At 69.2% G+C, this 55,962-nt stretch carries 50 protein-coding genes (1 of these 50 only partly in view); 27 read left to right on the forward strand and 23 right to left on the reverse strand.

The annotated features are described in order from the left end of the window. Both D7Y21_RS08300 and D7Y21_RS08305 read left to right on the forward strand, forming a co-directional pair. Positions 1–1,061 (forward strand): saccharopine dehydrogenase family protein (locus D7Y21_RS08300; RefSeq protein ID WP_121712380.1); only part of this gene is annotated, 1,061 nt, incomplete at its 5' end. 68 nt (positions 1,062–1,129) lie between these two features. Next, positions 1,130–1,735: a TetR/AcrR family transcriptional regulator gene (locus D7Y21_RS08305; protein WP_233612024.1), complete on the forward strand. Its 606-nt coding sequence runs from the start codon at positions 1,130–1,132 to the stop codon at positions 1,733–1,735. On the opposite strand, the gene D7Y21_RS08310 is transcribed toward D7Y21_RS08305, so the two are convergent. From D7Y21_RS08310 to D7Y21_RS08325, 4 genes are all read right to left on the reverse strand, one after another. Beyond that, positions 1,715–2,491, reverse strand: a complete 777-nt coding sequence (locus D7Y21_RS08310) for an SDR family NAD(P)-dependent oxidoreductase (protein ID WP_121712383.1) — start codon at positions 2,489–2,491, stop codon at positions 1,715–1,717. The two genes, D7Y21_RS08305 and D7Y21_RS08310, sit on opposite strands and share 21 nt — an antisense overlap. After that, the gene (locus D7Y21_RS08315; protein ID WP_121712385.1) at positions 2,491–3,162 is read right to left on the reverse strand and encodes an SDR family oxidoreductase; all 672 of its coding nucleotides are present in this window, start codon (positions 3,160–3,162) and stop codon (positions 2,491–2,493) included. Before D7Y21_RS08315 ends, D7Y21_RS08310 begins: the two co-directional genes overlap by 1 nt. A 102-nt stretch (positions 3,163–3,264) precedes the next feature. After that, the gene (locus D7Y21_RS08320) at positions 3,265–4,515 is read right to left on the reverse strand and encodes a cytochrome c family protein (RefSeq protein ID WP_121712387.1); all 1,251 of its coding nucleotides are present in this window, start codon (positions 4,513–4,515) and stop codon (positions 3,265–3,267) included. Positions 4,516–4,526: 11 nt separating this feature from the next. Then, positions 4,527–5,099, reverse strand: a complete 573-nt coding sequence (locus D7Y21_RS08325) for a hypothetical protein (RefSeq protein WP_121712389.1) — start codon at positions 5,097–5,099, stop codon at positions 4,527–4,529. A gap of 171 nt (positions 5,100–5,270) precedes the next feature. Between D7Y21_RS08325 and D7Y21_RS08330 the strand changes: the two genes are divergently transcribed. Next, complete coding sequence (locus D7Y21_RS08330) at positions 5,271–6,983, forward strand: alpha/beta-hydrolase family protein (protein ID WP_120566189.1); 1,713 nt, start codon at positions 5,271–5,273, stop codon at positions 6,981–6,983. Between the two features lie 21 nt (positions 6,984–7,004). Here D7Y21_RS08330 and D7Y21_RS08335 read toward each other — a convergent pair whose 3' ends face one another. Further along, positions 7,005–10,517, reverse strand: coding sequence for a LamG domain-containing protein (locus D7Y21_RS08335; RefSeq protein ID WP_147469223.1), 3,513 nt, complete (start codon positions 10,515–10,517; stop codon positions 7,005–7,007). Between the two features lie 43 nt (positions 10,518–10,560). Further along, positions 10,561–12,060, reverse strand: coding sequence for a DUF1570 domain-containing protein (locus tag D7Y21_RS08340; protein WP_121712393.1), 1,500 nt, complete (start codon positions 12,058–12,060; stop codon positions 10,561–10,563). A 327-nt stretch (positions 12,061–12,387) separates the two neighbouring features. Between D7Y21_RS08340 and D7Y21_RS08345 the strand changes: the two genes are divergently transcribed. Next, a complete protein-coding gene (locus D7Y21_RS08345) occupies positions 12,388–14,466 on the forward strand; it encodes a sodium-translocating pyrophosphatase (RefSeq protein WP_120566186.1) in 2,079 nt (692 codons plus the stop codon). Between the two features lie 169 nt (positions 14,467–14,635). Further along, positions 14,636–14,836 (forward strand): hypothetical protein, encoded by a 201-nt coding sequence (locus tag D7Y21_RS08350; protein ID WP_120566185.1) that lies wholly within the window; start codon positions 14,636–14,638, stop codon positions 14,834–14,836. A gap of 55 nt (positions 14,837–14,891) precedes the next feature. Here the strand turns inward: D7Y21_RS08350 and D7Y21_RS08355 are convergent, their stop codons facing one another. Continuing rightward, entirely contained in the window at positions 14,892–16,421 is a 1,530-nt protein-coding gene (locus D7Y21_RS08355; RefSeq protein ID WP_121712394.1) for a M28 family metallopeptidase, read from the reverse strand. Between the two features lie 81 nt (positions 16,422–16,502). Next, the gene (locus tag D7Y21_RS08360) at positions 16,503–17,519 is read right to left on the reverse strand and encodes an alcohol dehydrogenase (RefSeq protein WP_120566183.1); all 1,017 of its coding nucleotides are present in this window, start codon (positions 17,517–17,519) and stop codon (positions 16,503–16,505) included. A gap of 184 nt (positions 17,520–17,703) precedes the next feature. Between D7Y21_RS08360 and D7Y21_RS08365 the strand changes: the two genes are divergently transcribed. Next, a complete protein-coding gene (locus D7Y21_RS08365; protein ID WP_121712396.1) occupies positions 17,704–18,585 on the forward strand; it encodes an NAD(P)-dependent oxidoreductase in 882 nt (293 codons plus the stop codon). Between the two features lie 107 nt (positions 18,586–18,692). Next, on the forward strand, positions 18,693–19,232 hold the full coding sequence (locus D7Y21_RS08370; RefSeq protein WP_233612025.1) for a hypothetical protein: 540 nt from the start codon (positions 18,693–18,695) through the stop codon (positions 19,230–19,232). Between the two features lie 13 nt (positions 19,233–19,245). Here the strand turns inward: D7Y21_RS08370 and D7Y21_RS08375 are convergent, their stop codons facing one another. The 4 genes from D7Y21_RS08375 to D7Y21_RS08390 form a co-directional block, all read right to left on the reverse strand. After that, entirely contained in the window at positions 19,246–20,121 is an 876-nt protein-coding gene (locus D7Y21_RS08375; protein ID WP_121712400.1) for a flagellar motor protein MotB, read from the reverse strand. A gap of 145 nt (positions 20,122–20,266) precedes the next feature. Next, a complete protein-coding gene (locus tag D7Y21_RS08380) occupies positions 20,267–21,448 on the reverse strand; it encodes a right-handed parallel beta-helix repeat-containing protein (RefSeq protein ID WP_121712446.1) in 1,182 nt (393 codons plus the stop codon). A 116-nt stretch (positions 21,449–21,564) separates the two neighbouring features. Further along, positions 21,565–22,746, reverse strand: a complete 1,182-nt coding sequence (locus tag D7Y21_RS08385) for a right-handed parallel beta-helix repeat-containing protein (protein WP_121712401.1) — start codon at positions 22,744–22,746, stop codon at positions 21,565–21,567. Positions 22,747–22,863: 117 nt separating this feature from the next. Beyond that, entirely contained in the window at positions 22,864–24,042 is a 1,179-nt protein-coding gene (locus D7Y21_RS08390) for a right-handed parallel beta-helix repeat-containing protein (RefSeq protein ID WP_121712403.1), read from the reverse strand. A 489-nt stretch (positions 24,043–24,531) separates the two neighbouring features. On the opposite strand from D7Y21_RS08390, the gene D7Y21_RS08395 reads away from it, so the two are divergent. From D7Y21_RS08395 to D7Y21_RS08405, 3 genes are read left to right on the forward strand one after another with little or no spacing between them, the layout of a single operon-like run. After that, positions 24,532–26,178, forward strand: coding sequence for a hypothetical protein (locus D7Y21_RS08395; protein WP_233612026.1), 1,647 nt, complete (start codon positions 24,532–24,534; stop codon positions 26,176–26,178). Between the two features lies 1 nt (position 26,179). Beyond that, positions 26,180–27,172 carry a hypothetical protein gene (locus D7Y21_RS08400; RefSeq protein ID WP_121712405.1) on the forward strand — a complete coding sequence of 331 codons (993 nt, stop codon included), beginning with the start codon at positions 26,180–26,182 and terminating at the stop codon, positions 27,170–27,172. Between the two features lie 11 nt (positions 27,173–27,183). Continuing rightward, positions 27,184–28,776, forward strand: a complete 1,593-nt coding sequence (locus D7Y21_RS08405; protein WP_121712407.1) for a DUF1501 domain-containing protein — start codon at positions 27,184–27,186, stop codon at positions 28,774–28,776. 1 nt (position 28,777) lies between these two features. Here the strand turns inward: D7Y21_RS08405 and D7Y21_RS08410 are convergent, their stop codons facing one another. After that, positions 28,778–29,821, reverse strand: a complete 1,044-nt coding sequence (locus tag D7Y21_RS08410; protein ID WP_121712409.1) for an NAD(P)-dependent alcohol dehydrogenase — start codon at positions 29,819–29,821, stop codon at positions 28,778–28,780. A gap of 146 nt (positions 29,822–29,967) precedes the next feature. On the opposite strand from D7Y21_RS08410, the gene D7Y21_RS08415 reads away from it, so the two are divergent. Then, a complete protein-coding gene (locus D7Y21_RS08415) occupies positions 29,968–30,873 on the forward strand; it encodes a LysR family transcriptional regulator (protein WP_121712411.1) in 906 nt (301 codons plus the stop codon). A gap of 81 nt (positions 30,874–30,954) precedes the next feature. Next, positions 30,955–31,860, forward strand: coding sequence for a LysR family transcriptional regulator (locus tag D7Y21_RS08420; protein WP_121712412.1), 906 nt, complete (start codon positions 30,955–30,957; stop codon positions 31,858–31,860). 7 nt (positions 31,861–31,867) lie between these two features. On the opposite strand, the gene D7Y21_RS08425 is transcribed toward D7Y21_RS08420, so the two are convergent. Further along, entirely contained in the window at positions 31,868–32,857 is a 990-nt protein-coding gene (locus D7Y21_RS08425; RefSeq protein WP_121712414.1) for an aldo/keto reductase, read from the reverse strand. A 289-nt stretch (positions 32,858–33,146) separates the two neighbouring features. On the opposite strand from D7Y21_RS08425, the gene D7Y21_RS08430 reads away from it, so the two are divergent. Next, positions 33,147–33,443 (forward strand): hypothetical protein, encoded by a 297-nt coding sequence (locus D7Y21_RS08430; RefSeq protein WP_121712416.1) that lies wholly within the window; start codon positions 33,147–33,149, stop codon positions 33,441–33,443. 46 nt (positions 33,444–33,489) lie between these two features. On the opposite strand, the gene D7Y21_RS08435 is transcribed toward D7Y21_RS08430, so the two are convergent. From D7Y21_RS08435 to D7Y21_RS08450, 4 genes are all read right to left on the reverse strand, one after another. After that, on the reverse strand, positions 33,490–34,173 hold the full coding sequence (locus D7Y21_RS08435) for a tyrosine-protein phosphatase (protein WP_120566172.1): 684 nt from the start codon (positions 34,171–34,173) through the stop codon (positions 33,490–33,492). A gap of 79 nt (positions 34,174–34,252) precedes the next feature. Then, positions 34,253–35,572 (reverse strand): kelch repeat-containing protein, encoded by a 1,320-nt coding sequence (locus D7Y21_RS08440; RefSeq protein ID WP_158627256.1) that lies wholly within the window; start codon positions 35,570–35,572, stop codon positions 34,253–34,255. A gap of 230 nt (positions 35,573–35,802) precedes the next feature. After that, entirely contained in the window at positions 35,803–36,423 is a 621-nt protein-coding gene (locus tag D7Y21_RS08445; RefSeq protein ID WP_121712420.1) for a DUF1877 family protein, read from the reverse strand. A gap of 47 nt (positions 36,424–36,470) precedes the next feature. Continuing rightward, on the reverse strand, positions 36,471–37,796 hold the full coding sequence (locus D7Y21_RS08450; RefSeq protein ID WP_158627257.1) for a glycoside hydrolase family 16 protein: 1,326 nt from the start codon (positions 37,794–37,796) through the stop codon (positions 36,471–36,473). Between the two features lie 136 nt (positions 37,797–37,932). On the opposite strand from D7Y21_RS08450, the gene D7Y21_RS08455 reads away from it, so the two are divergent. Continuing rightward, positions 37,933–38,979 carry an alpha/beta hydrolase gene (locus D7Y21_RS08455; protein ID WP_120566168.1) on the forward strand — a complete coding sequence of 349 codons (1,047 nt, stop codon included), beginning with the start codon at positions 37,933–37,935 and terminating at the stop codon, positions 38,977–38,979. On the opposite strand, the gene D7Y21_RS08460 is transcribed toward D7Y21_RS08455, so the two are convergent. Further along, positions 38,980–39,402 (reverse strand): DUF4326 domain-containing protein, encoded by a 423-nt coding sequence (locus D7Y21_RS08460; protein ID WP_120566167.1) that lies wholly within the window; start codon positions 39,400–39,402, stop codon positions 38,980–38,982. Positions 39,403–39,473: 71 nt separating this feature from the next. Then, a complete protein-coding gene (locus D7Y21_RS08465) occupies positions 39,474–39,863 on the reverse strand; it encodes a hypothetical protein (protein ID WP_120566166.1) in 390 nt (129 codons plus the stop codon). A gap of 219 nt (positions 39,864–40,082) precedes the next feature. On the opposite strand from D7Y21_RS08465, the gene D7Y21_RS08470 reads away from it, so the two are divergent. From D7Y21_RS08470 to D7Y21_RS08485, 4 genes are all read left to right on the forward strand, one after another. Then, complete coding sequence (locus D7Y21_RS08470; protein ID WP_121712424.1) at positions 40,083–41,348, forward strand: CCA tRNA nucleotidyltransferase; 1,266 nt, start codon at positions 40,083–40,085, stop codon at positions 41,346–41,348. Between the two features lie 93 nt (positions 41,349–41,441). Next, on the forward strand, positions 41,442–42,488 hold the full coding sequence (gene mnmA, locus D7Y21_RS08475) for a tRNA 2-thiouridine(34) synthase MnmA (RefSeq protein ID WP_120566164.1): 1,047 nt from the start codon (positions 41,442–41,444) through the stop codon (positions 42,486–42,488). A gap of 187 nt (positions 42,489–42,675) precedes the next feature. Next, positions 42,676–43,599, forward strand: coding sequence for an SPOR domain-containing protein (locus tag D7Y21_RS08480; protein ID WP_120566163.1), 924 nt, complete (start codon positions 42,676–42,678; stop codon positions 43,597–43,599). Between the two features lie 29 nt (positions 43,600–43,628). After that, a complete protein-coding gene (locus D7Y21_RS08485) occupies positions 43,629–43,991 on the forward strand; it encodes a cupin domain-containing protein (protein ID WP_014397344.1) in 363 nt (120 codons plus the stop codon). 58 nt (positions 43,992–44,049) lie between these two features. On the opposite strand, the gene D7Y21_RS08490 is transcribed toward D7Y21_RS08485, so the two are convergent. Then, the gene (locus D7Y21_RS08490) at positions 44,050–44,649 is read right to left on the reverse strand and encodes a hypothetical protein (RefSeq protein ID WP_121712426.1); all 600 of its coding nucleotides are present in this window, start codon (positions 44,647–44,649) and stop codon (positions 44,050–44,052) included. A gap of 93 nt (positions 44,650–44,742) precedes the next feature. Between D7Y21_RS08490 and D7Y21_RS08495 the strand changes: the two genes are divergently transcribed. The 9 genes from D7Y21_RS08495 (at position 44,743) to D7Y21_RS08535 (ending at position 54,248) form a co-directional block, all read left to right on the forward strand. After that, positions 44,743–44,925 (forward strand): ribbon-helix-helix domain-containing protein, encoded by a 183-nt coding sequence (locus D7Y21_RS08495; RefSeq protein WP_014397342.1) that lies wholly within the window; start codon positions 44,743–44,745, stop codon positions 44,923–44,925. 24 nt (positions 44,926–44,949) lie between these two features. Further along, complete coding sequence (locus D7Y21_RS08500) at positions 44,950–45,909, forward strand: UDP-glucuronic acid decarboxylase family protein (RefSeq protein ID WP_014397341.1); 960 nt, start codon at positions 44,950–44,952, stop codon at positions 45,907–45,909. 70 nt (positions 45,910–45,979) lie between these two features. Next, positions 45,980–46,924: an NAD-dependent epimerase/dehydratase family protein gene (locus D7Y21_RS08505; RefSeq protein WP_120566161.1), complete on the forward strand. Its 945-nt coding sequence runs from the start codon at positions 45,980–45,982 to the stop codon at positions 46,922–46,924. A 178-nt stretch (positions 46,925–47,102) separates the two neighbouring features. After that, the gene (lepA, locus tag D7Y21_RS08510) at positions 47,103–48,914 is read left to right on the forward strand and encodes a translation elongation factor 4 (RefSeq protein WP_120566160.1); all 1,812 of its coding nucleotides are present in this window, start codon (positions 47,103–47,105) and stop codon (positions 48,912–48,914) included. A gap of 5 nt (positions 48,915–48,919) precedes the next feature. Next, the gene (gene lepB / locus D7Y21_RS08515; RefSeq protein WP_121712428.1) at positions 48,920–50,167 is read left to right on the forward strand and encodes a signal peptidase I; all 1,248 of its coding nucleotides are present in this window, start codon (positions 48,920–48,922) and stop codon (positions 50,165–50,167) included. Between the two features lie 76 nt (positions 50,168–50,243). Next, positions 50,244–51,137, forward strand: a complete 894-nt coding sequence (locus D7Y21_RS08520) for an aspartate carbamoyltransferase catalytic subunit (protein ID WP_121712430.1) — start codon at positions 50,244–50,246, stop codon at positions 51,135–51,137. After that, entirely contained in the window at positions 51,134–52,435 is a 1,302-nt protein-coding gene (locus D7Y21_RS08525) for a dihydroorotase (protein WP_199735384.1), read from the forward strand. Before D7Y21_RS08520 ends, D7Y21_RS08525 begins: the two co-directional genes overlap by 4 nt. Beyond that, a complete protein-coding gene (gene carA / locus D7Y21_RS08530; protein ID WP_121712432.1) occupies positions 52,435–53,562 on the forward strand; it encodes a glutamine-hydrolyzing carbamoyl-phosphate synthase small subunit in 1,128 nt (375 codons plus the stop codon). The genes D7Y21_RS08525 and carA overlap by 1 nt, the downstream gene beginning before the upstream one ends. 20 nt (positions 53,563–53,582) lie before the next feature. Beyond that, positions 53,583–54,248 (forward strand): hypothetical protein, encoded by a 666-nt coding sequence (locus tag D7Y21_RS08535; protein ID WP_121712433.1) that lies wholly within the window; start codon positions 53,583–53,585, stop codon positions 54,246–54,248. Positions 54,249–54,281: 33 nt separating this feature from the next. Here the strand turns inward: D7Y21_RS08535 and pyk are convergent, their stop codons facing one another. Continuing rightward, positions 54,282–55,682: a pyruvate kinase gene (pyk, locus tag D7Y21_RS08540; protein WP_121712435.1), complete on the reverse strand. Its 1,401-nt coding sequence runs from the start codon at positions 55,680–55,682 to the stop codon at positions 54,282–54,284. Positions 55,683–55,891: 209 nt separating this feature from the next. Next, positions 55,892–55,962, reverse strand: partial view of a bifunctional nuclease family protein gene (locus D7Y21_RS08545; RefSeq protein ID WP_233591833.1) — the 3' portion only. 724 nt of this gene lie beyond the right edge of the window; the window shows 71 of its 795 coding nt (coding positions 725–795); its start codon lies off the right edge, out of view; it ends in the stop codon at positions 55,892–55,894.

Here is a 55,962-nt window from a genome sequence, read left to right on the forward strand (position 1 = left end):
GGGGCTATGGGGTGGTGGGGGCGCAGCTCGCCTTGTTGCTGAGGGAGCGTCACCCGGACCTGCCGCTGCTCATCGCAGGGCGCCGGGAAGCGCCCGCCAGGGAACTGGCCGCGCGTCTGGGGCGGGCGGAGGGCGTCGCGCTGGATGTCCGCTCGCCCCAGGCGTTGGCGGCGCTGGGTGGGAAGCCCCGGGCCGTGCTGTCCCTGGTCAATGACCCGGAGGACACGCTGTTGCTGGCGGCGTCGCGCGCCGGGGTGCCCGTGTTGGACATCACCCGGTGGACGTCCCGGTTGAAGGCCACGGTGCTGCGGCTCTCCGGTGCGACGCCGGGCGCGCCGGTGTTGCTCGGATCCGCGTGGATGGCTGGGCTGGTTCCTCGCCTCGTGGCGATGGCGGCGCGGACGGTGGGGCCACTGGAGCGTGTGGAGGTGGCCATCCGCTTCGCGCTCGCGGATCAGGCGGGGCCGGACTCGTTGGAGTACATGGACCGGCTGGGCCTGTCCTTCGAGGTGACGGAGGACGGGCAGGAGCGGCAGGTGCTGCCGCTGACGGACGGCCGGCGGGTGAGGTTCTCCGACGGACGCCACACCCGGGTCTTCCGGCTCGACACGCCCGAACAGGCGACGCTGCCCCGCGTGCTGGGCGCGCGGACGGTGACGACGCGGCTGGGTTTCGACTCCGGCTTCGCGACCTGGACGCTTGTCGCGCTCCAGCGGCTGGGCATCCTTCGGCTGCTCCAGCATCCCCGTTGGACGCCACTGCGCCGGACGCTGCTCACCGGCAGCAACACGGGGGGCGAAGCCGCGTGGGTGGCGGACGTGGAGGGCGAGCGGGGGCAGGTCCGCATCGAGGTCGTGGATCCCCTGGGACAGGCCCACCTCACCGCCGTAGGAGCGTTGCTGGGCGCTGAGCGGCTCCTGGGATTGGATGGCGCGCCGCCGCCACTCCCGGGCGTGTGGTTCCCGGAGCATGAGTCCCGGCCCGAGGAGACGCTGGCCACCCTGCGTGCCTGCGGCGTCGAGGTTCGCATCGACGAGCGTCTTGCGCGCGAGGCAGCGTGATGACCCGCCGCACGAGCAGGAAGACCCCTGGGACACTTCCCTCGGCGAGCCCCCGGAAGGGGACCGCGGTGCATGCCAAGGGCACCGAGCGCGTGGAGCGCATCCTCGACGCGACCATGGAAGTCCTGGCCGGTGACGGCTACGCGGGCCTCAGCCTGCGCGTCGTGGCCCAGCGCGCGGGGGTGAGCCTGGGCAATCTCCAGTACTACTTCCCCACCAAGCAGGACGTGGTGCGGGCACTGTTGGCGCGCTACCTGGAGCAGGCCCTCCAGCGGGTTCGCGAGCGGATGGCGGGTGGCGGAAGCGAACCGGCGCAGCGGCTCCGGCTCGCCGTGGACGCCATCCTGGAGGACCAGGACTCACCCCACGCCTGCCAGTTCTTCGCGGAGCTGTGGGCGATGGCCGCGAGGGACGCCATGGTCGCCGACGCGCTCGCGGTCTTCTACGCCGGCTATCGCGCGGGCGTCGTGGAGCTGCTGCGGGAGCTGTCCCCCGAGCTCACCCCGGCACGCAGGGAGCGGAGAGCGGCACTGCTGGTCGCCCTCTTCGAAGGCCTTTCCCTCTTCCGGGGCGGCGGGAACCTGCGCGGCGCATCGGTGCCAGGGCTGGAGCAGGAGCTGCGCGTGCTGCTGGAGCAGGTGCTGCTTCCAGACTCAGAACGACGGCAGGTCTGACGCCAGATGGGAGGACAGCCCACCGTCCATCACCAGGGCGCTCCCGTTGACGTAGCCGCCAGCGGGCCCCACGAGGAAGGCCACCAGACCCGCCACCTCTTCTGGCGTTCCGAAGCGCTTCGCGGGGATTCGCTCCTGCAAGCGCTGGCGTGAGGCGGAGGGTGCCTTCGCCAGCATGTCCGTCTCGATGTAGCCAGGACAGACCGCGTTGCAGGTGATGCCGTAGGCTCCCCACTCCGCGGCGATGGCCTTCGAGTAGCCCACGAGCGCGTGCTTGGTGGCCGCGTAGGTGGACGACTGGGCGCCACCGAAGAGGCCCATGATGGACGCGACGTTCACGATGCGCCCATGGCCTTCCGTCTTCATTCGCGGCAGCGCCCACTGACACAGGTTGCGCACGCCCTCCACGTTCACGCCGAACAGCAGATCCCACTCGGCGACGCTCACCTCGTCCGCGCGATGAAACGGCCCACCCAGGCCCGCGTTGTTCACGAGCACCTGGGGCACGCCCACCTTCGCTTCGAGCCTTCCGAGCGCTGACTCCACCTCGTCCCTGTTCGCGACGTCACAGGCCAGCGGCCACGCGTGGCCCCCGTCCGCGCTCAACTGCTTCTGGAGTTGCTCCAGCGCGGCGACATCGCGGGACACCAGGACCACCTCGAACCCGCTCCGGGCCAGCAGGGTGGCGATGGCCGCTCCAATCCCCCGGCTGGCCCCGGTGACGACGGCGACAGGTGCCTTCGGCTGCGTCTTCATCAGAGGACCCCCCGCGGCGGGACGAGGCGCAGTTCGTCGATCCGCACGTTCGGGGGCTTGATCGTGATCTCCCAGATGCACTGGGCCACGTCCTCCACGGCGAGCATGTCGGCCGGACTGAACTCCGGCCGCGACCTCCAGAAGGTGGTGTAGACGGCGCCGAGCGACAGCAGGGTGGCGCGGATGCCGAACGCCTTGCCCTCCTCGTTCAGGACGCCGGTCAGCCCACGGACACCATGCTTCGTCGCGGCGTAGGCCCCGTTCATGGGCAGCGTGAGGTGGTCACTCACGGACCCGATGTGGATGATCCGCCCGCCGCCTCGGGGCTTCATCCGCCGGAAGGCCTCGCGCGCGCACAGGAACGTGCCCGTGAGGTTCACGTCCATCATCCGGTTCCAGTCCTCGAGGGACGTCTCGTGGAGCGGCGTGAAGACTCCGACGCCCGCGCAGTTGACCAGGACCTCGATGGGGCCCGTCTCCGCCTCCGCCCGCTTGAACAGCGCCACCACTGAGTCCTCGCGCGTGACATCCACGTGCAGGCAGTCCGAGGTCTCCGTCGTCACGTCACTTGCGGCGCACACCACGCGCAGGCCCTCCGCGCGCAGCTTGTGGACGACGGCGCGTCCGATGTCGCCCGTGCCTCCGATGACAATGACATTCCGAATGCTCAAGCGCCGTGCCTCTCCCCCGGGTTCATCCCCATGGACAGGGTAGTCCATGGAAAGCGAGCCAAGGAGGAATACGCAGAGGCGAGGTGCGAATCCGCTCTCGGGCTATTCGGGCGCGCCCTGTTCGATCCACGTGGAGATGAGATCGATCTCCTCTTCGGGAATGGGCGGCAGGCCCAGGGGCATGCCCAGCACTCCCGGCTGGAAGTGCCCGTCCAGCTCTCCCTGCCGTGCGAGCAGCGCGGCCACCAGTCGGGGCGTCCCATCCTCCAGCCGATCCGGGAGCCCGCGGAACTGGCCGTCGCGCTTGATGCCCCGGACGATGCCGGCCCGCGTGGCCAGGTCGAGCGAGGCCCCGTCGTAGCCGAAGCCGCCTGTGTTCCCGGGCCCCTGATCTCCGGGCCGCCGCAGGTCGGAGTGACAGTGGAAGCAGAGGTGCCGTGAGAGCTTTTGCGCCACCTCCGGGTAGTGGACCTCGCGCTCCAGCCTCCGGGGTTGGTACCGGGGGCGTGGCGTGGCCGCCACCTGGGGCAGGGGCTCGCGCAGGAAGGCCGCCAGATCCTCGACCTGCTTCGGGGTGAACGGGAAGGTGGGCATCTCCGTGTCAGGGAGGATGCGGTGCGGATCCGTCAGCCAGTTCCGCAGCTGCGCCAGGGACATGCGGTCGCGCACGTGGCGCAGATCCGGGGCCCGTCTCCGGGCCGAGGGGCTGTTGAACTCCGGCGCGCCATAGCGCAGGGACGCGAGCGGGAAGTCCCCCCGGTAGTGACAGCTCGCGCATGCGTGCTCTGCGTAGAGCGCCCGGCCCGCCTCCACATCACCTCGCGCGGGTTCCGCCGACTCCTCCTCGGTCACCGCGAAGAAGTCCGCGAGCAGCTCCGCGTCCTTCGGGCCCACCTTCATCCGGGGCATGGTCGCGCCGTAGAGCGGCCTCACCACGTGCGGTGCCTGGAGCCAGGAGACCAGCCACTCGCGCTTGACCCGCTGTCCCAGCGAGCCGAGGTCCGGGGTCCTCACCAGGTGCGTGAGGTGTCCCTTCCACCGCTCGACCTCCGCCTGCTTGTACCAGAGGTCCAGCCGCCCCGCGGTGATGGCCTGGTGGCACGTGACGCAGTTCTCGCTCAAGCGCGCGGACACTGGTTCGAGCCCGGGGACCACGTGACAGCGATTGCACTGGAAATGCTCCACGGCCTCCCGTGGCGTCGCCGGTGAGGGCTTCGTGGGAGCGAGCACCCGCGTCGGCAGGCGCAGCGCCAGCACGTCCGCGTCACGGACGAGCACGTAGCCACCACCGGCCACGGCCACCACGAGGGCAAGGCCCGCGAGCGAGGCAAACGGAAACGAGCGCACGGCCACGAGGGGGTGGATCAGTAACCGCTGTTGTCCACGAGTCCGAGCGTCCTGTTGTCGCAGAGATTCGGGAGGATGATGTGCTCCTGGGCCATTCCCAATCCCAGCACCAGCACCACGGACGTGAGCACCAGGGCCACGAGCGGCCGGGTTCCCGTGTCGCCGAACCTCCGTTTGCCTGGCCCGTGGAAGAACGCCGCCTGCATGAGGAAGAGCACCACGGGGCTGGCCACCAGCAACACCAGGTTGGGAGTTCTCATCGCGCACGCGGAGAAGTCGCTCGCGCTGAAGTTGAGCAGCGGCCCTCCCACCGAGACCGCTTCCAGCAGCAGGAGGAGCGCGACGCCGACGAGCAGGAAGAAGCCCCGGCGCGCTGCCTCCGGCTGTCCCTTCACGGTCGGGCCCCAGACGTTGCGCAGGATGACGCGGTTCATGAACACCGCGCCCACGCTCCAGACGAACAGGCCCGCCCAGTAGGACTGACTGAAGTCCTTGGGGGCGTCATCCATCGAATTGATGCAGGCGAGCGCACGCAGCGGCCAGAGGACCGGAGCACCGAACAGGATGGGAGCGAGGGCTCGGGGAAGCATCCGGTAAGGCTATCAGGCACTTCGCTGTGAGTGCGAGCGGGCCCACCCGGCGGCCGGACCCATTGGCAGTCATGGAGCCGGGCACGGCGTGCGCACGCTGCCGGGGAGCGGTCTTGGGGCCTACCCTCGGGAGTGCGCCCTGGAGAGCTGGCGCACCCGCGGGGAGTTCGCATGGAGCACTTCCTCACCCACGCCGAGCAACCCGTCGCGGTGCGCCATACCCGACGTGCCAGCCGGACCTGGCCGCGCTGGCTCCGCTACACGTTGCCGGGGGCCTGGGTGGCGCTCCTCTTCGCCTGTCTGGCTTTCACTCCGTCCCTGCTGCCGCGCAGCGGGCCGTTCCAGGGGTTCGTCAGCGGCCTCAGCGCGGCCATCGGTTATGGGCTCGGGTGCCTGGGCGCCTGGCTCTGGCGGGAGTTCGCGGACCGCCCTGCCAGGGAGCCCCATCGTCGCGCATGGCAGGGCTTTTTCATTGTTGCCGCCGTGGCGCTGGCGGGCGCGCTGGTGCTCGGCTGGCATTGGCAACAGCGCCTGCGGGAGCTCATGGGCATGCCCTCGCCGGGCCGCGCGGGATATCTGCTCGCTCCCTTCGTCGCGGCGGTCTTCTTCTTCGTGATCATCGCCGTGGGTCGTGGCCTGCGTGGCGTGTCCCGTGCGTTGGCCACGCGACTTGCTCGGCACATCGGGCCTCGCGCGGCCCGGGCGACGAGCGGACTGGCCGTCGTGGTGCTCACCGCGCTGGTGGCCAGCGGCTTGCTGTGGGACGGGCTCATCGCCGCGGCGGACCGCACCCTGGAGGTGCAGGACACGATGACCGACGAGGGCGTGGTGCCACCGAGCACCGCATTGCGCTCCGGAGGCGCGGGCTCACGCATCCCGTGGCATTCCCTGGGAAGGGAAGGGCGCAACTTCATCGGACGCGGGCCTTCGGTCGAAGAGCTCTCCCGCTTCCATGGCACGGCGGTGAAGGAGCCGATCCGCGCGTACGCGGGCTATGCATCCGCGCCGGACGCGGAGGCCCGCGCGGCGCTCGCGGTCGACGACCTGGAGCGGGCCGGCGGCTTCGATCGCGCGTACCTGCTGGTGGTGACGACCACGGGCAGTGGCTGGGTGGTGCCGGAGGCCGTGGATGCCTTCGAGTACATGACCGGCGGCGACTCCGCGATCGTCGCCATGCAGTACTCGCATCTGTGGTCGTGGCTCTCCGTCCTGGTGGATCAGGCGCGGGCCCGGGAATCAGGCCGGGCGCTCTTCGACGAAGTCCATGAGCGCTGGTCGCGGCTTCCTCCCGGCCAGCGCCCGAAGCTGCTGGTCTTCGGAGAGAGCCTGGGCTCCTACGGCGGAGAGACCGCGTTCAGCGGCGAGCGGGACCTGGCCAACCGCACCGACGGAGTGCTCTTCGTGGGGCCGCCGAACTTCAACACCCTGTATCGCGCGTTCACCGACCACCGCGACCCGGGCAGCCCCGAGGTGGAGCCCATCTACCGGCAGGGCCGCATCGTCCGCTTCAGCCGCCGGCCGGGGACCGACATCCCGCCCGCGTCCGCGCCGTGGGGAGACTCGCGTGTGCTGTACCTGCTGCATCCCTCCGACCCCATCATCTGGTGGAGTCCCCGGCTCCTGGTGAAGCGGCCGGACTGGCTGCGAGAGCCGCGAGGTGATGACGTGCTGGGCCAGATGGTGTGGATCCCCTTCGTCACGTTCTGGCAGGTGACGGCGGACCTTCCCCTGGGCATGGAGGTGCCCGCGGGCCACGGCCACGTCTACACCGCCGAGCACGTGGACGGCTGGGCCGCGCTCCTGCGGCCCGAAGGCTGGAGCGCGGACCAGACGGCGCGGCTGCGGGACCTCCTCCTCGCGCGGGAGGCCTCGAAGAACGACTGAGCGGAGGAGGCTCTACCGCGCTTACGGCGCGTTGAGCCAGTCGAAGTGGTGATCCAACGTGAAGGTGCCGTCCGGTTGGTCCATGCGCACGAGCAGCCAGGGCGGTACGGCCCCGCCCAGGACCGCTGGAACGTTCATCGGCTGGCGGCGTGGATCCTGGTAGCGGTTGACGCCGCCAGCGGTGAGGGCACCCATCCGCAGGCCCGGCAGCGGCGCGCTGGACGTGTGGCACGACTGACAGAAGGCGTTGCTGCTGGAGTCCGGGCGAGGCAGGTCGGCCTCCAGATGGGGCATGACCATCATCGACGGGCGCAGACAGCGCTCGCGCCACTGCTGCACGGAGTGGGGGTTCTTGTGCACACGGTCGATGCACAGGTGCTCGCCAGACTGGGCCGGGTAGTCCAGCGGCTCCACGTAGGACTGCAGCCGCAGTTGCTCACACAGGGACCGGCCCGACGTGAGCGGGTATTGGTACGAACGTGAGCGCAGCGTCTCCAGCACAGGCGAATACACCTCCGAAGCGCGGTAGGTCAGGTCCACGGTCGTTCCCAGCGCCTGGTTGCACAGCAGCTCCTCCACCCAGGGCCGCACCGAATCCCCGGGGGACAGCGCGTAGATGCGCAGCTCATCCACCCAGCCATGGAAGGGCAGCCGCGCCTGGCCCGGGACGAAGCTGGGCCCCGGGTCGCCGACCGTCATCCACGTCCAGCCGTTCATGGAGTTGTACATCGGGTCGAAGCCCACGTCGTAGGGCGCCACGGTCAGCGACGTGTGCGCCGTGCCGTTGATGTAGAACGTGAGCTTCCGCTGCCCGGCGAGGGTGTAGACCTTCATGCCGAAGTGAAAGTATTTGCCGGGCTGCACCAGCGAACCCAGGTTGACGCTGAACGTGGAGCCCGTCTGGCCGTTGTAGCCGGTGAGCTCGTGCCACGTGTTGGAGTAGCCGTCGACCGCCTGCACCAGGCCCACCCACGAGTTGTCGGAGAAGTAGAACAGCGTGCGAGGCACCGTGCGTACGACGGCGCCGGGCCGGGGGACGAACGGCGCATCCATCCGGGAGTCCAGCCAGATGCCGAATAGCCAGTCGCGGCGCGAGCCGTCCACCGGGTAGCCCATGTCCATGAAGTCATTGCGGCCATCCAGCCAGACACCCTTGCCGCTGACGCCGCCCAGGGCCACCGGTTCGATGCGCGCGCCGCCCCGCAGCCGGACGGAACCCGGGGGCTGCGGCCCATCCGTGCCGAACACCGGGCTGCCCGTGGCCGCGTTCTGCGCCAGCGGGTTGCGCATGAAGCGGAAGTCCGCGATGTCGCCTCCGCGCACGTAGGCCCACGCGTTGCGGGTGGGCATGAAGCCATCCTGCGGGAAGGTCTCCGCGCGCTGCGGGCCTTCCGGAGACACGTCCATGCGCATGGCCGCGTTCATGTGCGCCACCACGAAGGCGCGCTTGTTGAGGTAGTCGTCGAAGGCCACCTCGGAGTTGCGCTGGGTGTTGGATTGGAAGTTCCACACCACGTCGAAGGGGAGCGTGGGCCGCAAGGCATTGAAGGTGTTGAGCTGGTTCTCGAAGGAGAACAGCTGCGAGCTGCCCTTGGGCGACAAGGACAGGTCCGCGCCCGCGTAGAGGCGCAGGGAATAGGTGCGCTGGTAGCGGTCCTCGCTGTTGCCCCCCAGGTCGGTGATGCTCATGCCGTTGTCCAGGATGACGGCCTTGCCGTGCGTCCAGGCCCCCAGCACGCTGATGGCCTGCGCCGGCGCGCGGTCCGGATTGAAGCGGGCCCGGTCCGCGTCGGAGGCGGGAGCGCTCCACAGCTGATCGAGGAAGGAGTAGGGGGTTGAGCGATCCTCCCTCAACACCTGCCGCGCGTAGTAGCCGTCATGGGGGTTGTTCTTCGCCGCGAAGAACAGGTTCTTGCCCTCGCGGTCCAGCCACGCGTACGCGCCCTGGTTGCGCACGCCGAAGGGGATGGGGTTGCCCAGCGTGTCGCGGAAGTTGCGCGGCTGGCCGTTGATGACCTGCGAGCGGGCCAGCTCGTAGCGGGTGTTCACCGCCGGATCCATGGGCATCATGCTGATGGGCTTGAAGTGACTCCAGCTCGCGGCCTGGCAGATGGCGTCCGAGGACGCGTAGAAGAGGCCGCCCATGTTCAGGATGAGCATCCGGCCATCGCCGCTGGTCGCGGGCTCGAACATCGCCAGGTGCTTCTCACCGGGCCCGCTTCCGATGATGCCGTTCCACGTGCTGCCGTTGCCGATGACGGCGTCCTCGTCGTCCTCCACCTTCAGGTCGCCCGCGAAGCTCTGACGGTCGAAGAACTGGCACCACTTGGGGGCAGAGGCGGTGGTGTTGCGGACGTAGAAGGTGAAGCCGCCGAACCTCAAGGGGGCGTAGCACTGGAAGCTGGGGTTCTGGGTGAACAGCCGGGGCCAGTCGATGGTGTCCGGCGCCCCGGGGACGCTGTACGCGGAGCCGGTGCTCATGTCGCCCCAGTTGGAGTCGTGGGGGTTGAATGGGCGGAACGGCGGCAGGTCCCAGGTGGGCAGGGACTTGGACTCGCCTTCGGGGTTGCGTGGGTAGACCCAGAGGCCCCAGTTCTGGGCGCCGCCGCCCACGGAGTCTCCCGCCGTCGCGAACTTGGGGTTGCGCACGAAGACGGTGAGCGCCGTCGAACGCAGCTCCCAGCGCTTCCCGTCGGAGGCGACCATTCCGTAGACGAGCGAGATGTCGTAGCAGTCCCCGGAAACCCACGGCGAAGTGGCCTCGTAGCGGGCCCGGCACGCCAGCGGGTTGCGGCCGCGGCCCGCCGCGTTCAGCGACGAAACGGAGTCCTCGCACAGCGTGCTGTGGAGCATGTCCGGGAAGTCATTGTTGTGCTTCGCCGCGAGCCGGCTGTAGCCGGGCATCGGGTTGAAGGCGACGAAGGGATGGAGCCCCGGCTGCCAGCCAGGCTGCGCGTAGCGGGTGCCCTTCTGGGAGAAGTCGTAGCGGAAGTCCGGGCCCAGCAGCTCCGGCCGGAAGGTGTAGAGGGTGGAGCCCTCAGCGCAGCCACGGCAGCCGCCGCGCACGAAGAGCCGTCCGTCGTTGCTGCCCCGGTTGAAGGGCAGCACCTGGATGGCCTGGGATGCGTCCGCGGTCTCCGGCGTGCGCGGCGCGTTCCAGCCGTTGTCGTATTCGAACGGAGGGAACGGCTGCATCACGCCGGTGAGCGCGGAGGGGCGCACGGACAGCGGCGTGGTGGTGGACGCGCGATAGGGGCGCCAGGCCGCCGACAGCTCGCGGAAGATGCTGGGGCGCTGGGGGTTGTCCGCGTTGTAACAGTTGTCGATGCGGCTGTAGTCGTTGGAGCACGCGGCGGTGCCCACGAAGGCCACTTCGGAGAACTGCGTCGGCGAATCCAGCCGGGCTTCGGACGTGGCGAGCGGCGAGGGTGGGGATGGCTCCGCAGGGGGCAATGAATCACATGCCACGTTGATGCAGAGCAGGGCCAGGACGCTGGCCCGCCAGGGAATTCGAGACGCGCGGTGAGGATGCATGAGACGCGGTGTGCTGTCTCATGCCGCCTTCCGTCAACTGGGGCTATTGCGACTGCGTCGACGACGCGGCCGGCGCGGGGACGCACTTCGTCTCGAAGACGGTGACGATCCGCTTGAAGTCCTGGCGCGTCGCATCCGAGACCCCTTCGTGGAGCATGTCGAGCGCACGCCGCCCCATGACCACGGCCTCGTTGCAGCGCCCGGCCTGGAAGAACAGCGCCGCCTGGGTGTTGAGGATGACCGAGTTGCCCGGCATCAGCCGCACCGCGCGCAGGGCCGGGGCGAGCCCCTTCTGGGGCTGCTCGGTGATGACGTAGTACCAGGCCAGGGCGTTCTGGACGGAGGGGCTGTCCGGCAGCAGCTCCGCGGCGCGACGGCGGGCCTGCTCCTGGTTGGCGGACGCGTCGCCTTCGGCCTCCAGCGACGTGGCGAGCAGATCCCACGCGCGACCATCCTCCGGATGCTTCTCCACCAGCTCACGCGCGAGCTTCAGCCGCTCGGCCTTGTCCAGCTTCTCGGCCCGCAGCCGGAGGGTCTCCACGTGGGTCGGGTCCTCCTTCAGCGCCTGCTCCAGCTCCAGGTCCGCCTTGCGCTGGCGTTCGGCCGGCGGCACGTCCCCGGGCGCCTGCGTGAAGAGGATGGAGCGGATGACGTGCACGTCCGCGGGCTCCAGGGCGCGTGTCTGGGTTTGCGTGGGCACCGGCGGCAGCGGCTGGGTGGAGATGGCGTAGCGCCCGAGCTGCACGTAGTTCGTGAGGGCGGCCTGGTACGAGCCGTCTCCCTGGAAGGCCACCGCGAAGGCGCGCCGGGGGTCCTCGCCGCGTGCCAGCTGGTTCTGGAAGGTGCTGAAGCGCTCGCCGTGCTCATTGATGAGGTAGTGCACCCACAGCCACGACGAGGCGTAGTGGCGCTGGAGCTCCGCGGTGCTCTGGTTCGTCTTGCCGTCCCACTGCCACAGCTCGTCCAGCGTGAGCCAGCCGTGCGCGCGCACGTACTGGAGCAGCGCCGGGCTGGCCCGGCCCAGCACCACGTTGCGGTCGCTGGGCCGGATGGTGACGGTCTGCAGGTAGGACGCCAGGCCTTCCGAGATCCAGCGTGGCTGGCGGGGCAGGGCGAAGGCGCTCAGGTAGTGCGCCAACTCGTGGGCCTGGGTCTCCTTGTCACCCGTCGTGTCCGCCAGCAGGTAGCCGCCGCCGCCCGTCATCACCATCCGCGGGCCGTCGGGCGTCTGTCCGGCGAAGCCCGCGTAGCGCGCGTCGGTGAACTCCTCCAGGTCGCGGGGGTTGCTGAGCACGATGACGTCCACCGTGCCCGGCGGGTCGAAGCCCGCGCCCCAGGCCAGCAGCAGCGCCCGCCGGAACTCCTCCAGCTCCAGCGCGCTCTTCGCCGCCGCCTGTTCCTCCAGGTTCGTGCGCACGCGGAAGTGCGAGCTGCGCACCTCGCGCCAGGGCCGCCCACCCTCGGCCGGACACAGGGCCCGGCTCGCCGTGCAGCCCGAAAACAACGTCAACGCCAATCCCAGGAGCCCCAATCGAATGCCCATGGCCGCGGCTTCTGGCACACCCGCCGGGTGAAAGGACAGCCACCCCCGGCATGACGCATGGGGCGCTCCGACCCCCACGAAGGACCCCCGAATTGAGATGATTCATCAGTGAATCCGGGCACTTCGGTTCACTCGACAGGCCCCGGTGGTCCCTTCCGACGCCCGAGGGGCCCTCCCGCGTCAAGGACCCCGGTGGGGCCGACCGCTCCGAGGAGGCTCCCCGCTTGCCCTGAAATCACGTATAGGCCCTCCGCACATTTCGCGCGGCACGCGAGCGATCCGCAGGGTGAGCGGTCAGGGGCCCCCGGGACTGCTCTGGAGGAACGGATGGAGTTGTCGAGTCTCGAATCTGAATTCTGGGCGATCGCACCGAGCGTCATCGGCGCCGTCGGTCTGCTCTTCGCTGCGTTCTTCTACTTCCGCGTCAAGGGTCTCCCGGATGGTGACGCGACGATGAACCGCATCGCGGGCTACATCCGCGAAGGCGCGATGGCGTTCCTCGTCCGCGAATACAAGGTACTCGCGGTCTACTGCGTGGTCGTCGCCATCATCATCGGTCTGGCGCTGGGCCCGGTCGCGAGCGCGAGCTTCGTGGCGGGCGCGTTCCTGTCGCTGCTCGCGGGCTACATCGGCATGAAGGCCGCGACGTTCGCGAACGTGCGCACCGCGCAGGCCGCGCGCACCGGCTCCAAGCCGAACGCGCTGCTCGTCGCCCTGGATGGCGGCGCCGTGATGGGCCTCGCCGTCGCCGGCCTGGGCCTCATCGGCATGGGCGTCGTCTACTACGTGTTCCGCTCCAGCCCGGAGCTGTCCCCCATCCTCCACTCGTTCGCCGTGGGCGCCAGCTCCATCGCGCTCTTCGCGCGCGTGGGCGGCGGCATCTACACCAAGGCCGCGGACGTGGGCTCCGACATCGCCGGCAAGGTCATTGAGAACATCCCCGAGGACGACCCGCGCAACCCCGGCGTCATCGCCGACAACGTGGGTGACAACGTGGGCGACGTGGCCGGCATGGGCGCGGACATCTACGAGTCCATGGTGGCCGCCATCGTCGCCGCCATGGCCATCGCGCTGACCGCCAACGCGACGGAGCTCTCCCGCCTCGTGGTGGACACGAACGCGACGGGCAACGCGAAGCTGGCCGGCGTCATCCTCCCGCTGGTGCTGTCCGCCATCGGCCTGGTGGTCAGCCTGCTGAGCATCTTCATCGCCCGCGCGCTCAAGCACATGAACCCCGCGCAGGTGCTGCGCAGCGCGCTCATCATGCCCCCGGTCATCCTGGTGGGCCTGTCGTTCGTGCTGATGAACGTGTTCGGCCTGTCCCAGAACATCACCATCGCGCTGGCGGCGGGTGCCTTCGGCGGTGCCATCATCGGCCTCGTCACGGACTACTACACGTCGTCCACGCCGGTGCAGCGCATCGCGGAGGCCTCCATCACGGGCGCGGGCACCAACCTCATCCGCGGCCTCGCCGTCGGCATGGAGAGCGTGGGCATCTCCATGGCCACCATCGCCCTGGTGGCCTACATCGCGGACCGCGCGCTCGGCCTGTACGGCATCGCGCTGTCGGCGGTGGGCATGCTGGGCGGTACGGCTGTCGTGATGACGGTGGACGCGTACGGCCCCATCTCCGACAACGCGGGCGGCATCTCCGAGATGTCCGGCCTGGGCCCTGAAGTGCGCGCCATCACCGACGAGCTGGACGCGGTGGGCAACACCACGGCCGCCATCGGCAAGGGCTTCGCCATCGGCTCCGCGACCCTCACGGTCATCGCGCTGTTCTCCGCGTTCAACCTGGAGGTCAACCACACGCGTCTCGCCAACGGCATGGCGGAGATGAGCCTGGAGCTGACCAACCCGAACGTCATCGTGGGCCTGCTGCTGGGCTCCATCCTCCCGTTCCTGGTGGGCGCTTCCACCATGCTCGCGGTGGGTCGCGCCGCCGGCGCCATCGTGGAAGAGATTGGCCGTCAGTTCCGTGAGATCCCCGGCCTGATGGAGCTCAAGGCCGAGCCGGACCCCAAGAAGATCGTCGACATCGCCACCCGGGGCGCCCTGCGCGAGATGATCTTCCCGGGCCTCATCGCCATCGTCGCCCCGCCGCTGGTGGGCTACCTGCTGGGCCCCGGCGCGCTGGCGGGCCTGCTGGCCGGTGCGCTCGTCGTCGGCGCCACCATGGCCCTCTACATGGCCAACGCGGGCGGTGCGTGGGACAACGCCAAGAAGTTCATCGAGAAGGGCAAGCTGCCGGGTCACGCCAAGGGCTCGGCCGTCCACAAGGCCGCCGTCGTCGGCGACATGGTGGGCGACCCCTTCAAGGACACGTCCGGCCCGGGCGTGGCCATCCTCATCAAGGTCATGAGCGTCGTGTCGCTGCTCGTGGCCTCGCTCATCGCGCTGCGCTGAGTTGAGCCGTCCCTGGGGGGCGGCCACCCGGCTTCGGGCGCCGCACCCTGGGTGTAGGAGACCAGACACCCGGCCAGGCAATGCCGGCCGCGTCAGGGGCAGTGGGCGAGCACGTGCTTACACTTCATGGTGTGTGCCGCTCGCTGTTCTCCTGACGATGAGGTGTCCCATGGTCCTGGAGTTCTCCCAGCAGCAGATCCACCTGCTCCACGCAGTGCTGGCCGAAAGCGCTGATGCGCTGCGGGACGAGATTGTCCGCACCGACAAGCTCGAGCTGCGTGAGGAGCTGAGGAGCAGGTTCGACCAGCTGTTGGTCATCCAGCGCCAGGTGGAGGCCCGGATGCACCAGGAGCAGCCAGCGGCGCTCTGAGGCCGTTGGGCATGGTCCCCAGGCGAGAGGCCTGGGGCCTGGAGGGCCGCTCGCTTCAGCGCAGTGTCGGGGCGGGCTTCCTTTCGAGCGGGTGCCCCCGGGTGCCCGCGGTCCATTCCTCCCAGACGTTGAACGACTTCATCTGCTGGCCCAGGTCGGTGTCGCGCACGAGTGCTTCCACCTCCGCGCGGCTCTGCCGGGGCAGCTTCTCTTCCATCGTCGCGAAGCCCCACGCGAGCGCGCCCACCACGGCCGCGTTGGCGCGCAGCGTGCGCGCGTCGCACTGTTCGAATTCATCCGAGCGCGCGTGGTAGTTGGGCCCGTACGTGGCCGGCTCCTGGTTGGCGATGAGGTTGGCCACGCCGTGCATCATGAAGTCGAAGTTGTCGGTGCCCACCACCGGCACGTCCACCTGCGTGAAGGGGCCCAGGCCCGCCACCGGCTTCAAGGCCTTGTCCACCAGCGGCACCAGCGCGGGCCGGCCGTTCGTGTAGAAGCCGGTGATGCGCCCGCAGCCGATGTCCACTGACAGCGCCAGCGTGTGCCGGTCCAGCTCCACCGCGTGCGAGCGCGCATAGCCGGCCGAGCCGTACATGCCCTGCTCCTCGCCGTTCCACAGCGCGAAGCGCAGCGTGCGCGCGGGCTTCAGGCCCAGGCGCTGCATCTGCCGTGCGAGGTCGAGCAGCATCGCGACGTTGGCGCCGTTGTCCAGCGCGCCGCCGCCCAGGTCCCAGCTGTCCAGGTGTGCCCCCAGCACGACGACCTCGTCGGGATGCGTGGCGCCGCGAATCTCGCCGATGACGTTGCGTGCCTCGTAGGGGCCGCCCGTTCGCAGGTCCAGCACCGCGGTGAGGTTCAGCGCCTTGCCGGAGCGCAGCAGCCGCAGCGCGCGCTTCGCGCCGTCACGCTCCATCACCAGCATGGGGCGGGTGTTCCTGGGGCCCACCGAGACGCTGTGCCGGTAGAGCTGGTTGCCGGGCCGGCTGCCCATGTAGACGACGCCGGCCACGCCCGCGGCGAACGCACGGGACTCGATGGTCGCCGCCTCGTCGTACTCGCGGAAGAGCCCGTCGACGTCCTTGAGCTCGTCGGTCTCCACCAGCAGGTATGCGCTGCGCGCCTTCGTGCCCAGGCGCTTGAAGTCCGCCTCGGTGCCCCGGCCCACGTCCAGCAGCGGCGCGGTGAGGCCTCCCTTGGGCGTGGCGGTGGAGAAGGGCATCGCGGCCACGCGCGGGGCGAAGCTCACGTCCTGGCCCTTCACGGACGCGGTGGCGGCGCGCTCCAGCCACAGCGCCGGCATGGGGAAGGGCTCCGCGCGCGCCGTCACGCCCGCGGCGCGGAAGCGCTCCAGCGCCCACGACACGGAGCGCTGGTTGGCTTCGGAGCCCGTGGCCCTCCCGCCCACTTCATCCACCAGCGAGCGCAGGTCTTCCAGCATGGGCGTTGCCCCCAGCACGCTCCCCATGAGCAGCGCGGCTTCGCGCTCACGCACGGAAGGCGGGGCCTCCTCGGCCCAGGTGGGAGCCGGGAGGGCCAGGGCGAGGGACAGCGCCGCGAGGCGGAGGAGCGGACGGGGAGGGGACATGCGGAGGCCACCGGGGAAGAGGACGGCGCAAGCATCCCCACCCCGGCCGTTCTCCGGCAAGCACGAGTCTCCATCCGGGCGTCAGCGCATCTTGAGCACCACCCGGAAGCGGGCCTTGTTGCTCATCATCCGCTCGTAGGCCTCCGCCGCGCGGTCCAGGGGGAACACCTCGTTGCGCGAGCGCACGCCCGCGAGCGCGCTGAAGGCCATGGCCTCCTGCGAGTCCTGGGGCACGCCGCTGGGCCAGCCCTGGATGCGCGTGCGCTTCATGATCAGGGACAGGCTGTTGACGGGGATGGGCTCGGAGCCCGCGCCCAGCAGCAGCAGGGTGCCGTTGCGTCCCAGTCCTCCGACCAGCTCGCCCGCGAGGCTGCTGCTCGACGCGGTCATCATGATGACGCGCGCGCCTCCGAGCTTCTGGAGGGCCTCCGCGGGTGGGCCCTTCTCCGTGTCGATGTATTCGTGCGCGCCCAGCTCCATCGCCAGGGGCTTCTTGTCCGCGCCACGCGAGATGGCGGCGGTGCGGTAGCCGAACTTGCTGGCGTATTGGATGGCCAGGTGGCCCAGGCCGCCAATGCCTTGCACCGCGACCAGGTCCCCCGGCCGCGCGCCCATGTTGCGCAGGGAGTTGTACGTGGTGACGCCCGCGCAGAGCAGGGGCGCGGCATCCTCGGAGCTCATCCCCTCCGGGACCCGGGCCAGCGCCTCCTGGGGCGCGACCAGATACTCCGCGTAGCCACCGTCGTAGCTGATGCCGCAGATCTGCTGCTTCTCACAGGTGACGAAGTCGCCGCTGCGGCACGCGACGCACTGACCGCAATGGCCCCCGTGCCAGCCCACGCCGACGTGCTGTCCTTCCTTCCAGGCCGTCACGCCAGGGCCCACCCGTTCGATGCGGCCCACCACCTCGTGGCCCGGCACCCGGGGATACTGGATGGGCATCCAGCCTTCCTTGGTGATGGCATCGCTGTGGCAGACGCCACACGCCTCCACCGCGATCCGGACCTGTCCGGGACCGGGCTCGGGGATATCGCGCTCGACCACTTCGAGCGGGCCTCCCGCCTTCTGCACCTGCATTGCCTTCATCTTCCTGGCCATGGCGCCTCCTCGGGGGGAGGGATGGGGATGACGCGGTGCGGGCGCACCTGGAGTGAGGATGAACGCCAGGCAGGTGAGCGGGCAGGGAGGACAGGGCCCGTCCTCCGGGTTGTTCAACAAGCGTCCGGGTTGACGCGGCGTGCGCGTGCTCCGAGGCTGGGCGCCTCACAACAGGGGCGTGACGATGACTTCCAGCCGTTCGACGAAGCTCGCGGTGATTGGCAGTGGTCTCATGGGCAGCGCGCTGGCGCGAGCCTTCGCCGCGGCGGGGCACGACGTCGCGGTGTGGAACCGGACGCCGGGCAAGGCCAGGGCCGTGGGCGGTGGCACCGTCGCGTTCGAGAGCCTGGTGGAGGCCGTCACCGGGCGAGCGCTCGTGGTCGTCTCGTTGTCCAACTACGCGGCGTGGTCGGAGTTGGTCGCCTCGCAGGCCGTCGCGTCGGCACTCTCCGGAACGACACTGGTCCAGCTCACCAGCGGCTCACCGGCGGATGCGCGTGGAGGCCTGGAGTGGGCGAGGGCCCACGGCGTGGACTACCTGGACGCGGCGATCCTCGCCTATCCCGCGTTCGTGGCCACCGACTACGCGACGGTCTACTACGCCGGGTCGCGAGCCGTGTTCGACCGGCACCAGGAGACGCTCCAGGCCATCGCCAAGAACTCCGTCTACGTCGACGAGAAGATCGGCTCCGCCGCGACGCTCGACTGCGCCATCCTCGAGGCCTACTACGGAGGCTCCCTGGCGGTCCTCCACGCCGCGGCGATGTGTCAGGCCGAGGGGCTGGACCCGAAGGCCTTCTTCGCCCAGAAGAACTCCTTCCTGGGCTTGATCTCCGTCACCGCGGACGCGGCGCAAGACATGATCGCGCGCAACGACTTCACCGGCCAGCAGTGCAGCCTCAACACCCATGTCGCGGCCATCGAGCACATCGTCCGGCTGAGCACGGACGCCCGCATCAGCGCCCGCTTCCCGCGGGAGCTGCTGGAGAACTACCGGCAGGCCCTTGGCGCGGGGCTGGGTGAGCAGGAGTTGCCCGCAGTGTTCCGCACGCTGAAACAGGACTGAGCCCGTTCCGTTCCGCCAACGCCCTGGTATGTCGCCGCGGTGAACCTGCTGGCGGGTCCAAGCCCGTCAGCTGCACCACGAACGTTGAACACCAGGAGCGACGAGTGATGCGGATGCGTCGGATGTGGCCGTGGGCTCTTTCGCTGGCGGCCGTGGGATGGGCGGAGGCCTCTCCGCCCGCGAAGCCGGACAGCGAGCGCGTGGCGATCGCTCCCGTGGATCCGGCGTGTTCGCCGGTGGAGAACTGGCGCTGCCTCTGCGTGGGAACGCCCGGCACGGCGACCGCCCAGCTCGCGGAGATTGGCGTGGACCTGAACGCCTTGAAGACGGACGGGTGGCCCTGCGTCCAGGGGGACTTCGACAAGGATGGCCAGCCGGACTACGCGTTCCCGGGCAAGGGCTACTCGTGCAACGGGGCCGTGCCGGTGCGGGTGCTGTTCACGAAGGACGGGAAGGTGCGGGAGGTGCTCGCCCTTCCTCGCGAGGTGAGCTGCCTCCAGCTCTACGGCATCCGCTCCAAGCCAGGCCCCCACGGCGAGCCCAAGACGGCGCGGCAGGGGCTGGTCGACTGGGGCGAGGGCAACGCCACGTGGGTCTACCTGTTCAACGGAAAGAAGTGGCGGGCGTCCCGCCACCTCTCCGAATAACGCCCGCGCGCCTCTACCGGCCGGACGCGGACTTCTTTCCGACGGCGGGCTTCACTGCCGCCGCCTTCGCGGGGGCACCCTTCGCCGGAGTCGCCTTCGCGGGGGCACCCTTCGCGATGGCGGGGTTCCGCTTGGCGGCCAGCTCCGGGATCAACAGCAGCTCGATGCGACGGTTGCGAGCACGGCCCTGCGGCGAGGCATTGGCCCCCAGGGGCCGCGTGTCGCCGTAGCCGGCCGCGAGCATGCGCTTCGCGGGAACGCCGCCCTTCTCCTGGAGGAAGCGCACCACGTTGACGGCGCGCGCGACGGACAGCTCCCAGTTGGTGGGGAAGGTGGCCTGGAGCTTCTGCGTGGGCGGCGAGTCGTCGGTGTGGCCCGACACCTGGATGAGCTTGTCATCCACCTTGGACAGCACGCCGCCCAGGCGGGTGAGGACCTCCTGGCCGCGCGTGCTGATGCTGGCGTCGCCTGAATCGAAGAGGACCTTGTCGACCAGGTCCACCTGGAGGCGGCCTCCGTCCTGCGACAGGCGGATGGCGCCCTCGGCGATCTCCTTCTTCAGCTTGTCCTGGAGGTCCTCGTAGGTGGCCTTGAGCCGGGCGAGCTCCGCCTCCTGCTCCTGCACCGTCTGGCTGAGCTGTTCCTTCTCCGTGTTGAGCTGATCCTTCTCCGTGGTCAGCTTCGCGTGCTCCGCCTCCAGCGCGGCCAGCTTCGCTTCCAGCTGCTCCTTCGCGGCCTCCGCTTCGCTGGCCCGGGCAGTGGCGGACGCAGCCTCCGCGTCCGCGCGGGTCGTGCTGCGATGCGACAGATAGAGCACCAGACCCGCGAGCACCGCCACCAGCGCCGTCACCAGCCAGGGCCCCCAGGCCCTTCCGCGTTCCTCTTCCATGTTGCGACCTCCAGGGTGGAATGGACGGAGGCCACGCTAGTGAAAGCGCCCGGGTGCGCCTCAAGGCGCCCCGGGTGTGTGCAGGTGTCTGGAGGTGAATTGTTCCAGCCAGGGCAGCCGAAGTGCGCCGCCACTGGCGTGGACGTCAATACATGGCGCAGACGATGCCGACGCAGTTGCCCGCGGTGTTGTTTCGCGCGACGTTTCCGCCGCCGTCATAGGCGGTGGGCGCGTAGATGCCGAAGCCCGTGTTGTTCAGGGCAAGGTTGTTGATCACCGTGGGTGTGCTGGGCGGCTCCACCCGGAGTCCGTCCCCGTCGTTGGACAGGAACTGGTTGCCGCGGACGATGCCCGTGAGCGGGCCTGGGGTGGTGGGCCCTTCGCGGGTGGACAGGGTCAGGCCGCTCGCGTTGTCATGGAAGGTGCTGCCGTCGATGTAGACGGTCTCGGCCGCGACCTGGAGCCCCGTGCCGTTGTGGACGGCCAGGGTGTCGAGCATCGACAGCTTGATCGGATTCCAGACCGGCTCGGAGGCGAGCGCGAATGCGGCGTTGTTCGCGATGAGCGTGTTCTCGAACCGAATTTCGTTGCAGGTACGGAAGCCGGGGTCATTGCGGATCTCACCCACTGCGTCGTTCCACGCGATCGTGCTCGACCTGATGCGGATGAGGCCGTCCCAGCAGTTGAAGGCGTTCCCATTGGACGTGAACGTGGAGTCGAGCACGTCGATGCTGTGGAAATCCGCGAGCATCGCGAGTTCGTTGTGGGTGAACACCGACGACCTCACGTCGAAAGAGCCGGTGGACGCATCAATCTCCCCCCTCATCCCGACGCTCTGCCCACTCACGCGGCACTCCGTGATGAGGAAGGCCGTCGCGGTGGCCTCGTTGAAGACACCCGCGTAGCCGTCGAGGAGCGCGAGCTTGTGGAGGCGCACGTTCAATGGTCCCGAGCCGCCAAGAACCATGATGGCCCGGCCGAATCCTTGAATCGTGCCATTGCGCACCATGCTGTTGGCCTGCAGCGTGATGCCTTGCGAGTAGATATCCGCCGGACCCGTGCGGCGCACGGTGTGGCCGCCCAGATCCAGGACGACGCCTTCGCCCGCGACCCGGAGCGCGAAGGGCGCCGAGCTGGGGCAGTAGAGATCGCGCGTAAGTCGCGTGTGCTCGGTGATCGTGTCTCCACACCGGACGTGGGAGCCGCCGGTGTACACGACCGGGGCTTCCGCGTCGGAAGGCTCCGTGTCACGGGCCTGCGCCTCGGGCGCCCCCGTGAGCAGGGTGGTCACGGCCATGGCGACGACGAATCCGCGTGTCTGTTTCATGCTGCCTCCCCAGCCGGAGATGTCCGGCCTCCGGCGGAAGAGGCTGGGCACGGTGCTCCAGATGGCTTCCCCCCCAGTGGGAGCAGCACGCCGCCCGGAGCGCGACACGGTGGTGCTCAAAAGGGCGAACAGACGATGCCCACGCAGTCGCCCGCGGTGTTGTCTCGCGCGACGTTTCCACCGCCGTCGAAGGCGGTGGGCGCGTAGATGCCGAAGCCCGCGTTGCCCAGGGCGACGTTGTTGATCACCGTGGGGGTGCTGGGCGGCACGACCCGGAGTCCATCCCCGTCATTGCTCAGGAACTGGTTGCCGCGGACGATGCCCGTGAGCGGGACGGTGGAGAGGCCGACGCGGTCCGACAGGGTCAGGCCGCTCGCGTTGTCATGGAAGGTGTTGCCGTCGATGTAGACGGTCTGGGCCGCGACCTGGAGTCCCGTGTCGTTGCTGACGACCAGCGTGTCGAGCATCGACAGCTGGATCGGCTCCCAGACCGGGTTGGCAGGAGGCGCGAACGCGGTGTTGTTCGCGATGAGCGTGTTCTCGAACCGCATCTCGCTGCAGACGCGGGCGTCGTTGCCGTCGTTGGGAATCGTGCTCACGGCGTCATTCCACGCGAGCGTGCTCGACCTGAAGCGGATCCTGCCGTGCCAGCAGTAGGCGGCGCTCTCATTGGACGTGAACGTGGAGTCGAGCACGTCGAAGTCATGGAAGTCCGCGAACATCGCGATCTCGTTGTGGGTGAAGATGGATGACCGTATGTCGAAGGTTCCCGTGGACGCATCGAACTCGCCGCTCATCCCTCTGCCATTCCCGCTCAGGCGCGAGTCCGTGATGAGGAAGTTCGCATAGGACGCCCGGTTGTAGACGCCGATGCCGTTGTCGAGGATCGCGAGCGCATGCAGCCGCAGGTTCAGCACGGGTGAGCCGTTGGTGGTAGAGATGCCGCTGACGAATCCCTGGACCGTGCCATTGCGCACCATCCTGCCGTTGGCGACCACGATGCCATGAGAGGTGGAGTTCGCCGGACCCGTGCGGCGCACGGTGTGGCCGCCCAGATCCAGGACGATGCCCGGGCCGTCGACCCGGAGCGCGAAGGGCGCCGAACTCGGGCAGTAGAGATCGCGCGTAAGTCGCGTGTGCTGAGTGATCGTGTCGCCGCACCGGACGGTGGCGCCTCCGGTGAACACGACCTGGGCTTCCGCGTCGGAAGGCTCCGTGTCACGGGCCTGCGCCTTGGGCGCCCCCGTGAGCAAGGTGGTCACAGCCAGGGCCACGGTGAATCCACGCGTCTGCTTCATGCTGCCTCCCAGGGCCGGAGACGTCCGGCCACCGGCGCAAGAGGCTAGGCACTGCGCTCCAGACGGCTTCCCCCCCAGTGGGAGCAGCACGCCGCCTGGAGGGCGACACGGTGACGCTCAGAAGGGCGAACAGACAATGCCGACGCAGTCGCCCGCGGTGTTGTCGCGCGCGACGTTCCCGCCGCCGTCAAAGGCGGTGGGCGCGTAGATGCCAAAGCCCGCATTGCCCAGGGCGACGTTGTTTATCACCGTGGGGGTGCTGGGCGGCTCCACCCGGAGTCCGTCCCCGTCGTTGCTGAGGAACTCGTTGCCTCGGACGATGCCCGTGAGCGTGCCACCGGCGGGCCCTTCGCGGTCGGACAGGGTCAGGCCGCCCGCGTTGTCATAGAAGGTGTTGCCGTCGATGTAGACGGTCAGGGCCGTGGCCTGGAGCCCCGTGCCGTTGTTGACGACCAGCGTGTCGAGCATCGACAGCTTGTACGGCTCCCAGACGGGAATCGAGTAGGGCGCGATCGTGGCGTTGTTCGCGATGAGCGTGTTCTCGAAGCGCATCTCCTCGCAGGCCCGGGGGCCGTCACCGTCGTTGGGGATCGAGCCCACGGAGTTGTTCCACGCGATCGTGCTCGACCTGAAGCGGACGCGGCCTTCCCAGCAGTAGATGACGCTCTCGTTGGACGTGAACGTGGAGTCGAGCACGTCGATGTCATGGTAGTCCGCGAGCATCGCGAGCCTGTTGCCGGTGAACACCGACGACCTCACGTCGAAGCTGCCGCTGGACGCGTCGAACTCACGGCTCAGCCCGGTGGCGCTTCCGCTCACGCGGCACTCCGTGATGAGGAAGTTCGTGGTGGCAGCGTTGTAGACACCCGTGTAGTTGTCGACGAGCGCGAGCTTGTGGAGTCGCACGTTCGAAGCGTCCGAGCCGTCAGGCGTGGCGATGCCCCGGCCGAATCCCTGAACCGTGCCATTGCGCACCATGCTGTTGGCCTGGAGCTCGATGCCCGGTGTTTCGGTAGTCGTCGTCCCGGTGCGGCGCACGGTGTGGCCACCCAGGTCGAGGACGATGCCTGCGCCCACGACCCGGAGCGCGAAGGGCGCCGAGCCCGGGCAGTTGAGATCCTGCGTGAGGAGCGTGTGCTGGGTGAGGGTGTCACCGCACCGGACGGTGTGGCCGGTGGTGAAGATCACCTTGGGCTCCACGTTGGATGGAACCGTGTCACGGGCCAGGACGTCGGGCGCTCCCGTGAGCACGGTGGTCACAGCCATCACCATGGCGAATCCGCGTGTCTGCTTCATGCTGCCTCCCCCGGGCCGGAGACGTCCGGCCACCGGCGGAGATCCTAGGGAAAGCACCCTCCGCATCATCCCGCCCATGGGTGGCAGTGCGCCGCTGGCAGGGCGACAGCATGAAGGCACGGCGGGGTGACGTGGATCTCCATGACGAAATGGGGGGAGCGGGCCTCACTGTGTGGGGGAGTGCCATCGCCAGTCATCGCTGTTTCCACGGCCGCGCGCGCTTTCTCAGAGCGAGAGATGAAATGCCCGCTGTGTCGGGTATCTGGCACACGCATTGCCTTTGCGGCGCGCATGATTTCGCGCGACGCGATGGCTCCTGGCACCTGGCGACGCTCCGTCGGGTGGGCCCTGATTCTCTTCGTGTGGACAGCCTGCACTGGCGTTGTGGGTGGGCCGGCTGATCATGACGTGGATCCGTCAGGCTCGACGGACGCAGGGTGTGAGGACCCCACGCCTTCCGGTGCCCCCGACGCGGGCGAGAAGAACGACATGCTCGCCCCCAGCCGGCTGCTGCGGCGGGCCTCGCTCGCGCTGCGCGGGACGCCCCCGACGGACGAGGAGTTCGCCGCGCTCGAGGCCGCGGGCGACGACGCCTCGCAGCGGGCCTTCGTGGAGCACTTCGTCGACGAGACGCTCGGGCAGCCCGCGTTCTACCGGACGATGTTCGAGCAGGCGCGCGACTGGTTCAACATCCCGCTCGTGCCTCGCACCGCCGACGCGCCGGAGTACGGCGTGCAGCAGCAGCGGTCCATCCAGCGCTGCCCCGCGGGCACGGCGAAGGCTGGCGCCTGGAAGTACTTCCGGGGTGAAGACACCGCCTGCAGCGGGGTGAAGGTGGATGGCACGCCCGTGGAGGAGCTCACCGTGGAGCCGTGGTGGGCGCCGGGCACCACGGTGACGCTGGTGGGGGCCGCGGCCAACACCTCCGCCACGGGTACCGGATCCGTCAACGGCACCCCCGTGCCCCTCACCTGCGCCACCGCTGGTCCGGTGGGCACCTGCGGCTGCGGCCCCAACGCCGTGCGCTGCCACGCCGACTTCCAGCAGTACGCCGGCTGGGAGGACTACCTGCACTACGCCGAGCAGGGCCAGCGGCGGCTCGTGTCCGAGGAGCCCGCGCGCCTCTTCGCCCACCTCGCGTGGCACGACCGGCCGGTGACGGACCTCATCCTCGGCACGTACTCCGTCGCGCCCACCCGGCTGCAGGCCGCGTACGTGATGCAGGGCCTGGAGGGCGGCGCGACCGGGCTTCTCGACGACGACTCCTGGTGGCGGCCGTCGCGCTTCCTGGGTGCGCCGGTGGATCCGGAACACGCACCGGGGGATCCGCTCGCCTGGCGCGAGTATCAGGTCCCCGCGCGCAATCCCTTCCTCCTCGCCGAGCGCGACTACCGCTACGACCCTCGCATCCAGGTGGATCCCTCGCGGGGCATTCCGGCCGCGGGCATGCTCACCAGCCTGGGATTCCTCACGGGCTATCCGCGCGAGCGCGTGCGCGGTGCGCGGGCCCTGGAGACGCTGGCGTGCGAGGTCCTCTCGCCGCCCCTGGGGCAGAAGTTCAACGAGTACCGCCGCGACCCGGGCACGGAAGGGCCCTGCCAGCACTGCCACCGACGGCTCGACCCCGCGGCCATCCACTTCAAGCGCTTCGCGAAGCAGGGCTCGGCGTCCGAGGGTCATGGCGCGAAGTACCTGATGCCCGGCGTGGGCACCACCTGGCATTGGCCCATCCAGTGGCGCAGGGGCGTGTACCCCTACGGCGGAGATCCGTTCAGCCACTGGAACCGCTGGTACACGGCCGACACGCTGCTCACGCCCATCACCGAGGCCCAGGAGCAGGTGAACCCCGAGGCCGTCTTCCTCGACTTCCTCCCTCCGGATCAGACGCTGCTGGGGCAGGTGGGGGACGGGACGGTGGGCCCGCTCGGCTTCGCCAAGCTCATTGTCGCAGCGGGGGCGTTCGATCGCTGCGTGGTGCGGCACCTCCATGCGCAGGTGCTGGGGCGGGACATCGACCCGGCGCGGGAGGCGGGCTACCTGGACGCGCAGGTGGCGCGCTTCGTCGCGCAAGGCCGCAAGGTCCGCCCGTTCGTCAAATCCCTCACGCAGTCCAACCTCTTCCAGCGGGGGCGCTGACATGAACCGCTTCGCACTCCTCCTTCTCGTGCTTCCCGTGGCGTTCGCGTGCGGCAGGGACACCCCCGCCACGCAGGCTCAGAACGCCTGTGGCACCCCGGCCAGCTCCGAAACCGTGCGCATCATGCAGGGCCTCAAGCCGCACTGTGAGGGCTGCCACGCGCAGGGCGCGCGTGGGTACTTCGCTTCCACGGACGCGTTCCAGAGCCTCCTGGTCTCCGATGCCCGGCTGGTGAAGGCGGGCAGCCCGGATGACAGCGAGCTGATCCGCCTGCTGGAAGGCCGGGGCATTGCCGCCTTCAAGCAGATGCCCATCGGGGAGAAGTCCTACGCCCAGCTCGTCTCGGAAGGCACGGCGACGCTGACCGTGGCGGAGGTCCGCGCGTGGGTGCAGGGGCTTGGCGCGCAGCAGCGCGACGAGCGCCCGGACCCCGATGCGTCGCGCATCACCCGCATGAACGCGACCCAGGTGCAGCGGGCGCTGTACCAGCAGCTGGGGCTCGGCCACGACGACTTCTTCACCTCCGCGACGGAGTTCGGCATCCCGATGGCGGAGCAGCGCAGTGACGACCTCTACCCGCTGCAGCCGCCGGACGCCGTGCCAGCTCCGCGGCAGCAGCCCCCCGCCGAGCGCTTCTATGGGCTGGGCGGAGGCTCGGTGATGAACCAGACCTCTCCGGACCGGAGCGCATCCCCCACGTTCGCGCTCACGCTGACGCAGGTGTCCCAGCGGTGGTGCCGTCTGGCGTTGGCCAAGACGGGCAACGTGGCGCTCTTCCCGGCGGGCACGCAGCGCACCGCAGACCCCGTGGAGGTGAAGGCCACGCTGCGCCGCTGGTCCCTGCACTTCCTGGGCGAGCGCTTCTCCGACGCGCAGGTGGACGCGCTCTACGCGGATGTCTTCGTGCCGCTCTCGACACCGACGGACACCGAGCCCGCCTGGGTGGGCGTGTGCTCGTACTTCATCCGTCACCCGCACTGGATCTTCTACTGAAGGGGCACCCCATGAAGCTCTCTCGCCGCAAGCTGTTCGAGCTGGCCCTCGGGGCCACGCAACTGGGACTCATGGCGCGCTTCGGGCTGTCCACGGCCTCGGCCGCGCCAGTGCCGGGACGCCCCACCAAGCTCCTGGGCATCTGGCTGGACGGAGGTCTGCACTGGGAGAGTTTCTTCTCCCCGCTGTCCCGCGCCGGCATCAACAAGTTCATTCCCCCCGCGCAGGGCGGCGTCATTCCCGTGGGCTACCTGCCGGAGCAGGTGGAGAACTTCGACCGCTCGCCGGTGGACCTGGATGCGCCCGGGCCGGTGCGCAAGCTGCGCGGGCCCATCTACTGGAACTGGGCGAACCCCGCCGACGCGCGGGGCACGAACCCTGTCGTGAACAACCAGCAGATCTACCGGCCGTGGGGCTATGCGTGGGCGGACCCCACGTACAAGCTCTACGAGAAGGCCGCGCTGCTCGTGGGCGCGGACCAGAACACGGCCGCGCACACGAGCGGCATCGTCGCCAGCATGTGCGGCGTGGCGGGCGCGAGCTTCCGCGCCCCGGCGGTGCAGGCCGTCATCGCGAACGCCATGGCCCAGCGCTTCCCGGACCGGCCCATCCCCAACGTCAGCCTGGGCGGTCAACTTCCGACCGCGTTGGGACTGCCCGCGCTGGCGAACCCGACCGTGCTGCGCTCCGCGGTATCGGTGGAGCCGACGCTGTCCGACAAGCGCGACAGCGCCTGGAAGGGGCTCCGCGCCCGCAGCGACGTGCCGGACGTGGCCTTCGACGGCTCGGCGCTTCCGGGGACGGTGCCGCTCACGCCCGTGGACGCGGCGCTCATGAAGGCGCTGCGCGCGGAGCGGGGCGTGTCCACGAGCGGCACGGACGCGATGCTCGAGCAGCTCTATGACACCTACAAGGGCGCGAGCCGGACGATCCGCCGTGACATCCTCTCCGTGCTGGGCAACACCCTGGCGTGGGAGAAGCTCAAGGCGGACCCGAGCTACCCGGAGAATTGGACGGCGTGCATCGGCTACGCGGACGCCTGCGGCACGGGTCCGTCGATGGGGTCCTATGACCTCGCCTTGCGGCTGTTGAAGTCCGACCTGGTGACGTCGGTGAACCTGCGAGCCACCAGTTTCTCCAACAACTCCTTCGACACCCACAGCGCGAACGGCGTGCAGATGCACACCAACCACCTGCGCATCGCGCTGGAGATGGTGGGGCGGTTGTGCATCGAGATGAGCCTCACCCCCAGCAAGTCGGACCCGTCCCGGTCGCTGCTGGATGAGACGCTCGTGTACGTCTACAGCGACTTCGGGCGGACGTTCCCGAAGCAGGGGAGTGATCACCACCCGGCGACCTGCGCGCTGCTCGTGGGCGGCGGCATCCAGGGCAACCAGATGCTCGGCGGCTACGACGAGACGATGAACGGCTCGCCCATGGGGGCGCCGGTGTCGCTGGTGGAGGAGGACGGGAGCCGAGGCTCCCGTGCGCCGCGCTCGCAGGACATCGCGGCGACGGTGATGAACGCCTTCGGCCTGGAGCCGGGGAAGGACTTCTTCATCCCCGGCGGCTACGGCGTCTTCGACGGCGTCGTGAAGGGGTGAGCTACTTCAGCGTCGACGTGTCGATGACGAACCGGTACCGGACGTCGGAGGCGAGGACCCGCTCGTAGGCGTCGTTGATCTTGCTGGCGGGGATGACCTCGATGTCCGCGCCGATGTGGTGCTTCGCGCAGAAGTCCAACATCTCCTGCGTCTGCGGGATGCCGCCGATGAGCGAGCCGGTGAACACCCGGCGGGGCATGATCAACGAGAACACGTTGAGGGAGAGCGGCTCGGAGGGGGCGCCCACGTTGACCAGGGCTCCGTCCAGGGCCAGCAGGGACAGGTAGGCGTCCACGTCGATCTTCGCGCTCACCGTGTTCACGATGAGATCGAACGTGCCCGCGAGCTTCCGGAACGTCTCCGGATCCTTGGTGGCGTGGTAGTGGTGCGCGCCCAGCCGCAGGCCGTCCTCCTTCTTGCTCAGCGACTGCGACAGGACGGTCACCTCCGCGCCCATCGCGCGAGCGAACTTCACGCCCATGTGCCCCAGGCCGCCCAGGCCCACGATGGCCACCTTCTTGCCGGGGCCCGCGCCCCAGCGGCGCAGCGGCGAGTACGTCGTGATGCCCGCGCACAGGAGCGGCGCGGCGGCGTCGAGCGAGATGCCCTCGGGGATCTTGAGGACGAAGTCCTCGGTCACGACGATGTGGGTGGAGTAGCCGCCCTGCGTGAACTGGCCGTCCCGCCCGGTGGCGCCGTAGGTGCCGACCATGCCCTTGAGGCAGTGCTGCTCCTCCCCCTTGCGGCAGGACGAGCAGTCGCCGCAGGAGTCCACCATGCAGCCCACGCCGACGCGGTCGCCGACGGCGTGCTTCTTCACCTGGGCGCCGACGCTGGTGACGATGCCGGCGATCTCATGGCCGGGGACGATGGGGTAGGTCGTCTCGCCCCACTCGCCGCGGACGGTGTGGATGTCGGAGTGGCAGATGCCGCAGTACTTGATCTCGATGAGCACGTCGCGCGGGCCAAGCTCCCGGCGCTGGATGGCCAGGGGGCCGAGCGGTGACTTCGCGGAGGTGGCGGCGTAGGCGTTGGCGGTAGGCATGTATCTTCTCTCCAGGAGCAGTGGGGCCGGTGAGCCCCGTTCACGTGGGAAGAGAGATACGCGCCAGCCCCGTGGATGACTACGCGCGAGGAGCCAATAGGCTCTTAACGCGTGCTTAACAGTGGCTTCGGATACGGTCCCCGCGAATGAATACGGCGCCCTTCACGCAGTTACAGGTCTTCCTCGCCGTGGCCCGGCTGCGCAGCTTCAGCGGCGCGGCGCGCGAGCTGGGCGTCTCCACGGCCGCGGTGAGTCAGGCGGTGCGGCAGCTGGAGGAGCAGCTGCGGGTGGTGCTGCTCACGCGTACCACGCGCAGTGTGGCGCTGACGGACGTGGGCCGGCGGCTCGTGGAGGGAGCAGGCCCGGCGGTGGGGCAGACGCTGGCCACGCTCCGCGAGGTGTCCGCGCAGCCCGGAGAGGCCGTGGGCCGGGTCCGGCTGACGGTGCTGACGGCGGCGGTGCCCTACGTCATCACGCCGGTGGTCCCCACCTTCCGTGCACGACACCCACGCGTGGAGGTGGAGGTCGTCATCGAGGACCGTTTCGTGGACATCGTCGAGGAGGGCTACGACGCGGGCGTGCGGCTGAGCGAGTCCATCCAGCGCGACATGGTGCAGGTGCGGCTCACGGAGGCGTTCCGCTTCGTGGTGGTGGGGTCGCCGGGCTACCTCGCGCGCCACGGCACGCCCCAGCGTCCCGAGGACCTGCTGAAGCACGAGTGCATCACCTTCCGTTCGCAGACGACCGGAACGCTCTACCCGTGGGAGCTGGAGCGCGGACGCAAGAACTGGCGGGTGCCGGTACGCGGGGGCGTCGTCACCAATGACATCCATCTGCCCTCGACCCTGGCGGAGCAAGGCGTGGGGCTGGCCTATGCCTTCGAGCCGGCCGTGGAGGAGCGGCTGCGCACCGGGAAGCTCGTGCGGGTGCTGGAGGCCTACGCGCCCACCGTGCCCGGCTTCTTCCTCTACTACCCCAGCCGTGCGCAGCGCTCGGTGCCGCTGCGCCTCTTCGCCGAGGCGGCCCGGGAGCTGGCGGCCAAGGCCGTGTGAGCGGGTGGGGTGACTCCGCGCGGGGGAGGCCCTAGCCTCGCGGCGCGTGCTGAACAGTGAAGCCCAAGAGGGTCCTCGCGAATGAATACGGCACCCTTCACCCAGCTCCAGGTGTTCCTCGTCGTGGCGCGCCTGAGCAGCTTCAGCGGCGCGGCGCGCGAGCTGGGCGTCTCCACGGCGGCCGTGAGTCATTCGGTGCGGCAGCTGGAGGAGCAGCTGCGCGTGGTGTTGCTCACCCGCACGACGCGCAGCGTGGCGTTGACGGACGCGGGCAGGCGGCTCGTGGAGACCGCGGGACCCGCGATGGGGCAGGCGATCGCCGCGCTCGGGGAGGTGGCCGCGCAGCCGGGAGAGACGGTGGGCCGGGTCCGGCTGTCCGTGCCGCGGGCGGCGGTGCCCTACATCATCACCCCGGTGGTCCCCACCTTTCGCGCGCGTCATCCACGCATCGAGGTGGAGGTCGTCATCGAGGAGCGCTTCGTGGACATCGTGGCGGAGGGCTACGACGCGGGTGTGCGGTTGAGCGAATCCATCGAGCGCGACATGGTGCAGGTGCGGCTCACGGAGGCGTTCCGCTTCGTGGTGGTGGGCGCCCCCAGCTACCTGGAGCGCCACGGGACGCCCCAGCGCCCGGAGGACCTGCTGAAGCATGAGTGCATCACGTTCCGCATGCGCTCCACCGGGGCGCTCTACGCATGGGAGCTGGAGCGGGGCCGCAGGAACTGGCGTGTTCCAGTGCGCGGGGGCGTGGTCAGCAGTGACAATCACCTGACGTTGGACCTGGCGGAGCAGGGCCTGGGGCTGGCGTATGCCATGGAGCCCGCGGTGGCGGAGCGGTTGCGCACGGGACGGCTCGTGCGGGTGTTGGAGGCCTACGCGCCCACAGTGCCCGGTTTCTTCCTCTACTACCCCAGCCGTGCGCAGCGCTCCGCGCCGCTGCGACTCTTCGTCGAAGCGGCGCGGGAGCTGGCGCTGAAGGCCGTGTGAAGGCGGATCAGCGGCCGGTCATCTTCTCCAGGGCCTCGGGGTAGCGGGCTCCCTGCGCCGTGAGCTTCGAGGCGGCATCCGTGAGGTCACGGACCTCGTCCACCGTCAGCTCCACCCGGGCCGCGCCGAGGTTCTCCTCCAGCCGGTGCGGCTTCGTGGTGCCCGGGATGGGGACCATCCACGGCTTGCGCGCCAGGACCCAGGCGAGCGCGAGCTGCGCTGGCGTCACCTTCTTCCGGGCCGCGACGCTGCCCAGCAGATCGACGAAGACCTGGTTCGCATCGCGGGCCTCGGGCGTGAAGCGCGGAAGGATGTTGCGGAAGTCGTTCTTGTCGAGCTGGGAGGCGTCGGGCAACTTGCCCGTCAGGAAACCCTTGCCCAGGGGGCTGAACGGCACGAACCCGATGCCCAGCTCTTCGAGGGTCGGGAGGATCTCCTTCTCCGGTTCACGCCACCACAGGGAGTATTCACTCTGGAGGGCGGTGACCGGCTGGACCGCGTGCGCGCGGCGGATCGTCTTCGCGCCCGCTTCGGACAGGCCGAAGTGCCGGACCTTGCCTGCCTGGATGAGATCCTTCACCGCGCCCGCGACGTCCTCGATGGGCACGTCCGGGTCCACGCGGTGCTGGTAGAACAGGTCGATCACGTCGGTCTTGAGCCGCTTGAGGGAGGCCTCGGCGACCTGCTTGATGTGCTCGGGCCGGCTGTCCAGGCCCTCCTGCTTGCCATCGGCGCTCAGCTTGAAGCCGAACTTCGTGGCGATGACCACCTGCCCGCGAACCGGGGCGAGGGCCTCACCGACGAGCGCCTCGTTCGTCCAGGGGCCGTAGACCTCTGCGGTGTCGAAGAAGGTGACGCCCTGGTCCACGGCCGACCGGATGAGGGCCATCATCTCCGTCTTGTCCGCGGGCGGGCCGTAGCCATGGCTCATGCCCATGCAGCCAAGCCCGATGGCCGAGACCTCCAGGTTGCTGTTTCCGAGTCTGCGCTTCTGCATCGTGTTCTCTCCCGTGTGCTTTCGCTGTGCGAAGAGAGATACGGCCCGGTGCCGCTGGGGACTAGACCCGGGGAGACCAACAGGCTGTTAAACGCAGGTTGAGAATGGAGGCGCCCGGTATCGCGGGTTGCCACGATTGACTTCCACGGGCACGCCCCTGGGGATGAGGTGAATGTTCAGTCGGAGACGGTGCTGGCGTGGACGTCTGTCATTGCCTTCCATGGCTGGCATCTGCTGCCGGGGTGCCTGCGTTTCGTGCAGGCACCTTCCCCTCACAACAGGAATGCCGATGAACGCGCTGAGGAAGTCCCTGATGGCCGTGTCCGCCGTCCTCGCCGTGGCCCCCGGCGCCGCGTTTGCCTATCCGCCGCAGTGCGATGAGGTCTGCTTCGAATACTGCCTCGACACTTGTTATGAGGGGACCTACCGCACCAGTTGTGAGGCGGCGGGATGGTGCTCCGCGTCCGCGCCTTCCAATGAGACCGCGTCCATCTCCCCGGAGCAGAGCCAGCGGTCCGAGGACACCGCGCCAGTCTGCGACTCCGCCCATCCGGGCTTGGAGCAGACTCCGTCCGCCGAGAGCTGAGCGAGCCTGATCACCCGCGGGGCCTGCCGTGTCCAGGCCTCGCGGTTCAGACGCCTGCGGGACGGAGAGCCGCCGACAACGCGTCGAGCGCACGCTCCTGCAATGCGGAGAGCCGCACCCCGGGCCGTGCCTGACGCACCCGAGCGAGTGCGGCCTTCGCATCCGGAGCATCCCCCCGCGCCACGAGAAACGCGGCGGCGATCATCCCGGTGCGCCCATGTCCCTGCGCGCAGTGGATGTAGAGCGGCCCGGGCAGGGCGGCCAGCTCACGAAGGACCGGTGCTACCTGCTCCACGGGCAACGTCGATGCGTCCAGGATGGGCAGGGACACGTACCGGCCCGCGGCGCGGATGCCTCCCGGTTCGATGAACTCGGAGGTCAGGTCCAGCACGGCCGTGACACCCGAGGGCAGCTCGCCGGGGAGCAGCCGGCGGCCTACCAGGACCCCCGGCACCACCTCGTCAAAGGCTCGCTCCCGGGAGAAACGCCGCGCCAGATGCCAGGTGCCCCACGTGAGCAGCAGGTAGGGCAGGAGCGCGAACACGGCCCACGGCCGCATCCGTCCGTCCGGTTGCTTCCCGAAGGCCCTCGCGCCCACTCCGGCATAGGCGAGCGCCAGGACCGCGAAGCTCAGCGCGGGCCACAGCAGCAGCCAGCCGAAGCCCTGGAGCCGCTGCGCCAGGAAGGTGAGGAGTGCCGCCGCGGTGGTGAAGACGAAGGTGTACTTCATGCGCGGCGCAGCGTAGCCGCTTCCCTATCGGGAAACCCGGGTGGCCTCCACTCGGCGGAGGCCGACCCGGAAGTGACGGCTACTGACTCACGACGCAGCCCGGCTGCGCGATGACACACCAGGAGGTGGCCTCGCTGACGCAGATGCTGTCCCAGGCCGTGGTGCAGCAGTACGGGTCGCGGTTGCACACCGAATACGTGCAGGAGTTGCAATCCTTGTTCAGCGACGAGCCCGTCGTACAGACGTTGTGGGTGCAGGCAGCGGCGGTACAGACGTTGCTGCTGGAGCAGACCTGCCCGGCGCCACAGGTGCCGCAGGTGAGGGTGCCACCACAGCCGTCGGAGATGGCTCCGCAGGTCTTGCCCTGGGCCGCGCACGTCGTCGGGGTGCAGGTGGCGGCGGAGTCGAAGACCTCGATGCTCGCCAGCGCCTGCATGTTGCCCTGGGCGTTGTAGGTCGTCCCTCCGAGGAACAGGACGCGGCCGTTCGGCAGCGCGACCGTGGGGTGGGCCACGCGGGACTGCGTCAGCGTTCCCACCGTGCTCCAGGTGCTGGTGGTGGGAGAGAACAGCTCCACCTGCATCGTGTTGTAGGAGCCACCGGCCATCAGGATGGTGCCATCCGGCCGCGTCACCGACGGCGCGGAGAAGTGCTGGACGGACGTGGCGCCGGTGTTCGTCCAGGTGTTGGTGGCCGGGTCATACAGCTCCGCCGCCGTGGAGTAGCCCGTCACCAGCGCCTTGCCGCTGGAGAGCAGTTGCAGGGTGTGGCCATTGCGGCCCGTGTTCATCGACGCGACGGTGGTCCACGTCCCCGTGGTGGGGTCCCAGAGCTCCGCGTGGTTGCTGGAGGACGTCGTGAAGTTTCCACCGCCCGCCACGAGCACGCGGCCGTCCGCGAGCCGCACCGCGGCCTGGCCCATCATCCCGGCGTTGAGCGAGCCGGTGGCCGCCCAGGTGTTCGTGGACGGCGTATAGACATAGGTCGAGGTGACGTAGCTCACGCCGCCCACCACCAGCACGCGCCCGTCCGCGAGCAGCGTGGCGCTGTGGTCGTAGCTGATGCGGGGCAGGGGAGCGGCGGCGCTCCAGGTGTTCGTGGCGGGGTCGTAGCGCTCGGCGGACGAGAGCACGCTCGAGTTGATGCCGCCCACGACCAGCACGCTGCCGTCCAGCAACCGCGTGGCGGTGTGAAAGCGGCGCGCGGTGATCATCGATGGACCGCTGACGGAAGTGGCCGTCGCCGGGTCATACAGCTCCGTGGTGGCGTACGTGCCCGTGGGCGTCCCTCCACCCGCCAACAGCACCTTGCCGTTGGCGAGCAGCGTGGCGGTGTGCTGGTAGCGAGCGGACAGCATCGAGCCACCGGACACGACGAGCGCGGACGCCTGGGAGGACACGACGTCCTCCCCGGGTAACTCGCTCTCGGGACTGCACGCGAGACACAACAGCAGGGGAACGACGGCCAAGGACATCCAAGAAGTGGTGCGCATGTGGGCTCCCGGAAAATGGGTCCGCGACCATGGCACGCGGTGTCTGGATTCCTTCCATGAAACATGAACACAAATCGGGTGTCTCAAGACACCCGGGCTTGTCTCAGGAGGCGGGAAAAGCCGGTCCTGAGCTGGATTCAGTCCACACAGACGAGGACACCGTCTCCGTGTTTCGCGGCCGTGACGTAGAAGGCCCGGAAGAACTCGAAGCGCTCGTGGAGCCACTGCCAGGCCTCGTTGATGGCATCCTCGCGCGGGCACTTGTAGACGCTCGCCAGGCTCAGGTTTTCGAAGGTGAAGTGCTCGCGAAGGGTGTCGAACCGCACGGCCTCCAGCATCCGGGCGATCCGCTCCACTGTCTCTGGCCGCGTGTAGCGCAGGGGCACGCCCTGACCCGCAACCACGTGCGGGGCGATCTTCGCCTCGCCATGGATCGCGATGCCGGCCAGCGAGTCGTCCTCCGTTCCCGGCGCGTTCCGGCGGCGGTCGGAGAGGACGAAGTGCAGGTGATCCCACCTCCGGTCGAGAGCCACCTGTTGCGTCGCCAGGTCGGGGCGGGTGCGCAGCATGTCTCGCACGGCGTCCAGGAGCAGGAGTTCGTCGGAGTCCGGACCGCCCGGAGCCAGGGTCTCCTCGCGCGGAGCCCGGAGCAACCGGGTGACGGACATCAGCCATCCGCCCACGCCGGTGTTCCGCCGCGCCAAATCCAGAAGCGGGGAACCGCCGGGAAGGGCCTGGTAGCTCGCATCGAGTCCCATGCGGTCCGTCCTAGCAGCTCCGCCGCCATTGTTTCAGCGGGCCCGTGCTACTTCGGCACCCAGACGGCGACCCAGTCGATCTGCACGTTGCCTGCGGCGCTGTTGCTCGGCGGCGTGCCGCTCAGGTCGGTCTCCGTCTGGATGACCCAGTGCATGGTCGTGTTCGGCACCCGGCTGGTCTTGTCCAGGATGACCGTGCCATCGAGGATGAAGCGGCAACGGCCCGGGGTCCATTCGATGATGGCCGTGTGCCAGGACGTGAACCGCGCGCTCGAGGACGCCGCGTCCTGATCCCCGCCCGACGTCCCGTTCTGCCGGTGCATGAACCCGGAGATGGTGCCGTTCAGGTCGCCCTCCGGGAAGTCGATCTCCCCATCGCGCGGCCACACCTCGCTGTCCGGCCAGAGCAACCACGCGACCTTGTAGCCGGGCACCGCGTCCGCCCGGAAGCGTATCGCGTAGCGTCCCGCGGGCAGTCCGCCCGCTGTGTTCGCTCCAGGGATCTTCGGTACCAGCGCAGCGACCCTGTGCACGCCGTTCTCGGTGTGCAGGTACTTGTTCAACACGCCGTTCTGGATGCTGACGACCTTCGACGGCGAATACGTCCCGTTCTTGCTCGTGTCCTTCCAGCCATCCGGGTACACGCCCCACTTCGACGACACCGCCGCAGGGAACTGGCCCACGGGCACCTGGGTCGTGAAGTCGTCGGTGAACACCTGCCGCCAGCCCGTGAGGTCACCCACCGGCATCGGCTCACCCGACGGATTCGAGCCGCCGCCTCCCGCCGTCTCCAGCGTGATGGCATCCACGAGGATGGCGTTGCCGGACGCCGCCTGGTTCTGGAGGACGTAGACATCCACCGTGTCTCCGACGCGCTCCACGGTGCCGCTGACCGTGATCCGCTGGAAGCCGGTCGTCAGCGTCGCGTCCGCCGTGAAGAGCTTGTACGTCGTGCCAGAGGCGTTCTTCTCCCGGAGGATGAGGCTGACGGGCTTGCCCACCGTGCCGCTGTTGCCCGCGGCGACATAGGCCGTCGCCGTATACGCCTGCCCTTGCGGCGCGTTCGGAATGCCGCTCTGCGCGCCGTCCAGCGAGTAGAGCGTCGCCGCGCCGCTGACGGTGACGCGCGCGACGTATTGCCCGTCCGGCGCTCCGGTGCGCGCCTCTCGCGTCAGCGTTCCCTGCCAACTGGACCAGCCGCTGGTGTTCGTCTCGAAGGACGTGTTGGTGATGACGGACGCCAGGGGCGCCTCGCTCTGGACCGGCGTGTCGGTCCCTTGCTCCGGGCTGCACGAGGAGGCCAGGGGGAGGGCCAGCAACAGCGCCAGGGCAGTGCGGAAGCGCGGCCTGCGAAGCACAGCGGACTCACTCATGACACTCTCCGTGAAAAGCTGGAAATAGCTGCATAGCTGTAAATACCAGACGCGACGCATCGGACAAGCCCACCGTGTGCCTGCGTCTCCCACTCCTGCCGTGCGTGGCCATCCTCGGCCCAGGAGGAGAGACGCCATGCCCACCGACACGAAGCAGCCTTCCGACTCCGGCTTGGATCCCTACGCCCGCGCCTTCCTGGAGCAGTTGAAGAAAGCGGGCGGGCCCGCGCTCGAAACCCTGCCTCCCGCGGAGGCGCGTGGCGTGCTCCGAAGCGTGCAGGCGGGAAAGAGCGCGCGGAAGCCGGCCCGCATCGAGGACCGCTCCCTTCCGGTGGGCCCAGACGGCCAGGTCTCCGTCCGCATCGTGCGGCCCGCGGACGCGTCGGAGAAGCTCCCGGTGGTGCTCTACCTCCACGGCGGCGGCTGGGTGTTGGGCGATAAAGACACGCATGACCGGTTGATCCGTGATCTGGCCGTGGGCTCCCGGTGCGCGGTCGTGTTCATCAACTACACGCCCGCTCCGGAAGGGCAGTACCCCGCTCAGCTCGAACAGGCCTACGCCGCGCTCCAGTGGGTCGCGAAGAACGGCGGCGAAGCGGATCTGGATGGACAGCGGATCGCCGTGGCGGGGGACAGCGCGGGTGGCAATCTGGCGGCGGCGCTCACGCTGCTGGCGAAGGAGCGCGGCGGTCCGCGCATCCTGCAGCAGGTGCTGTTCTATCCCGTCACGGATGCCCGGTTCGATACGGGTTCCTACGCGCGCTACGCGGACGGCTACTTCCTCACCCGGAGCGGCATGCAGTGGTTCTGGGACAACTACGCCCCAGACTCCTCCCTCCGCACGGAGCCCACGGTCAGCCCCCTGCGCGCGACCGACGCGCAGCTGCGAGGCCTGCCGCCCGCGCTGATCCTCAACGGCGAATGCGACGTGCTCCGCGACGAAGGCCAGGCCTACGCGCGCAGGCTCGTGGACGCGGGCGTCCCCGTGCTGGCCCTCCAGTACGAGGGGATGATCCATGACTTCGTGATGCTGGATCCGCTGGCGGACTCACTCGCCGCGCGCAATGCCATCGCCCAGGCCTGCCTGACGCTGTCGGAAGCCCTGGGCACACGGAGGCAGGTGGAAGCGACGCTCGCGTCCCAGTCCGCGCAGGTCCGCGAGCGGGAGAGCGCGCGTCACTGACTATTGGCCCGCGTCCAGCCACGTAGCCAACACGTCCGCGTGGCACGGGCCCGGCTTGCACCAGCAGCCCAGCCGCTTGCCTCGCAACGTCCGCACGTCGCGCAGGAAATCCGCGTCGTGCTTCGTGCGCAGCTCCAGGTACCAGCGGAAGGATTCGAACGCGTCCGGGCCGGGCGCCATGCGCCGCTGGGCCTCGTCGCGGATCCGCTCGGCTTCGTCCGCGGGCAGCTTCGCCAGCCACGGCTCGAAGTACGTGCGGATCATCGCCTTCCAGGTCTTCACGCCCCCGGGCTTGAACGGGTTGCCGAAGCGGCCGGGCACGGGGTTGAGCGGCCCGGGCTTCGCCCAGGCGCGGAAGGCGCGGCCCACGTACACCTCACAGGCGTCGTGGACGTGCACCGCGGTGGTTCGGGATTCGGACATGGCGGCTGCATCGTTAACAGACGCACCCGCCAGTCGCCGTGCGTGATGCCCGGCCCGTCAGCAGGCAGGGGTCACCAGGGGTCGATGCCCTGCTTCTCGTGCGGCGTCGGCGTGTACGTGGACTTGAACCCCGAGGCCGCGGCGTTGAGCCCGGAGCCGAGGGCCTCCACCGCGCCCTGCTTGAACTGGCCCTTGCTGATGCTCACGAAGGCGTCGCGGCCGAAGTTCAGCGCCTCGCGCTGGTGCGCGTTGACCTCGCTGCGCTGGCCCTTCTCCACCTGGATGACGTTGTTGATGACGCTGCTCTTGGAGCGGTCGGAGATGCCGAAGTTGCCCTTGTCGAGCATCTGGTTCACGCCGCTGACCGCGTGGCTGTAGTCGCTCTTCTTGCCCTGCGTCGTCTGATCAATTTGCAGGCGGGAGGGGTTCTTGAACGTGTGGTTGCTGGTGACCTTGAACATGGCTTTCCTCGCTGGGGGCGGCGGCCCGTTGGACCGTGCCCGCGGTAGGTGATGCGTTGAAATGATTGTCGGGGTATGTGGGCTGGAGTTTCCTGAAGACTTTCATTTGCCCACGTATACGTCATTTGTCGTATGCCGGTCTTCGCGAGGGCCATCGCAGTGGCAAGGCCCGCCGGAAGACGGCAACGTACGGGCCCGCCTCCTCCCACCCTCGCGGACATGATCGCCAACCTCCACGACGCCGACGTTCCGAAGCCCGTGCTCGAAGTCATCACCCGCCTGCGCGAGCTGGGCCACCCCACCTATCTGGTGGGCGGCTGCGTGCGGGACATGGTGCGCAAGGTCCACCCGAAGGACTTCGACGTGGCCACCAGTGCGCTGCCGGAAGAGGTCCAGCGCGCCTTCCGCAAGGTCATCCCCACGGGCATCCAGCACGGCACCGTCACGGTCGTCACCGGCGGCAACCACGTGGAGGTGACGACGTTCCGTTCGGAAGGGGACTATCTGGATGGCCGGCGCCCCAGCTCCGTGTCCTTCGAGCGCGACATCGTGAAGGACCTGTCGCGGCGCGACTTCACCATCAATGCCATGGCGTACAACCCGCTCGACCGCGAGCTGGTGGATCCGTTCGGCGGACAGGTGGACCTGCCCGCGAAGCTGATCCGCTGCGTGGGCTCCGCGCAGGAGCGCTTCTCCGAGGACGGCCTGCGCCCCCTGCGCGCCGTGCGCTTCGCCGCCGTGCTGGGCTTCACGCTGGACCCCGACACCCGTGACGCCATCCCCGCGACCCTGGCCGTCTTCCGCAAGGTCGCGCTGGAGCGCGTGCGCGAGGAGCTGCTCAAGCTGCTCCTGTCGCCCCGCGCGGAGCTGGGGCTGCACCTGCTGGCGGACACGGGGCTGATGGAGGTCTTCCTGCCGGAGGTGGCCCACGCGGACGCGGAAGGCGCCCGGCTGGCCCGCGCCGCCGTGCAGGCCGCGCCGCTGGACGCGGACCTGCGCATGGCCACGCTGCTCGCGGACATCGACACCGCGACGCAGGCCCGTGAGCTGTGTCTGCGTTTGAAGTTCCCCAACAAGTCCGCGGACCTCATTGGCCTGCTCGTCGAGCACTCGAAGCTGGAGACACGCGTGGACGACGCGGACCCCGCGCTGCGCCGGCTGCTCGCCCGCGTGGGCCTTTCGAACCTGCCCGCGCTCCTCTCCGTGGCGAAGGCCCGCGTCCAGGTCCGGGCCCCGGAGCGGCTGCCCGCGGTGGAGGCGCTGGCCTCGCGGCTGGAGGCGCTGGCCGCCGCGAAGCCTCCGCTGTCCGCGAAGGAGCTGGCGCTCACCGGGGGCGACATCATGAAGACGCTGGGCATCGGCCCCTCGCCGAAGGTGGGCGAGGCGACCCGGTACCTTGTCGAATCCGTGCTCGACGACCCCTCGCTCAACACCGCCGACGAGCTGCGCTCCCGGCTCACGGCCTGGGCGGCGCGCGGTTCCTGAAGGGGGCCTCCTCCCGGCCGGAGGGCAGGGAAGGGGGCCTGGAGCACCATCCGGCCGTGCGTCCCGGCCCGGGGGCGTGTAGGAAGGAGCCCCATGCGAGTCGTCGTTGCCATGAGCGGTGGGGTGGATTCCTCGGCCGCCGCCGCCCTGCTCAAGGAGCAGGGCCACGAGGTCATCGGCATCACCCTGCGCGTCTGGTCCTACGAGGGCGCCGCGAAGTGCGGCAGCTGCTGCAGTCCGGACGACATCGACGACGCCCGCGCGGTGGCCCAGACGCTGGGCATCCCGTTCTACGTGGCCAACGCCGAGGAGATCTTCCAGGACCGGGTCGTCAATCCGTTCGTCCAGTCGTACCTGGGCGGCAAGACGCCCATCCCGTGCGTGAGCTGCAACCGCGACGTGAAGTTCAACTTCCTCCTCAAGCGCGCGCGCGCCCTGGGCGCCCGGCTCGCCACGGGCCACTACGCCCAGGTGGAGGAGGTGGACGGACGCTTCCACCTGCGCCGCGCCGTGGACGCCGCCAAGGACCAGAGCTACTTCCTCTTCACCCTGGGCCAGGAGGAGCTGAAGGACGTGCTCTTCCCCGTGGGCCACCTCACCAAGCCGGAGGTGCGCGCCGTCGCCGAGCGCCACAACCTGCCCACCACCCACAAGCCGGAGAGCATGGAGATCTGCTTCGTGCCCGACGGTGACTACGCCGGGTTCGTGGAGAAGGTCGCCGGCCCCCAGCCGTCCGGTGAGGTCGTGGATCCGGAGGGCAAGGTGCTGGGCACGCACAACGGCATCCACCGCTTCACCGTGGGGCAGCGCAAGGGGCTCAACCTGGGCGGTGGCGAAGTGCGCTACGTGCAGCGCCTGGAGCCGGAGACGAACCGCGTCGTCGTGGGCCCCGCGGAGGGCACCGGCCGCGCGCAGTTCGGCCTGCTCCAGCCGCACTGGGTGGACGGTCCGCCTCCGCCCGAACAGGCCGTGGAGGTCCGGATCCGTCACCGCCACGCGGGCGCCCCGGGGCGGATCCACATCTCGCAGCACGGGCTGGTGTCCGTGAAGCTCGACGAGCCCGCGCGCGCCGTCACGCCGGGGCAGGCCGCGGTCGTCTACGATCGGGATCGCGTGCTCGGCGGCGGGTGGATCGTCTGAGCCCACCCGGCGCGTCCTGCGTCGTCCCTTGATGCAGCCGGGGCCGGACTTCCGGCCTCGCGCGCGCCGCTGCTTCCCGCTGCCTCCGCGAATTTGACCCGCCTGGGGGTGGGGCGTAGCTTGCGCGCACGCTGTCGCTACAGGCCGTTACACGGGCCGTGAGCGCGCGATCGAGGTCTGCCCCGCCATGCGTGACGCCCATCGGATGAAGGAGAAGTTCGACGTCTCGCTGGACAACCGGCAGATCGTCAGCCTGTTGATCGCCGGCATCGTCGTGATGGGCGCCGTGTTCGTGCTGGGCGTGGTGGTGGGCAAGAAGCTCTCCAGCGACGCGCAGACGGCCGAAGCCCCGGACCTGCTCTCCGCGCTGGACGCCAACGCGCAGGTCCTCAACGACGCGCGCCAGGAGCCGCCGCTCACCTTCCCGGACGAGCTCACCCGCAAGACGGGCTCGGAGCCCCTGCCGCCGCTGCCCAAGCCCGCCGCGAAGCCGGAGGCCCCCAAGGTCGCCGCGAAGCCCGAAGTGAAGCCGGAGCCCAAGCCCGCGGAGGCCCCCAAGGTCGCCGCGAAGCCCGCCCTGGCCCCCACGCCGGACCCCGACACGGGCGAGCTGCCCGCGATGGACGCCGCCGAGGAGGACGCCATCGCCAACGGCAAGCCGCTCGTGAAGCCGGAGCCCAAGCCCGCGGAGCCCGCCAAGGTCGCCGCCGCGAAGCCGGAGCCCGCCAAGGTCGTGGAGCCGGTGAAGGGAAAGGTGGAGGAGACGCCGGTCGCCACCCGCACCGCCGCGCGTGACGGGGGCATGAAGGAGGCCATCGCCCGGGCCCAGGCGCTGCCCGCGGAGCCGCCGCGTCCGTCGGAGGCCGTGAAGGGTGGGGCGTTCACGCTCCAGCTCTCCGCCTTCCAGAGCCGCCAGGACGCCGACCGTTTCGCCGCGCGGTTGCGCGACAAGGGCTATGCCCCCTATATCCTGGCGGCGGAGGTGCCTGGAAAGGGCACCTGGTACCGCGTCCGGATGGGCAGCTTCGCCAGCAAGGAAGCCGCGGGTCGGTACCTGACGGACTTCAAGCGCGAGACCCAGCTCGACGCGTACGTGGCCGGCACGAACTAGCGCTGCTGGGCAAGGAAGAGACGAAGCAAATGACGACGACGAAGCGGGTGGAGAAGCCCTGGGGCCACGAGCTCATCTGGGCCCACACGGAGCGCTACGTGGGCAAGCTCCTGCACGTGAAGGCCGGCCACAAGCTGAGCCTCCAGTTCCACAACGTGAAGGACGAGACCATCCACGTCCAGAGCGGCAAGCTCCTCTTCGTCGTGGACGAGGGCCAGGGCCTCATCGAGAAGGAGATGAACCCCGGTGAGAGCTACCACATCAAGCCGCTGACCAAGCACCGCATGGTCGCCATCACCGACTGCGACATCCTCGAGGTCAGCACCCCCGAGCTGAATGACGTGGTGCGCCTGGAGGACTCCTACGGGCGCACGGGCACCAGCGCCCCGTAGTTCCCCGCTGTGAAGCCCGCTGGCGCGCCGTCACGGTGCGCCGGCCGGGCCTTCGACGTCACTCCTTGGACTTCGCCGCCGCGTTCGGATTGCGGGTCCACTGGTCCACGGTGCCGTCGCCGTCCAGGTCCTCGCCAATGCGATCCACCTGGCCGTTCTCCCAGTACTCCCAGTAGTCCCCCCGGCCGTCGTGGTTCGCGTCGCGCTCCTTCCGCACGAGCGTGTCGTTCTCGTAGTACAGCCACGAGTCCGCGCGGCCGTCGCCGTTCAGGTCGCGCTCGCCCTTCGTGCGCTTGCCCTCGGCGTAGTGGTACGTGGCGTCCACCTTGCCGTCGTAGTCCAGGTCCATCACCTCGCGGACCTTCGCGCCCTGCGGATCCAGGTACTGGGTGACGTCCACCCGGCCGTCCCAGTTCAGGTCCAGCTCCTTGCGCACCAGCGCGTCCTTGAGCCGGTACTCCCAGACGTCCGTGCGGCCATCGCCGTTGGCGTCCAACTCCGTGACCGTCTCCCCCGGGTCCTGTTTCCCCCGGACGCCCTCCGCCTCGGGACGCTTGCGCGCTGCGTCAGGGACCTCCGCGGCCTTCTGGGAGGCGCAGCCCGTGAGCGCGCCCGCAACCAGGAAGCCCAGGAAAATCAAACGGTTGCTAGAAGCCAAGGTGCCTCCCGAGCAGGTGGGGCGCCATGTTCGCGCCGCTTCACTTCCGTGCTTTCGCAGGCCACGTCATTCCATATATTTTCACGTATCGCCATGGCCCGAAAGAAAGTCAGCACCACCATCTACATCACTCCGGAGCAGAACGAACTGCTCAAGGCGCTGAACCAGAAGACGAAGGTGCCCGTGGCCGAATACATCCGGCAGGGCATCGACCTGGTGCTGGAGAAGTACAAAGCGCAGCTGCCGGGCCAGGCAACCTTCGACGAACTCTCCTGAAGAACGAGGCGTGACGTGACGAGCATGCGTGGCAAGCGGGCGGTGGTGCTGGGTGGGGCCGGATTCGTGGGCTCGCACCTGTGTGAGCGGCTGCTGGATGACGGCGCGGAGTCCGTCCTCGCGGTGGACAACCTCATCACCGGGAACGAAGCGAACGTCCGCACGCTCAAGCCGCGCGCGGGCTTCCAGTTCGTGAACCAGGACATCACCGAGGGGCTGGAGGTGGACGGGCCGGTGGACTTCGTCCTCAACCTGGCCTCGCCCGCGTCGCCCATCGACTACGCGAACCTCCCCATCGAAACGCTGCGCGTGGGCTCCATCGGCACGGAGAACGCGCTGAAGCTGGCGGAGAAGAAGAAGGCCGTGTTCCTCATGGCCTCCACGTCGGAAGTGTACGGCGACCCGCTGGTGCACCCCCAGAAGGAGGATTACTGGGGCAACGTGAATCCCATTGGCCCGCGCTCGGTGTACGACGAGGCCAAGCGCTACTCGGAGGCCATCAGCGCCGCGTACGAGCGCAGCCGCGGCGTGAACGTCCGCATCGTGCGCATCTTCAACACCTACGGCCCGCGCATGCGCCTCAACGACGGCCGCGTGGTGCCCGCCTTCGTGGGCCAGGCGCTTAAGGGCGAGGACTTCAGCGTCTTCGGGGACGGCAGCCAGACGCGCTCGTTCTGCTACGTGAAGGACCTGGTGGACGGCCTGGTGCGGCTCGTGCTGTCGGACGTCCGGGGCCCGGTGAACATCGGCAACCCGCGCGAGATGACCATCAAGCAGTTCGCGGAGGCCGTGCGCGAGGCGGCCGGTGGGGGTAGGCAGATCGTCTACCACCCGCTGCCCAAGGATGATCCGAAGCAGCGTCAGCCGGACATCACCCGCGCGCGCACGCTGCTGGGGTGGGAGCCCAAGGTGAAGCTGGAGGATGGTTTGCGGGACACCATCGCCTACTTCCGTGAGGTTGCCGCTCGCCCCTCTGGGACTTAGGTTGGCCGCGCGCGAGTGAACGCGAGGTAGACGGCCCGGGCCCGTGGCGGCCGGGCCTGGGGAGAACGGCGTGAAAGTCCTGGTAACGGGCGGCGCGGGCTTCATCGGCTCGCACGTGTGCGATGAGTTCCTGCGCAATGGCCATGAGGTCATCGCGCTGGACAACCTGTCGAGCGGCAAGAAGGAGAACCTGGATCCGCGCGTGCGGCTGGCCGTGCACGACATCCGGAGCCCGGAAGCCGCGGAGCTCATCCGCACGGAGAAGCCCCAGGTGCTCTGTCACCTGGCCGCCCAGATGGACGTGCGCCGCAGCGTGGAGGACCCCGGCTTCGACGCGGACGTGAACATCCGCGGCATGACGAACCTGCTGGAGGCCGCGCGCCAGTCCGGCGTGAAGAAGGTCATCTTCAGCTCCACCGGCGGCGCCATCTACGGCGAGCAGGACTACTTCCCCGCCCGTGAAGACCACCCCCAGCGGCCGGTGTCGCCCTATGGCGTCTCCAAGGCGGCGGGCGAGCTGTACCTGGGCTACTACCGGGCGCAGTACGGCCTGCCGTACGTCGCCCTGCGGTACGCCAACGTGTACGGCCCCCGGCAGAACCCGCACGGCGAGGCGGGCGTGGTGGCCATCTTCAGCCAGCGTGTCATCGCGGGGCAGGGCTGCACCATCTTCGGCGAGGGCAAGCAGACGCGTGACTTCGTCTTCGGTCCGGACGTGGCCCGCGCCAACTACCTAGCCTTCCAGAGCGACTACGTGGGCGCCGCGAACATCGGCACCGGCGTGGAGACGGACATCAACCGGCTCTACGAGCTCATCGCGGAGGCCGGCGGCAGCTCGCTGAAGGCCGCGCATGCGCCGGGCAAGCCGGGCGAGCAGCTGCGCTCGTGCATCGACGCGGCACACGCGAAGAAGGTGCTGGGCTGGGAGCCGTCCGTGCAGCTGGCGGAGGGCCTGCGCCACACCATTCAGTTCTTCCGCGACCAGGCCGCGGGGCCTGTCCGCGCCCGGGGCTGAAGGGCGGGCCGCCTGCGCGCCGCTCGAGTCCCCCCGGGCTGGATGCCGGGGGGCGCATCGAGGTAATGCCGGGCGTCAGGCGGGTGGAGTGCCCGGCGGGCAGGTGTGCGCCGGTCGTGGATTTTCAGGCGGTTCGGTGTTACCTACGCCCGCTTCGCGACCGACGAGCGCCCTGACCATGCCGGCTGAAAACGCGCACATCCGCAATTTTTGCATCATCGCCCACATCGACCATGGAAAGTCGACGCTGGCCGACCGCCTCCTGGAGAAGACAGGCACGCTGACCAAGCGTGAGGCGCAGGCCCAGTTCCTCGACAACATGGACATCGAGCGAGAGCGGGGCATCACCATCAAGGCCCAGTCCGTGCGGATGACGTACACCGCCAAGGACGGCCAGAACTACGTCCTCAACCTCATCGACACGCCGGGACACGTGGACTTCGCCTACGAGGTGAGCCGCAGCCTCGCCGCGTGCGAGGGCGCGCTGCTCGTCGTGGACGCGACGCAGGGCGTGGAGGCGCAGACGCTCGCCAACGTCTACATGGCGTTGGAACACGAGCTGGAGATCATCCCGGTCATCAACAAGATCGACCTGCCCTCCGCGGATGTGGACCGCACGCGCGGGGAGATTGAAGACGTCATCGGCATCGACGCGTCCGTCGCGGTGCCGGCCTCCGCGAAGGAGGGCATCGGCATCCACGACATCCTGGAGTCGGTGGTGCAGCGCGTGCCGCCGCCCACGGGTTCGCCGTCCGCGCCGCTCAAGGCGCTCATCTTCGACTCCTGGTACGACAACTACCGGGGCGTGGTGACGCTGGTGCGCGTGCTGGAAGGCACGCTGAAGCTGAAGCAGAAGATCAAGATGTTCAGCAACAACAAGGTCTTCGAGGTGCAGGAGCTGGGCGTGTTCAGCCCGTTCTCGCGCCCGGTGACGCAGCTCATGGCGGGCGAGGTGGGTGTCCTCGTCGCCAACGTGAAGGAGCTGCAGGACGCGAAGGTCGGCGACACCGTGACGGAGGAGGCGCGGCCCACCGAGCAGCCCTTCCCGGGCTTCAAGGAAGTCAAGCCGATGGTGTTCTCCGGCATCTTCCCGGTGGACTCGTCCGACTACGAGAACCTGCGCGACGCGCTGGCGAAGCTCACGCTCAACGACTCCGCCTTCACCTACGAGCCGGAGTCGTCCACGGCGCTGGGGTTCGGCTTCCGCTGCGGCTACCTGGGCCTGCTCCACATGGAGATCGTCCAGGAGCGCCTGGAGCGCGAGTACAACCTCAACCTGATCACGACGGCCCCGTCGGTGGTCTACCGCATCACCACCACCAAGGATGAAGTGCTCCTGGTGGACAACCCGGCGAAGCTGCCGCCGACGCAGAACATCACCAAGTTCGAGGAGCCCATCCTCACCTGTCACATCCACGTGCCCAACGAGCACCTGGGCGCCATCCTGAAGCTGTGCCAGGACCGGCGTGGCGTGCAGAAGGACATGAAGTACCTGGGCTCCAGCGGCACCCGCGTGCAGGTGACGTATGAGATGCCCATGGCGGAAGTCGTCTTCGACTTCTTCGACCGGCTCAAGAGCGTGTCGCGCGGCTACGCGAGCCTGGACTACGAGCTGTCCTCCTACGCGGAAGCGGACCTGGCGAAGCTGGACATCCTCATCAACGGGGAGCCGGTGGACGCGCTCTCCGTCATCGTGCACCGCGAGCGCGCGTACCTGCGCGGCCGCGAGGTCTGCGAGAAGCTCAAGGAAGTGATTCCCAAGCAGATGTACGAGGTGGCCATCCAGGCCGCCATCGGCGCGAAGATCATCTCCCGCGAGACGATCTCCGCCATGCGCAAGAACGTCCTTGCCAAGTGCTACGGCGGCGACATTAGCCGCAAGCGCAAGCTCCTGGAGAAGCAGAAGGAGGGCAAGAAGCGCATGAAGCAGGTGGGCACGGTGGAGATTCCGCAGGAAGCCTTCCTCGCGGTCCTCAAGACGGAGCAGTAAGCCCTATGAGCACGGCCAGTCCTTCCATGAAGCTGGGAGCGGCCATGGCCGCGCGCCGCACTCCGGAGCAGCTCAAGGCCCGCCGCCAGCTGATGTGGCGCGAACTGCTCACCAGCCTCTGGGCCCCGCTGTGCGGTGTGGGCCTGGCGTTCATCCCGTACGTCACGCTGATCGAGATGGCGCCCGGCACCGCGTCCTGGGCCCAGCCCCTGATGAAGGGCTTCGGCCTGCTGATGGTGGTGGCCTTCTTCGGGCTGCTGGTGTGGCGCAACGCCTCCCGGAAGGAATCGCTGCTGCGCACGCTGCGCCACGAGGCGCACGAGCTCATCTCCGAGGACGAGCGCATCCTCGCGCGCCTGGGGACGAAGGTGTCCCCGGCCGTGGGCGAGCGCATCACCGAGCAGGCCCTGCGTGTGGAGTCCGCGTCCGTGGCGGGCAACGCGGAGTTGCTGCGCACGGAGACGCAGGCGCTGGAGAAGCTCACCCAGGAGCACCTGGGCGCGTACCGCAAGCAGTCCGTGTGGGACTTCCTGGGCGGCTTCGGCAAGGCGCTGCTCATCGCGGTGGTCATCCGCACGGTGCTGATCGAGCCGTACCGCATCCCGTCCGGCTCCATGCTGCCCACGCTGCAGATTGGCGATCAGGTCTTCGTGAACAAGTTCATCTACGGGGTGCGCATCCCGTACACGAACTTCGTCCCGTTCCGCATCGTGCGGGAGCCGAAGCGCGGGGACGTCATCGTCTTCAACAACCCGGTGGACGAGTCCAAGGACTTCATCAAGCGCGTCATCGGCATCCCCGGCGACACGGTGGAGATCGTCGACGGGGTGGTGCGCATCAACGGCGAGCCGCAGCCGCGCACGCTGGTGACGCCGGACTACGTGGTGCACAACCAGGACGACCTGACGGGCCGCTGGTTCGACCAGGAAGAGGTGCTCTACCGGGAGACCCTGGGCGACGTGGTGCACTCGTCGCTCCAGCACCCCATGCGCCTGCCGGGCCGCGAGCACGAGGGCCCCTACACGGTGCCCGCCAACAGCGTCTTCGTGATGGGCGACAACCGGGACAACAGCGCGGACAGCCGCTACAACCTGGGCGGCCCGGGCGGCGCCGAGGTCGCCTACGTGCCGTACGGCCACATCAAGGGCAAGGCCATGGTCGTCTGGCTGTCGCTCGGTTGGGGCGGCCTGCTGGGCAACCTGTTTGGCGGCACGGGCCTGCGGGTCGACCGCTTCTTCGAACCGGTGCGCTGACGGACGCTGGCCGGACAGCCACCACGCGCCGTGCTTGACGCAACGTGCGGCGCGCGGTACGCGGCGGCCCCGGCCCATGAGACATCTTCTCGGAATCGCAGGCTGGCGGCGGGACGAGCTGGAAGCGCTGCTCGACCGTGCCCAGGCACACCTGCCCGGCGGACCGGATGCCTCGCACGTTCTGCGGGGCCGCGTCGTGGCGAACCTCTTCTTCGAGGACTCCACCCGGACGCGCTCCTCCTTCGAGGTGGCCGCGCGGAAGCTGGGCGCGGACGTCCTCAACTGGAGCTACGCGGGCTCCTCCGTGTCCAAGGGGGAGACGCTCCTGGACACCGCGCGCAACATCGAAGCCATGGGGCCGGCGGTCATCGTCATCCGCCACCGCTCCTCCGGCGCGCCGGGGCTCGTGGCCCGGCACGTGAAGTGCGCGGTGGTGAACGCGGGCGACGGCGCGCATGAGCACCCGTCCCAGGCCCTGCTGGACGCCTTCACCCTGCGCCAGCGCTGGGGCCGCCTGGACGGGCGCACGGTGCTGATTGTCGGCGACGTGCTGCACAGCCGCGTGGCGCGCTCCAATCTCTTGTGCCTGAAGGCGCTGGGGGCCCGGGTCGTGCTCTGCGGACCGCCCACCCTCCTGCCGCCAGGGCTGGAGGAGATGGGCGGAGAGGTGACGCACCAACTGGACGCCGTGCTGCCCCAGGCGGACGCGGTGATGTGCCTGAGGCTGCAGACGGAGCGCATGTCGGAAGCCTTCCTGCCGTCCCAGCGGGAGTACTCGCGGCTGTTCGGTATCACGCCCGCCCGCGCGGAGCGGATGAAGCCGGACGCACTCGTGCTGCACCCGGGCCCCATCAACCGCGGCGTGGAGTTGTCGCCGGTGGTGGCGGACGGGCCTCGCAGCGTCATTTTGGAGCAGGTGGCCAACGGCGTCGCGGTGCGCCGGGCCGTCCTGGAGGCATGCGCATCATGACCACGGTGCTCTTCCAGCGGGCGCGCGTCATCGACCCGCGCAATGGCGTGGACGGCGTTCGTGACGTGCTCGTGACGGACGGCCGGGTGGCTCAGCTGTCGGAGGCCCCGCTGCCCACGCCGAAGGACGCGCGGGTGGTGGACGCCACCGACAAGTGGCTGGTGCCGGGCTTCATCGACCTGCACGTGCACCTGCGCGAGCCGGGAGAAGAGGGCAAGGAGACGGTCCTCACCGGCTGCCGCGCGGCGGTGGCGGGCGGCTTCACCGGCGTGGTCGCCATGCCCAACACCAAGGTGGTGAACGACAGCGCGCTCGTCACGGAGCTGGTGCTGTCGCGCGCTCGGGACGCGGGCCTGTGCCACGTGTACCCGGCCGGCGCCATCACCAAGGGGCTCAAGGGCGAGGAGCTGTCGGAAGCAGGCGAGCTGATTGGCGCCGGCTGCGTGGCCCTCACCGACGACGGCCGCCCGGTGATGAACGCGGGCCTGATGCGCCGGGTGCTCCAGTACGCCACCCAGTTCGACGTGCCGGTGATGGTGCACGAGGAGGACCTCACCCTGTCCGCCGGCGGCGCCATGCACGAGGGCGCCACGTCCACGCGGCTGGGCCTGCGCGGCATTCCGTCCTCCGCGGAGGTGGCCATGGTGGCGCGCGACCTGGTGCTCCTGGAGGAGACGAAGGGGCGGCTGCACGTGGCGCACGTGTCCTGTGAGGGCAGCGTGCGGCTCATCCGCGAGGCGAAGCAGCGCGGCCTGCGCGTCACCTGCGAGGTGGCGCCGCACCACTTCACCCTGGATGACCGGGCGGTGGGGGACTACGACACCCACGCGAAGATGGCGCCGCCGCTCCGGAGTGACGTGGACGTGAAGGCGCTGCGCGAGGCGCTGGTGGACGGCACGGTGGACGCCATCGCCACGGACCACGCGCCGCACGGCGTGTCCGACAAGCTGGTGGAGTTCGAGAAGGGCATCAACGGTATCGTCGGGCTGGAGACGGCCCTGGGGCTCACGCTGGCGCTGGTGCACGAGGGCGTGCTCACCCCGCGCCGGGCGGTGGAGCTCTTGTCGGACGGGCCGGCGAGGGTATTCGGCCTGCCGGGCGGTCACCTGGCGCCTGGTGCCCCGGCGGACATCACGCTTTTGTCCCCTTCGGAGGAGTGGACGGTGGATGCCCACCGGTTCTATTCCCGCAGTCGCAACACGCCCTTCCACGGGCGCACGCTGAAGGGTCGCGTGACGCAGACGTGGGTGGGCGGCCGGTGTGTGTTCGAGGACGGTCAGCTCAAGGAGTCGCGGTGATGACGAAGCGGGCGGTGCTCGCACTGGCGGATGGCACCACGTTCGAGGGACGCGCCTTTGGTGCTTCCGGCGAGACGGTGGGCGAAGTGGTCTTCAACACGTCCATGTACGGCTACCAGGAGATCCTCACGGATCCCTCGTACGTGGGGCAGATCGTCACCATGGCGTACCCGGAGATGGGCAACATCGGGGCGAACGCGACGGACGAGGAAGCAGGCCTGCCGCATGCGGTGGGCATGGTGGTGCGCTCGCTGACGAAGACGCCCTCCAACTGGCGCTCGCAAGAGACGCTGGATGCGTACCTCGCGCGCCACGGTCGCGTGGGCATTGAAGGCGTGGACACCCGCCGGCTGGTGCGCCACCTGCGCACGCACGGCGCGCAGACGGGCATCATCTCCACGGAGAACGTGTCCGCTGGCGCCCTCTCTGAGCGCGCGCGCACTGCCGTGGGCATGGAGGGCCTGGACCTGGCCACGGGCGTGTCCTGCAAGGAGCCCTACGTCTTCACCACGCCGTCGCCGGACGTGTTCCTGGCCCCCGGTGACAAGCGCCCGGAGCCGGAGCTGAAGTACGACGTCGTCGCGTACGACTACGGCCTCAAGCGCTCCATGCTCCAGTACCTGGTGGACGTGGGCTGCCGCGTGACGGTGGTGCCGTCCCACTTCACGGCGGAGCAGGTGCTGGCGAAGAAGCCGCACGGCGTCTTCCTGGCCAACGGCCCGGGCGACCCGGCTGCGGTGAAGGGCGCGGACCGCACGGTGGCGGCGCTCTTGGGCAAGGTGCCGGTGTTCGGCATCTGCCTGGGGCACCAGATCATGGCGCTGGCGCTGGGCGGCCGGACGTACAAGATGAAGTTCGGCCACCGCGGCGGCAACCAGCCCGTGAAGGACCTCACCACGGGCAAGGTGGAGATCACCGCGCAGAACCACGGCTTCGCGGTGGACGACGCCAGCCTCAAGGGCAAGGCCGTCGTCACGCACATCAACCTGAATGACGGCACGGTGGAGGGCCTGGCCGTTCCGGACGCGCGGGCCTTCAGCGTGCAGTACCACCCCGAGGCTTCGCCCGGCCCTCACGACGCGCGCTACCTGTTCAGCCGCTTCGCGACGCTGATGGCGGGTTCGTAGGAAGAAAGCTCGCAACGGCCATGGACACCGCGCTGACCCCGTTGTCGTACCAGCCGTACCTGGACCAGCTCATCGCCTTCGGCAGCTCGGAGGCGCGCAAGCCGGACCTGCTGGAGGCCAAGGCGGAGTACTTCCGCCTCACCGGCGAAGTCTTCGAGGACGACAAGCTCTTCGAGCTGCGGATGGCGTCGTTCCTGGACTACTACCTCTACGACCGCGTCTCGCCGCTCACGGGCAAGACGCCGGCCGCGGAGCTGTACGAGCAGCGCCTGCAGTCCGCGGCGCCAGAGGAGGCCAACGCCTTCCGCAGCTTCACGGAGACGGTCCACGGCCTCTTCGAGGTGCGCAAGCTGGGCAAGGGCATGGTGCGCCTGCGCGAGCTCTTCTCCGGCAAGGACTTCGACGTGACGGAGCGCCGCCACATCGCGGGCCTGGAGACGGGGGACGTGCTGGAGGCGCGCCTGGTGCCCTTCGGCGGCCACCTGCTGTTCTCCTCCGCCTTCTGCTACCACCCGGCGCTGGCCCTCAAGGCCATCAAGGCCGAGGTGAAGCGCCGCAAGAAGAAGGAGCCGGAGCGCCCCGCCAAGGACCTGGTGTGGGAGTGCGCCCGCCGGGCCCTCAACGTGGAGCGCTACCGCCAGCTGTCCGTGGAGAAGATCTACGACTTCGAGCAGAAGATCCTGTAGGCCTTCTGCCCCGAGCCTCCACCGCGTGCTGCTTCAGATGCGGTGGATGCTCATCATGTTGGTGTTGCCCGGCACGTTGAGCGGCACGCCGGCCACCAGGATGAAGGGCGCGCCGGGTTCGCAGAAGCGCAGCTCCTGACAGAGCCGGCGCACCTGCTTGAGCATGGCCTCCGTGGTGCTGACGCGCTTCACCAGGTGGCCCGTCACGCCCCAGTACAGCGCCATCCGGTTCACCGTGTCCGCGTTGGGCGTCAGGCCGAGGATGCGCGCGCCGGGGCGGAACTCGGAGATGAGCCGCGCGGAGTGGCCGCTCTCCGTGTACGCGATGATGGTCCCGATGTTGAGCTGCCGGGACGCGGCCACCGCCGCCGCCGCGACGCCGGTGCCCAGGTCCTCGGAGCGCTCGAAGGGGGAGTGGGGCAGGGTGATGAGGCCGGTGCGCTCCGTCTCCTCCACGATGCGCGCCATGGTGGCCACCGAGTCCACGGGGTAGCGGCCCGCGGCCGTCTCACCGGAGAGCATCACCGCGTCCGCGCCGTCGAGGATGGCGTTGGCCACGTCAGACACCTCCGCGCGCGTGGGCCGGGCGTTGAGCACCATGCTCTCCAGCATCTCCGTGGCGACGATGACGATGCCGCCCATGCGGTTGACCTCCCGCACGGTGCGCTTCTGGATGGCGGGCAGCTGCTCCAGCGGCATCTCCACGCCCAAATCGCCGCGGGCCACCATCACCCCGTCCGACTCCGCGGCGATGGCGTCCAGGTTCTCCACCGCCTGGGGCTTTTCAATCTTGGAGATGATCGGCGTCTTGCGCTGCGCCACCAGCGCCCGCGCCTGGCGCACGTCCTGGGCGGAGCGCACGAAGGACAGCGCCACGTAGTCCACGCCCACCTCCTGGCCGAATGCCAGGTCCACCTTGTCCTTCTCCGTCAGCGTGGGCACCGACATGGCCGTGCCGGGCAGGTTGAGCCCCTTGTGGTCCTTGAGCAGCCCGCCCACCTCCACGCGACAGGACACGTCCTGGCCGCTCACCTTCAGCACCCGCAGGCGCACCCGGCCGTCATCCAGGAGCACCTCGTGACCCTTCTCCACGTCCCGGGGCAGCGTGCGCACCGGGGTGGGGATGATCTTCCCCTGGCCCTGCACCGCGCGCGTCGTCACCGTCACCGTGTCGCCGGCCGTCACCATCAGCTGGCCGCCCTCGAAGCGCCCCAGGCGCACCTTGGGGCCCTGCACGTCCTGGAGGATGGCCACTGGCACGCCCAGCTTCTTCGACACCGCGCGGATGCGCAGGACGCGCTGGCGGTGCTCGTCGTGCGTCCCGTGCGAGAAGTTGAGCCGGGCCACGTTCATGCCCGCCTTCACCAGCCCCTCGATGACTTCCTTGGAGTCCGAAGCCGGACCCAGCGTGCAGATGATCTTCGCCTTGCGCATAAGGCCGCCCATCCTAGCGCCACGGGGTGGGCGTCTTGACAGGCTTGCGCCCGAAGGACTAACTCTTCGCTTCACGCGCTGGGCGGAAAGTTACCGCGAGCCAGCGCACGCCATTCGTGGCTCTCAGACGCTTGAGACGAAGAAAGCCCGGCAACCCTGGGAGGGGGGGCCGGGCTTTCATCGTTCCAGGGTGGCTTCTTCGCGAACGGCTAGAGGTCGATCTCCTGGCCCTTGCCCATGGGCTCCATCAGCGGCTTCGTGGCGTGGTCCATGCCGATGT

This window comes from Corallococcus sp. AB045 (assembly GCF_003668895.1).
GTDB lineage: Bacteria > Myxococcota > Myxococcia > Myxococcales > Myxococcaceae > Corallococcus > Corallococcus coralloides.

Bases quoted from the DNA above. Each gene is read 5' to 3' on its own strand.
- lepB (WP_121712428.1), top strand. From the start codon at position 48,920: ATGAGCACGGCCAGTCCTTCCATGAAGCTGGGAGCGGCCATGGCCGCG.
- pyk (WP_121712435.1), bottom strand. From the start codon at position 55,682: ATGCGCAAGGCGAAGATCATCTGCACGCTGGGTCCGGCTTCGGACTCC.
- D7Y21_RS08410 (WP_121712409.1), bottom strand. From the start codon at position 29,821: ATGCCTACCGCCAACGCCTACGCCGCCACCTCCGCGAAGTCACCGCTC.
- D7Y21_RS08465 (WP_120566166.1), bottom strand. From the start codon at position 39,863: ATGTTCAAGGTCACCAGCAACCACACGTTCAAGAACCCCTCCCGCCTG.
- carA (WP_121712432.1), top strand. From the start codon at position 52,435: ATGACGAAGCGGGCGGTGCTCGCACTGGCGGATGGCACCACGTTCGAG.
- D7Y21_RS08360 (WP_120566183.1), bottom strand. From the start codon at position 17,519: ATGGCCAGGAAGATGAAGGCAATGCAGGTGCAGAAGGCGGGAGGCCCG.
- D7Y21_RS08480 (WP_120566163.1), top strand. From the start codon at position 42,676: ATGCGTGACGCCCATCGGATGAAGGAGAAGTTCGACGTCTCGCTGGAC.
- D7Y21_RS08400 (WP_121712405.1), top strand. From the start codon at position 26,180: ATGAACCGCTTCGCACTCCTCCTTCTCGTGCTTCCCGTGGCGTTCGCG.
- D7Y21_RS08395 (WP_233612026.1), top strand. From the start codon at position 24,532: ATGCTCGCCCCCAGCCGGCTGCTGCGGCGGGCCTCGCTCGCGCTGCGC.
- D7Y21_RS08405 (WP_121712407.1), top strand. From the start codon at position 27,184: ATGAAGCTCTCTCGCCGCAAGCTGTTCGAGCTGGCCCTCGGGGCCACG.
- D7Y21_RS08450 (WP_158627257.1), bottom strand. From the start codon at position 37,796: ATGAGTGAGTCCGCTGTGCTTCGCAGGCCGCGCTTCCGCACTGCCCTG.
- D7Y21_RS08425 (WP_121712414.1), bottom strand. From the start codon at position 32,857: ATGCAGAAGCGCAGACTCGGAAACAGCAACCTGGAGGTCTCGGCCATC.
- D7Y21_RS08430 (WP_121712416.1), top strand. From the start codon at position 33,147: ATGAACGCGCTGAGGAAGTCCCTGATGGCCGTGTCCGCCGTCCTCGCC.
- D7Y21_RS08355 (WP_121712394.1), bottom strand. From the start codon at position 16,421: ATGTCCCCTCCCCGTCCGCTCCTCCGCCTCGCGGCGCTGTCCCTCGCC.
- D7Y21_RS08525 (WP_199735384.1), top strand. From the start codon at position 51,134: ATGACCACGGTGCTCTTCCAGCGGGCGCGCGTCATCGACCCGCGCAAT.
- mnmA (WP_120566164.1), top strand. From the start codon at position 41,442: ATGCGAGTCGTCGTTGCCATGAGCGGTGGGGTGGATTCCTCGGCCGCC.
- D7Y21_RS08385 (WP_121712401.1), bottom strand. From the start codon at position 22,746: ATGAAGCAGACGCGTGGATTCACCGTGGCCCTGGCTGTGACCACCTTG.
- D7Y21_RS08340 (WP_121712393.1), bottom strand. From the start codon at position 12,060: ATGGGCATTCGATTGGGGCTCCTGGGATTGGCGTTGACGTTGTTTTCG.
- D7Y21_RS08435 (WP_120566172.1), bottom strand. From the start codon at position 34,173: ATGAAGTACACCTTCGTCTTCACCACCGCGGCGGCACTCCTCACCTTC.
- D7Y21_RS08470 (WP_121712424.1), top strand. From the start codon at position 40,083: ATGATCGCCAACCTCCACGACGCCGACGTTCCGAAGCCCGTGCTCGAA.
- D7Y21_RS08500 (WP_014397341.1), top strand. From the start codon at position 44,950: ATGCGTGGCAAGCGGGCGGTGGTGCTGGGTGGGGCCGGATTCGTGGGC.
- D7Y21_RS08520 (WP_121712430.1), top strand. From the start codon at position 50,244: ATGAGACATCTTCTCGGAATCGCAGGCTGGCGGCGGGACGAGCTGGAA.
- D7Y21_RS08330 (WP_120566189.1), top strand. From the start codon at position 5,271: ATGGAGCACTTCCTCACCCACGCCGAGCAACCCGTCGCGGTGCGCCAT.
- D7Y21_RS08420 (WP_121712412.1), top strand. From the start codon at position 30,955: ATGAATACGGCACCCTTCACCCAGCTCCAGGTGTTCCTCGTCGTGGCG.
- D7Y21_RS08350 (WP_120566185.1), top strand. From the start codon at position 14,636: ATGGTCCTGGAGTTCTCCCAGCAGCAGATCCACCTGCTCCACGCAGTG.
- D7Y21_RS08445 (WP_121712420.1), bottom strand. From the start codon at position 36,423: ATGGGACTCGATGCGAGCTACCAGGCCCTTCCCGGCGGTTCCCCGCTT.
- D7Y21_RS08495 (WP_014397342.1), top strand. From the start codon at position 44,743: ATGGCCCGAAAGAAAGTCAGCACCACCATCTACATCACTCCGGAGCAG.
- D7Y21_RS08370 (WP_233612025.1), top strand. From the start codon at position 18,693: ATGCGGATGCGTCGGATGTGGCCGTGGGCTCTTTCGCTGGCGGCCGTG.
- D7Y21_RS08310 (WP_121712383.1), bottom strand. From the start codon at position 2,491: ATGAAGACGCAGCCGAAGGCACCTGTCGCCGTCGTCACCGGGGCCAGC.
- D7Y21_RS08365 (WP_121712396.1), top strand. From the start codon at position 17,704: ATGACTTCCAGCCGTTCGACGAAGCTCGCGGTGATTGGCAGTGGTCTC.
- D7Y21_RS08345 (WP_120566186.1), top strand. From the start codon at position 12,388: ATGGAGTTGTCGAGTCTCGAATCTGAATTCTGGGCGATCGCACCGAGC.
- D7Y21_RS08460 (WP_120566167.1), bottom strand. From the start codon at position 39,402: ATGTCCGAATCCCGAACCACCGCGGTGCACGTCCACGACGCCTGTGAG.
- D7Y21_RS08455 (WP_120566168.1), top strand. From the start codon at position 37,933: ATGCCCACCGACACGAAGCAGCCTTCCGACTCCGGCTTGGATCCCTAC.
- D7Y21_RS08415 (WP_121712411.1), top strand. From the start codon at position 29,968: ATGAATACGGCGCCCTTCACGCAGTTACAGGTCTTCCTCGCCGTGGCC.
- lepA (WP_120566160.1), top strand. From the start codon at position 47,103: ATGCCGGCTGAAAACGCGCACATCCGCAATTTTTGCATCATCGCCCAC.
- D7Y21_RS08390 (WP_121712403.1), bottom strand. From the start codon at position 24,042: ATGAAGCAGACACGCGGATTCGCCATGGTGATGGCTGTGACCACCGTG.
- D7Y21_RS08375 (WP_121712400.1), bottom strand. From the start codon at position 20,121: ATGGAAGAGGAACGCGGAAGGGCCTGGGGGCCCTGGCTGGTGACGGCG.
- D7Y21_RS08380 (WP_121712446.1), bottom strand. From the start codon at position 21,448: ATGAAACAGACACGCGGATTCGTCGTCGCCATGGCCGTGACCACCCTG.
- D7Y21_RS08485 (WP_014397344.1), top strand. From the start codon at position 43,629: ATGACGACGACGAAGCGGGTGGAGAAGCCCTGGGGCCACGAGCTCATC.
- D7Y21_RS08335 (WP_147469223.1), bottom strand. From the start codon at position 10,517: ATGCATCCTCACCGCGCGTCTCGAATTCCCTGGCGGGCCAGCGTCCTG.
- D7Y21_RS08535 (WP_121712433.1), top strand. From the start codon at position 53,583: ATGGACACCGCGCTGACCCCGTTGTCGTACCAGCCGTACCTGGACCAG.
- D7Y21_RS08325 (WP_121712389.1), bottom strand. From the start codon at position 5,099: ATGCTTCCCCGAGCCCTCGCTCCCATCCTGTTCGGTGCTCCGGTCCTC.